Below are 56662 nucleotides of genomic sequence, written 5' to 3'. Positions count from 1 at the left end.
AAACAACTACACAACCTGACGCAATACATGAAAATGAAAATACAAAATTAAGTGATCATGCAAAAAGTTTACAAGCATTAACACACTTAATACAACAATCCTCTACTGATTATAATATTCAATCCAAAGAGCTTGAAGAAGGTAATATTTATGCTCAAAATTTAATAACTTCTCAAAAACAGTTTTTAAAACATGCTGTTCATGAAACAAATACTCCCTTATCTGTAATTATGGGAAATATTGAAATGTTTGAAATGGAATTTGGGAAAAATAAATATCTATCTAATATTGAAGTTGCTATGAAAAATATTTTTAGTATTTATGATGATTTGAGTTATTTAGTAAAAAAAGATCAAGTAAACCAAGCATCACATAAAATAGATTTAGTTGATTTTATAAGAGCTAGAATAGATTTTTTTTCATCTTCTGCACTAAAAGTAAAATCTGAATTTAAATTTAAAAGCTCTAAACATAAAATTATATTAAATTTCAATGAAACAAAACTTCAAAGAATTATAGATAATAATTTAACAAATGCAATAAAATATACTCTTCCAAATGAAATTATAAATATAAAATTAGAATTACTAAATAACAATTGTGATTTTATTGTAGAAAGTAAATCTGCTCAAATTCTAGATCCTCAAAAAATATTTGAAGAATATTATAGAGAAGAAGTTTCAAAAGATGGCTTTGGTCTTGGACTAAATTTAGTAAAAAGAATTTGTAGCGAAGAAAATGTTGGAATAAAACTAGAATCAGGTAAAAATTGGGCTTCATTCACATATACATTTAAGGAAATATTATGAAAATATTATTAGTAGAAGACGATGTTATGCTAAATGAAATGATAACAGAATATATCATTTCAACAGGACATGCAATAAAAAGTGTAAAAACAGGTAGTGAATCGTTGGATATTTTAGAAAAAGAAAAATTTGATTTATTGATTTTAGATATAAATCTTCCAGATATTGATGGTTTTACTATTTTAGAAAAAATGCATGAACAAAAAAGAATGATTCCAACTATTTATATTTCAGCACTTATTGATATTGAAGATATTTCAAGGGCTTTTGATTTAGGTTGTTTTGATTATTTGAAAAAGCCATTTCATTTAAAAGAATTAACTTTAAGAATTAATAAAATTTTAAAAACAAGAATAGTTCCTCAAAGGCATAAAAGATTATCAAAACATTATAGTTTCGATTCTGAAAATATGACTCTATTATTTAATAATGAACCTCATATTTTGCCAAAAAGACAACTTCAAATAATAGAACTTTTAGCTCTAAATAGAAGTTTAGTTGTGCAATATGATATGTTTAGAGAGTATGTTTGGAATGATGATTATATTGATAATGCAACTATTAGAGCTGAAGTTAATAGAGTAAAAACTGTATTAAAAGAGGATTTTATAAAAAATATTAGAGGAAGCGGATATATGATAGAAAGACCTGAATAGATTTTATACAAACAATCTTTACAATAAATATTTTTAAAAGGACTAATATGAATTACACAATATATCTTTCGGGAGAAATTCACTCTGAATGGAGAGATGAAATAATTAATGGATGTAATGAGCTAATGTTACCAATTACTTTTTTATCTGCAATAAATGATCATGAAGCTTCTGATAATGCTGGAAATATTTTAGGAGAAGAGAATAAAGCATTTTGGAAAGACCATAAAAGTGCTAAAATTAATGTACTAAGAACAAAAACTCTAATTCAAAAAGCAGATATAGTAATTATTAGATTTGGAGAAAAATATAAACAATGGAATGTAGCATTCGATGCAGGAATTTGCACAGCACTAAACAAGCCATATATTACTCTTCATTCTGAAGAATTAATTCACCCACTAAAAGAAGTAGATGCAGCATCTTTAGCATGGGCAACAAATACTTCTCAAATAGTAAAAATTTTAGAATATACCACTAGAAAATAATTCTATTTTATTCTATAAGATATTTAGTATTTGAGTTTTTAATGTTAAAATAAGGCTCTTTATTTAACTCATATGCTAAATACATATAATCTAGCATTGTCCATAAAACATCTAATTTAAATTTTAAGATTTTGAATACTTCTTTCTGTAATTCATAAGTATTAAAATGATTTAATACAATATCTAAAGCATGGATATTGTCTTTTGGTGTATCATTTAATCTTTTTTTAAAATAAAGCAAAGCATTTTCATCTATCCATGGATATAATAATGGCCAAGTATCTAATCTTAACTTATGAAGTTTAATAGCAAACATTTCACTAAGAGAAGAAGCTACTGATTCTTCCCATCCTGATCTTTTTGTATAATTTAAATAAGCATCAATTGCAAATTTTACTCCTGGAAGAACATATTTAAAAGATAATAAATCATCTTTACTAAGTCCTACTGCAACGCCTAAATCAAGCCACGCATCTAATGCACCATTTGGTTTAATATGAGTCTTTACTCTTTGAATCCATAATCTTCTATGTTCTATGGGAGGATTATTAGATATTATTGCTAAATCTTTTGTAGGTATCGTATATTGATAATAAAATCTATTTGCAACCCAACCTTGCATTTGGCGTTTTGTAAAATTTCCACTATTCATTTTTTGTTGAAAAGGATGATAAAGGTGATACATATATTCCATCTCTCGCAATTTCATTTCAAACTCTTTTTTAGAATAACCATTATTCATAATCTATCCTCTTTTCTAATCATATTTTAGAATTTTACTAGATTTTTATAGCTCAAATATAGCTATATTTACGCTATAAAATTTCAGTAAAGTTTGATAAATTTATTATTGGAGTTTAAAATGATCGAACTATCAACAACAATTAGCAATTATGAGCAATTAATAAGAACAGATATTTCTTCCTATGATGCCTTATATTTGGGTGATGTTTCATGTCCTTTATATCCAAATAATTTTTGTTCTAATAGTGAAGATTTAGAAAAAACTATTAGTTATTTAAAACAATTAAATAAAAAATGTTATCTAAGGCTTTATGCAGTACCTGAAAATAAAGATATGGATTGGATGAAAGAGCTTATTAAAAGAGCTATTGAACTAAAAGTTGATGCTTTTGAAGTACATAATCTAGGAGTTCTTCTTTTATTAAGAGATTTAAACAATACTATTCCTATTCATTTTGGTGTATTTGGAAATATCTATACAATAGAGACAATAAAAGTACTTCAAAAATATGGTGTTTCAAGAGTACAACCAAGTCCTGAGTTAAGTATTGAAGAATCAATCTTCATAAAAGATGAAACTCCAATTGAAACTACTTTTGTTGTTCATGGAAAAATTCCACTTGTTGCATCAGAAACTTGTTTTATTATGGAGCAAAATGGTAATGATGAAAGTAATTGTGGTTTTGCATGTAGTAAAGACCATTGGTTAACTAGGCAACAAGGTGAATGGTCGATGAAAGATACAGGAAGAATGACGATTAGTGGTAAAGATTTATGTATGGCTGAGCATATTGTAGATTTATTAGAAAAAGGTGTCAAGAATTTTCTTATTCAAAGTCATGGAGAAAGTAGTGAGTTTATAGAAACAACAGGTGCTATTTATAAAGAGATTATTCAAAAGGCTATAAATAAAGAGGATATTTATTACACAGATAAAATTGAAATTTTATCTGCTTTAGCTCATGAAGGTTTATGCAATGGATATTATTTTGGATTAACAGGTCAAGATTATTATAAAAGAGATAGTAATGACTGAAATTCTAGCTCCAGCAGGAAGTTTAGAAATGGCAATAGCTGCAATTGATGCTGGAGCAGATGCTGTATATGCCGGTCCTAAAGGTTGGAGTAGAAGACCTATGGAATCAGAAGTAAACGATGATGAAATAGAACAAATGATTGAATATGCAAATAAATTCAATAAAAAAATAAAAATTGTAGTTAATACCTATCCTACTCCTTTTGAAATGGCTCTTTTTATAAAAAAAGTTACAAAATTTCATAATATGGGTGCATCTGGTTTTATAGTAACAGATGTAGGTATTGTAAAACTTTTAAGAGATAAATTTCCAAATACACAAATTCATGTAAGTATTGGAGCAGGAGTATCTAATGCTTTAGATGTAAAATTTTTTGAAGAAATGGGTGCTGATGTAATTGTTTTACCTTTTAGATGGAACACTGATGAATTTGAGAAAATAAAAGAAATCTCAAATATCACACTTGAAGCTTTTTTATATAATACAATTAAAACAGGCAAAATTTGCCCAGGAAATTGCATTATGAGTTCATTTTTTCAGTATAGAGATTGGTTTAAAGAAGAAGAAAAAACAAATGAATATGGAAGTGCAAATAGAGGGAGTAAAGAGTGTTATAGAATTTGTCAAGTACCTTGGGAAATAAACGATAATGCAAAAGAATCTAAATCGATTTTAAAACAAGATACAAATTTAATTCAAGAACAATTAGTTGATTTTATAAACTGCGGAGTAAAAGTTTTTAAAATCTCAGGAAGAGAAAGACCTATTGAAACTATTTGTAAAGTTATTAAGTTTTATAAAAAAGTAATTACACAAATTGAAAATGGAATTATAAAAGATTTAAGTTCTTATACAAAAGAATTAGAAGACTTAAGATATGAATGGAATAAACAAAAACAAAAAAGAGTAGCCGTTTTAATGAATAAAGCCAAATCTTATCGAAATATGGAAGGTGTAAAAAAGCTATGAATGAAATTAAAACCAAACCACCATTATGGATATTGTTAGAATTAACTCATAAATGTCCTTTAGAATGTCCTTATTGTTACAATCAACTTGATTTTGCAAAGATTGATGACAAAATGCAAAAAGAAGATTGGTTTAGAGTAATGGAACAAGCAAGAGAAATGGGAGCTGTTCAGATTGGTTTTTCAGGTGGAGAACCTTTATTAAATAAGGATTTACCTGAATTGGTTAAAAAAGCCAATGATTTAGGATTTTATACAAATTTAATCACATCAGGAGTAAGTGCTCCTATTGGAATTGTTCAAAAATTAAAAGAAGCTGGTTTAAAAACAGTTCAAATTGGTATTCAATCTCATGATAAAGATATAATTACATTACTTACTAATAATAAAACAGCCTACGAGCAAAAACAAAATTTTATAAAAGAAGTTAAAAAAGAAGGTATTCAACTAATTATTAACTCAACCATTCATAAGCTAAATATTGACCATGTTGATAAAATAATTGAATATGCAAATGATGTAGGGGCAAATTATTTAGAATTAGCAAATGTTCAATATTATGGTTGGGCATTAGAAAATATAGATAAATTATTACCCTCAAAAGAACAAATTGAAAAAGCAAGAAAAATAACCCACACTTACAGAGAAAATAAAAACAATAAAATGAAAGTATATTTTGTTGTACCAGATTATTATGAAGTAAGACCAAAAGCTTGTATGAATGGTTGGGGAACTACTTTTTTAACTATAAACCCAGAAGGAGATGCTCTTCCATGTAATATGGCAAATACTCTTCCTCTTAAATTTCCAAATGTAAAAGATTATTCTTTAGAAGAGATTTGGAATAGATCAAATTCTTTTAATTATTTCAGAGGTGATTCTTGGATGAGCGAGCCTTGTAGAACTTGTAATGAAAAAGAAAAAGATTTTGGAGGATGCAGATGCCAAGCCTTTGCACTAACAAATGATATGAATGCAACTGATCCTGTATGTGAAAAATCACAACATCATAATATAATAACAGACACTATAAATAGAGCACTAGAAACATCAAATGATGGATTAATTTATAGAAATAGAAATAATTCTATTAATTTTATTGGCAAAAATCATGCAAACTGCTAAATATATATGGATGGATGGCAAACTTTTAAAATGGGAAGATGCAAATATTCATATAACAACTCATACATTACATTATGGAAATGGTGTTTTTGAAGGTATCAGAGCATATAAAACAAAAAATGGTTTAGCAATATTTAGGCTTAAAAAACATATAAAAAGATTATTAGATTCTGCAAAAATAGTAATGATTGATAGTCCTTATTCATATAAGGAAATTAAAGATGCAATTGTAACTCTTATTAAAAAAAATGAATTTAAAAATAATATTTATATAAGACCTATTATTTATTATGCAGATGGAAATTTAGGAATATTACCAAGTGAATGCAAAGTAAGATTTTCTATTATCGCTTGGGAATGGAGTAGTCTTATCGATAAAGATGGATTAAAAACTGGTATAAAAGCAAAAATATCATCTTTTAGAAGAAATTCTATTAATTCAACCATGTCAAAAGCAAAAGCTGTATCAAATTATTTAAACTCTCAAATGTCAAAAAAAGAAGCTTTAGATTGTGGATATGATGTAGCTTTATTATTAGATGACAATGGATTTATTGCAGAAGCTAGTGGAGAATGTTTTTTTATGGTAAGAAATAAAACTTTAATTACTCCACCAAATGATAATTCACTAGAATCAATTACACAAGATACAGTTATAAAATTAGCTAAAAATATGGGTATTAAAGTTCGAAGAAGAAATATTACAAGAGATGAAGTATACATTTGTGACGAAGCTTTTTCTACAGGAACAGCTGCTGAGATTACACCTTTTTATGAAATTGACAATAGAGTTATAAATAATTCACAAACAGGAAAAATCACAAAGAAAATACAAAAGGCATATTTTAATTTAATTTATGGAAATACTTTAAAATATAATAAATATTTAACATACATATTATAAAAAAGGAGAAAATTATGGAAATCTTAGCACCAGCTGGTAATTTAGATATGGCTTATGCAGCGATAGATGCAGGAGCTGATGCAATTTATGTTGGTCCAACAGGATGGAGCAGAAGAACAAATGATTCAGAAGCTTCTGATAAAGACATTCAGCTTATGATTGATTATGCAAATAAAAATAATGCTGAAGTTAGAATTGTTATAAACACTTTTCCATCACCTTTAGAAATGAAAGCTTACTTGAAGAAAATAAGTACTTACCATCATATGGGAGCACATGGATATATTGCTTCTGATATTGGAGTTTTGAAATATTTAAAAAGTAATTTTCCTGATAGTAAAATTCATGTAAGTGTTGGTAGTGGAATTTCAAACGCAATGGATGTAAAATTTTATGAAGAATTAGGTAGTGATTTAATTGTTCTTCCTTATAGATGGGATGATAATGATTTTAAAGAAGTAAAAAAAGTCTCAAATATTGGACTTGAAACATTTTTTTATGAAACAACACAAACAGGAAAGCTCTGTCCAGGAAATTGTATTATGAGCTCTTATTTAAGCTATAGAGAAGTAAGTGAACAAGAAGAAGCAAAAAATGAAAAAGCAAGCGCAAACAGAGGAAGTAAAGAATGCTATAGAGTTTGTCAAGCTGCTTGGGATTTAAAAAGTGATGGTAAAGAAAATAAAAAAGCAAAATTAAAACATGATGCTAACTTAATGCTGAGACAATTACCTTATTTTATGAAAATAAATACAGAAGTTTTTAAAATATCTGGTAGAGAAAAACCCGTTGATTTAATACAAGATATAGTTAAATTTTACAGAAAAGTAATTGATTCATTAAAAAAGGATATTAATACAAATCTTGCTATTTATGAGGAAGAGATGCAAGAATTAGGAAATAGATGGAAAAATCAGAAAAGAAAAAGATTAGGCTCTTTAATAAATAGTACTAAAGAAGAAAAAATGAAAATTAGTTAAGGATAAAACTAATGAAAAATCTTGATAAAAATCATCCTATAGAAATTTATTTAAATGAAAATATATTAATAAAAGGGCTATTAAATCAGATTAAATATATTAATATTGAAAATGATTTTGAAACATTTTATAATATTTTCAATCATTTAAATGAAGTTGATAAACATTATACAAGAAAAGAAAATCAACTTTTCCCATATATTGAAAGATATGGTTGGGAAACAACCACTCAGTACATGTGGACTTTTCATGATCAAATAAGAGATGAATTAAAACAAATAAAAAGAAAAATCGAAGAAAATAAGTTTTCCGATATAACCTTTATGATTGAAGATTTAATTAATAATATGAATCATATGATTTTACTTGAAGAAACTACCTTGTTTCCAAATGCCATTAATTCTTTAAATAATACAGAATGGCAGGAAATAAGTATAGGAGATAAAGAAATTGGTTTTATGATTGATATTGAAGATAAGAATTTAAAAAATCTCGCAAAAACTAAAAAACTTGAAATTGAAATAGATGCTATTTCTTACGATGAAGATTTTTTAACACCAAATCAAGTAAATCTAATATTCAAACATTTACCTCTTGATATAACTTATGTAGATGAAAATGATAGAGTTGTTTTTTATAATAATGGGGATGAAAGAATTTTTCCAAGAAGTCCTGGAATAATTGGAAGAGAAGTAAAATTTTGTCATCCTCCAAAAAGTGTTGATCAAGTTTTACAAATATTAGAATCTTTTAAAAATGGGAAAAAAGATAGTGCTGAATTTTGGATAAATTTCAAGGATAAATTAATACATATTAGATTTTTTGCAATTAGGGATGAAAATAAAACCTATAAAGGAGTAATGGAAATTACTCAAGATATTACTGATATAAAAGATAGGAAAGAAGAAAAAAGACTTTTAGTTTAGAGTCAAACTCTTTAACTTTTACATAAAAGTTAAAGAGTTTAATCTATTTCTATGAATAATTTTATCTTCTGAAAAAATCATGCTATCTTCTATTTTTTTATTTATTACACCATGATTTGGTGATTTTATACACACAGGATCAGTTGCATTCATATCGCCTGTTAGGGCAAATGCTTGGCATCGGCATCCTCCAAAATCTTTCTCTTTTTCATCACAAGTTCTACACGGTTCTTGCATCCAGGAATCACCTCTGAAATAATTAAATGCTTTTGATTCATTCCATATTTCTTTTATTGAAAACTCTTTTACATTTGGAAATGTAAGTGGTAGAGTATTTGCAGTATTACAAGGAAGTGCTACACCATCAGGGTTTATAGTTAAAAATGTTGTTCCCCATCCATTCATACAGGCTTTTGGTCTTGTTGCAAAATAATCAGGAACTACAAAAAATACTTTCATATCTTTTCTTTGTTCTCTGTAATATTTTGTAACTTCTCTAGCTTTTGTGATTTGCTCTTGTGATGGAAGTAAGGCATTTACATTTTTTAGTGCCCAACCATAATACTGGATATTTGCAATCTCTAAATAATTTGCCCCTAAACTTTCAGCAAACTCGATAATTTCTCCAACTTGATGGATATTTTGTCTAGTTATACAAGTATTTACGATTAATTGAAGTCCTGCTTCTTTTATCTCTTTTGCAAAGGCAATTTTTTCATCATAGGCACTTTTATTATTTGTAATCAAAGTCATAGTGTTTTTATCATGTGATTGAATACCTAATTGCACTGTTTTAAGACCAGCCTCTTTTAGTTTTGCAACAACACCTTTTGGAGCACCAACTCCTGAAGTTATAAGATTTGTATAAAATTTTAAATCATTTGCTTTTCTTACAATTTCAACTACATCTTTGTTTAATAAAGGTTCTCCTCCACTAATTCCTAATTGAACAGCTCCCATATCTCGTGCTTGCTCCATCACTCTAAACCAATCTTCTTTGCTCATAACATCTTTTGTATTTGCAAAATCAAGTTGGTTATAACAATATGCACACTCCAAAGGGCATTTGTGTGTTAATTCTAAAAGAATCCATAACGGTGGTTTTATTTCATTATTCATAATGTATCCAATTTCTATTTTGTGCTTCTTCTAAAAAAGCATTTATATCAGCTGTTAAATCTTGCATTTCAAATTTTTTACATAAAAGTTTATTTATCTCTTCAACATCTTTTTCACCGTCACAAAGATTTAAAATTTCTCCCGCACTTTGGTTTAATTGAACCATACCTTCTGGATAAAGTAATACATAACAGTTTTGTTTTTCTTCCCATTGAAACTGGAAATTTGGATTTAGTTTTATTTTTTTATTTTCCATTTTATTTCTCGCAATTAAAATATGGTGGTCTTTTTAACTCATAGGCTAAATATAAAGCATCGCAAATTGTCCATAAAATATCTAATTTAAACTGTAAAATCGAGAAAGCTTTTTCTTGTAATTCTCTTGTATTAAACTCTTCAAGAGTAATAGCTAAACCATGTTGCACATCTCTTCTTGCTTCACTTAATCTTTTTTGGAAATATCTTAAACCTTTTTGTTCAATCCAAGGGTAATTATCAGGCCAAGTGCTAAGTCTTTGTTGATGGATTTGAGGTGCAAACATCTCTGTTAAAGATGACATTGCAGCTTCTTTCCAAGGTCTTTGTCTTGCAAAATTTACATAAGCATCAACAGCAAATTTTACAGATGGTAATAAAAATTTATGGGAAACTAAATCCTCTTTATTTAATCCAACAGCTTCGCCTAATTCCAACCAAGCTTCGATTCCACCACCAACACTATCATGGTCTGTGATTCTATCAATCCATTTTCTTCTATCAACTAAACTGGGACAATTTGACATAATAGCTGCATCTTTAATTGGAATCATACATTGATAATAAAATCTATTTGCAACCCAACCTTGAATCTCTTCTTTTGTACAAGTACCTTCGTACATTCTTATATGAAAAGGGTGATGAATATGATACATTCTTCCCATATCTCTTAGTTTTGATTCAAACTCTTCTTTACTATAAGCCTCTTGCATCTTTTCTCCTTTTAATTTAGATTGATTTTTTAGATTTCTATACACATACCATCATAAGATATTTCAATACCGTGAGATATAAGTTCTTTATATTCAGGACTTGATTCATCTAAGATAGGATTTGTATTATTTATATGTATTAATATTTTTCGTGGATGTACTAACTTGTCTAAAAGCTCAATTAAGCCACCTTTATCACTTAAAGGTAAATGTCCCATATCAGTTCCAAGTTTTGTTGAAAAACCATTTTTTATCATCTCATCATTGCTCCATAATGTCCCATCAACTAATAAAACATCAGCTTTTGCCATCTCTTCAATAATATGTTTTTGTAATACTCCAAGTCCTGGAAGATAAAAAAGTCTTTTTCCTGTTTCTTTATTTACTACAATAACTCCGATATTATCTCCATCTCTTGGTTTATCTCTATATTTTGAATATGGAGGTGCGTTTGAAATCAAAGGCATTGCATAAAATTCATGGTTTGGCATAACAGGAATTTCAAAAGGTTTATTTAAAATTATTTCATTATAAATAGTTCCACCACCATCCCAATGTTCTAACATTTTAAATAAAGGGAAAGAAGTATTAAGTTCTTCTTGAACCTCTTTTGTGCAATAAACAGGATGAGGACAACCTTCTCTTAACATCAAAAGTCCTGTGGTATGGTCAATTTGAGCATCAATAAAAACTATCGCTTTTATTTTTGTTTCTCTTCTTTCTTTAGGATGTAAAAATGGCGAATTATGTATTTGTTCTAAAATATCAGGTGAAGTATTAAATAAAACCCAATTTTGTCCATCTTCACTAATAGTTATTGAGCTTTGTGTTCTTCTTTTAATTGTACTTTTTCCCTCTCTATAACCTTTACAGTTATGGCAATTGCAATTAAACTGAGGAAGTCCACCCCCTGCACTTGAACCTAATATTTCTATTCTCATATTTTTCCCTCATATTTTTTGATAAGTGAATCTATTTTTTATAAACTCAATTATCAAAAAAGCAAGAAAGAGGAAACTCTTTCTTGCCAAACTAAATTTTTACTAATCAAACGGTTTTATCTATTATTCATGACAAATATACATTGTCACTTCAAAACCAAATCTGTTATCAACGAACATCGGTGTTTCCCATTTCATAATAGTTTCCTCCTTTCTTAAGATTTATTTTTTAGTTTTGTGTAATTTAAATACATGAACCGTTCCACCTTGGTTGATGTTTTTAATCTGTTTTGCAACTTCACCACCCCATAAAGGAACCGCTCCACCCCAACCTGAAACGATTGCAATATATTGTTCACCATCTTGTTCCCAAGTAACAGGAGAACCAACAATTCCTGATCCAAGTTGGAATTTATATAAAATTTCACCTGTTTCATCATCAAATGCTAATAATTTTCCTTCAGGAGTTCCTGTCATTACAATGCCACCAGCTGTTGTTAAAACTCCACCCCATAATGGTGCAGGATTTTTATATTCCCATTTTACTTTTCCAGTTAATGGCTCAATTGCTTTTAAAGAACCAATATGGTCTTCAAAAACTGGTTTAATAGTGAATCCTGCACCTAAATATGCTGCACCTTTTTTATAAGAAATAGGTTGATTCCAAATATCCATTCCCCACTCATTAGATGGAACATAGAAATTTTTTGTTTTTTGAGAATATGCCATTGGCATCCAGTTTTTAGCACCCAAGAAGGCAGGTACTGCAAATACTGATGTTCCTTTACTTTCTTCTCCTGGGTTTCCAGGTCTTGCTTCATCTATATAAAGAGGTCTACCATTTTTATCAATACCTTTTGCCCATGTAATATTAGAAACAAATGGATTGGCAGTAATGAATTTACCATTTTCTCTATTTAGGACATAGAAGAATCCATTTCTATCAGCAGTAGCTGCTGCTTTTACAGTTTTCCCATCTTTATCTTTATAATCAAATGAAATTAATTCATTTACACCATCAAAATCCCAACCATCATGTGGAGTAGATTGAAAATGCCAAACTATTTCTCCAGTATCTGGATTTAACGCTAATCTTGAAGAAGAGTATAAATTATCTCCTGGTCTTAAATGTGAATTCCAAGGAGCAGGATTTCCAGTACCCATAAAAATTAAATTTGTTTCAGGATCATATGTTCCACCAAGCCATGTTGCAGCTCCACCATTTTTCCATAAATCTCCAGGCCATGTTTTACCAGCTTCACCACCAGTAATTCCATTTTCTTTACCATTTAGGTAACCCATATGTCCTTCAACAGTTGGTCTTGTCCAAACTACTTCACCAGTTTTAGGATCTCTAGCTTCTACTTTTCCAACAATTCCAAACTCACCACCAGCAACACCTGTAATAATTTTATCTTTTACAATAAGTGGAGCAGCAGTTATTGAATAACCATCTTTATAATCTGCAATTTTTTGTTTCCAAACTACATTCCCAGTTTTTCTATCAAGTGCCACTAATTTAGCATCAAGTGTTCCAAAAATTACTAGATTATCATAAATTGCAACACCTCTATTTATAACATCACAACATGGTAAAATCGCATCAGGTAACTTTGCATCATATTGCCATAACTCTTCACCCGTTGCTATATCAATAGCAAAAACTCTTGAGTAAGATGCAGTTACATACATAACACCATCTTTAATAATCGGTTGAGACTCTTGCCCTCTTTGCTTTTCACCACCAAAAGAGAAATTCCATACAGGAACTAAATCTTTAATAGTTTTTTTATTGATTTGTTCTAAAGGTGAAAATCTTTGTCCTCTTTGTCCCATACCATAAGTCAAAACATCATTTGTTGTTTTTTCATCATTTAAAATCTCATTATATGTAACTGGATTGTATGATGGTTCTGTAACTTTAGTTGTGTTACTATTCGCAGAAGCGCTAATTAATGCACAAAGTGTAACGGCCGCGGCACTAGTTAGTAGCTTTTTTTTAATCATTTTTTCTCCTTAATTTTTGTCCTAACAAACTAAAAATTTGTCTTATCGAAAGTATACATAACAAATATAGCCTAAGTTTAGCTATGACTTATTTTCTTAGATTTAAAACCTACAAAGGCCATTATTAGGCTGATAACGAATAAAAATCCTAAAATAAAAAACAATTCTAAGTCAAATTTACCATAAAGACAGAAACGAATTGATTCTACAATATGTGTAAATGGATTAAAAGATGAAATATTAAAAATCAAAATTGATGAATCTTTTATTTTCCATAAGGGATAAAGAGCTGAACTTAAAAAAAACATAGGAAAAATCACAAAATTCATAACAGTTGCAAAATTTTCCAACTGTTTAATAACAGATGATATAAAAAGTGCAAAAGCATTTAAAATTATTGATGAAATCATAATAATTGGTATTGTTAAAAGTATTCCACTAATTGAAAGTTCAACTCCATAAATTTTTGCAATTATTAAAAAAGTAAGAGCTTGTAAAGTTGATACTATGGCCGTTGCAAACATTTTACAAAATAGAAGATAATTTCTATTTATATATGAAGTTAAAAGTATTTTCATACTTCCCATTTCACGGTCAAATATCATAGTTAGTGAGCTTTGCATTCCATTAAAAAGTAAAACCATTCCCACAAGTCCTGGAACAATATATGTTTCATAAGTAATATATGTCTCATAAGGTGGAATTATTGCTAAACCTAAAGCTGATTTAAACCCAACTGAAAAAATAAACAACCATAAGAGTGGTCGCACAAGTGCAGAAAAAAATCTACTTTTTTGTTTTAAAAATCGGATTAGTTCTTTATAAACTATTCCTTTCATACAATATATATATTTTTTCATTTTATTACCTAACTAGATGGTTAAATGTATCAACCAAATTTTCTTGTTTATATTTTTCTACAATATCTTTTACAATTCCTGATTCAACAATTTGCCCTGCTTTAATAACCGTAACATTGTCATTTTGCTCAACCTCATCAAAAAGATGAGTTATCCATAAAACAGAAATATTTTTTGTATGTACCAAATCTTTTACATAATTTAAAATATCAAATCTACTTTTTAAATCAAGTCCAACTGTTGGTTCGTCTAACAAAAGTAATTTTGGTTTATTAATCAAAGCTCTTAAAATCTCAACTCTTCTTCTATGTCCTCCATTTAGTTTTCGAACTTGTGTATCTAAAATATTTTCTAATTCTAATTTTTTTATTTCATCTTCTATTGATTTAATAGTTTCTTTAAAATTTAAACCTTTTAAAGCTCCATAATAATAAAGATTTTGTTTAACTGTTAAATCCAAATCTAAAGTTGGTTCTTGAAAAACAATTCCTAAATCTTTTAAAGCATTTGAATACTCTTTGATTGAGTAGTTATTTATAGATATTTCTCCACTTGTAAGACTTTGCAATCTTGTAATTAAAGAAAAAATAGTAGATTTACCAGCACCATTAAGTCCTAATAAAACAGAAAAAGTTCCCTCTTTTATGCAAAAAGAGATATTATTTAAAACTCTTTTTTCCCCATAAGAATAATCTATATTTTTTAATTCTAAAGCTATATTTTCCATTTTAAAAATTACTTTCTAGAATTTCTAACTGTTGTTGTATTTTTTCAATTACATTCATACTAGAAATTAGATTCTCAAAACTTGTTTTTTTATTTCCTATAAAACCATTACTATGATTTGAGTTATCATGTATTTTTCCTATAGTTTCATTTATTAATTCCATATCTAAAGATACATTTGATAATTTTTTACTCGCATTTTTAATATCTTCTGAAATAGAAGCTACACTTTTTATTGTTACATCAACTGAATGATTACTATCACTTAAACTAACTTGTGTTTTTGATGCTAATTTTTTCACCTCATCAGCAACAACTTTAAACCCATTTCCAAACTCCCCTGCTCTTGAGGCTTCAATTGCAGCATTTAGGGCTAAGAGATTTGTTTGAATTGCAATACTTGATATTGAAGATAATACTTGTTTTGTATCCCTTGCATTTTTTGTTAAATTATCCATATTTCCTACAAGTATTGAATTTGTTTGCACATTACTTAAAATATCTGTTGAGAAACTTTCAAATTTTTTTGTCATTTGTATAATTAATTTATTAGTTTGAGTTGTATCTTCATACACATAATTTAAAATTTCAACCATATCTTTAATCAGTGGAAAAGCCTCTTTTAAACTATTTATTACAGCCATTCTTACTTTTGCTATTAGTTGATATTTATGAATTTCTCTTTGGATAAAATATCCACTGAATTTTGCATATTTATGAACAAAATTATCCACATATTCATCATAAAAATCATTTTTATTCTCAACTTCATAAAAAAATAGTGCTGTTAAAGTTTGGTTGATATTTAATCCTAAAAGTTCTCCAAATGTGGAAAAACCAGCAAGGGGAATATCATTAAAAGTTTTTAAAGAGTTTAGGTTTGCTGTATTTAATAATCTTCGTAAGATACAATCATTTAATATTCCACCAATTGGTTTTGTTTTTTTTCTTGCTGAAAAGTTAGCAAAATCAATATTAGTTTGGGAAACAAACTCTTTATTTTTTACTAAATATAATAAATCTCCAAAGGAAATATCACAAAAAAATGAAATTTGTTTATTTTCAATATCAAGATTTGAAACAGACCTAATATAAAGTTCTCCATCAACTTCAATGGCAAAAGTATAATCAGCTAATACAGTTTTTAAATTTTCCAAAGAACAATTTAAGTGAAAACATAAGGCATCTACAAAATTTACAATTCTATTTCCCTTTGAATTTAATATACTTTGAACACTTCTATTTAACATATTTGATTGAGCAACTAAAAAACTCAAGTTTGTTTTTTCACAACTTTGAGATTTGAATACTCCATATTTGATATTTGATTTTAATTTTGTAAGAATAATTATTGCGTTATGTCTTAAAGTTTGTTCATTATTAAATATAAATGTCTCTTTAAAATCGAACTTCCCTCCAGCACTTCCACCAATAATCAAACAAGGTAATTTCCCACTTGCATAAATAGCTTCTGTTAAAAAACTTTCACTATTTGATAAACCATCCACAAAAGTAAGTGCATAACAATTTTCATGGTTTATTTTAAATGGAATTTTTTGTTTATCTATCTCATCTTTTATTTTTTCTATTCTTTGATTATGTGAGATTGTTTGAGTTGTTATATTTTCACTGTGCAGTGGAATAGTTAAGATTTCAACTTGGTCTATTATTTCATCACTAAAAGCTTGTAATACAATATTATCCCACACGCCACTTGCATCTTTATACAAATTATCTTTTTTTTGTTCTAAATTAAAAGTACATAATTCACCTGCGGTTGAACTTAATACTATTTTTACATCATTTGAAAAGGCCGATTTTATTTTTTTTGATACATTCTCAAAATTAATATGGGGAGAAATAAAACCCAATATTAATTTTGTATTAAAATCATTTGATAGTGATTTTATATCATTTTCTAAATTTGCCTCTTTTGTATCAACTATACGAATATATTTAAGAGGGTTGTTCATTTTTTTTCCTAATTATTATTTATTACTTGGTATTACAGCCAAGCCCCAAGGATAACGACCTACTTTAATAGTTTTTTCAACTTTTAACTCATTTACATCAATAATTGAAACATCTCCACTAACACCATTTGTTGTGTAAAGTTTTGATTCATTTTGCGCAAAAGCTAATTGCCAAACTCTTTTTCCAACTAATAAATATTTTATAACTTTAAATGTTTTAGCATCAACAACAGCCACATGATTAGCAGGTCCAAGTGCAATAAAAGCATATTTTCCATCTGATGTTAATTTTATTCCAACTGGTTGAATTAAATCTTTGAAAACTCCAGGAATTTTAAATGTAACTTTACCAATAGATTCTTTTGTTGTTGAATCAACTATCATCACAGTTCCACCTATTTCACTTGAAGCCCAAACTCTATCTCCTGTTTTTGAGAATTCTATATGTCTCGGTCTTTGATCAACCAAAGTAGTATGAATTATTTTCTTTGTTTTTGTATCAATCCAATGTAAAAAATTTGATGTTTCAGTTGTATTAATAGCTACACTTCCATCTGGACTTATAGCCATTCCCTCAGGTTCAACACCAACTTCTATTTGGCTTGTTACACTTTTATTTATCGTATCAACAACTGTTACAATTGCATCATCTTCATTTGAAATATATAACTCTTTTCCATCAGGAGTTAAAGCAAATTGTTCTGGATCTTCACCTGAGGGAAGATTATATAAAATCTTTTTTGATTTTAAATCTAATACTTGTACCGTGTCATCATCACTTGCACAAATATATAATTGAGTTTTATCATTATTCAATAATATTCCCCTTGGTCTTTGACCAACTTTTATAGTATCAGTTACTTTGTTTGTTACTGAATCAATTACAGATATAGTATTGTCTTTTTCATTTGAAACATAAATAGTATCTGCTAATAATGAGCTTGTTAAAACTGCAACTGTTAAAATCTTTTTCTTCATGTTATCTCCTATTTGATATGAACAAATTCTATACTATATTTATAGCTTGAGTTTAGCGACACCTTTGCTAAACTCAAGCTATAAATATTTTATATAATAACTACAAATTAAAAAAGGGGCAAAAATGAAAATATTCCTATCTTTACTATTTTTATTAAGTATTATAAAAGCTGATGTTTTAAATGTAAATATTTTATATTTAGAACAAAAAATAGAAAAACCACCCGTTTTATCTAATGTAATAGAAGAACCAACTGATTTAGGATTAAAAGGAGCGCAAATTGCCATAATTGATAGCAATAAAAGTGCGAAATTTTTAAATCAAAACTTCACCCTTGAAACAAAAGTTTCTTATGATGAAAATGAATTAATCTCTACTTTTGAAGAGTTTATAAAAAACAAAAATCAATATGTAATTTTAAATGTTGAAGATTCACTTTTAGAAAAACTTCTAAAAAATCCACTTTCAAAGGATGTTTTATTAATAAATGCAAGTAGTGAAAATACAAATCTTAGAAAAACTATTTGTGAAAAAAACTTACTTCATACAAGTGCTAGTAATGCAATGCTTTATGATGGTTTGATGCAATTTTTAGTAAAAAGAGATTTTAAAAAGATTCTTTTACTTAATGGAACAAATCCAAAAGATTTATTAATAAAAGAAGATATAAAAAGAGCAGCGAAAAAATTTGGAGCAAAAATAGTTGCTGAAAAATCTTGGGAAAATAATAGCGATATTAGAAGAAAAGCCTCAGATGAATTTCCAGCATTTACCCAAGCAAAAGATTATGATGTGATTTTATTGGCTGATTATTATGGAGATTTTGGCGAATTTGTATATTTTAACTCTTGGCTTCCAAGACCAGTTGCAGGAACTCAAGGACTCACTCCCGTTTTATGGCATAAAGTAATTGAACAATGGGGCGCAGCTCAAATGCAAAGTAGATTTGAAAAGTTTGCTTCAAGATGGATGGAATCAAAGGATTATTCAAATTGGTTAGCAGTTAGAACAATTATCACAGCAATTTCAAAAACAAACACAGCTGATTTAAAAACAAATCTTGATTTTATTTATTCAGATGATTTTGATGTGGCAGCTTATATGGGAAGAAAACTCTCTTTTAGAGATTATAATGGTCAAATTAGAATTCCAATTTCACTGGTTCAACCAAAAGCTTTAATTTCAACTTCACCACAAGTTGAATTTTTACACCCAATTACTGATTTGGACACACTAGGAATTGCACCACATGAAATGGAATGCAAAAAATGAATAAAATTTTTTTACTCACTTTTGTATTTTTGTCTTTTTTAAAAGCAAACTATGAAATAACGGAAAGTGAAAATTTATTTGTCGTAAAAGTTGATAAAGCAAATTTTGATGAAAAATTACTTAGTTTAAAAGATGAAATAAACTTTGAGGGTTTTACAATAGTTTATGAATTAAATCTCGCAAAAGCTACAAATGAGGTTGCTGTTCTTCTTGAAAAAAAAGGTGTTTTAGAAAAAGGAATAAATCTAGGAATTTGTAAAAGTAGTTTTACTTTTGAGATGTTGGAAGAAAATTTTAACAATATAAACTACTGCCCACTTGGAATATCTATTTATAAAAATAGTGATAATTCAATCTATGTTTCATACAAAAAATACAAAGCTTTTAAAGATGGTGATAAAATGGCAAATACAATAAATGAGGTTTTAAAGAGTTTGATTCTTAAAAGTTTAGATTGATTTTTGTGGAATTTGTGAACGAGAAAAATTAACACTTTCAAAAAAAGTTGACTGTCTCCTTTTCCTATTTTTTAAAGAGTGGTTTAGCTATAATCAGAACAATTATTAAAATAAAGACATTATATGAGTGAGTATTTAGATGAACTAGAAGATAGTGAAAAAACAAGAATACCAGCTCCTGAAGATTTTTTTCTAAAAACTCAATTATATAAAAAGTTTAAAATTGATAGAGATAATGAAAACGATATTGATAGAGTAATTGAAATAGAGTTTTTTAATGGAGCTATTAGTTGTTATTGTCCTGAATGTAAAGCAACTAGAACATTTAGAAATGATTTAATCAAAAATAAAAGTTTATCAACAAAAACTACACCTCATAATTATATTAATGATTTCAACGAGGAAGAGTATGATAAATTAGAAGAGGTGAAATCAGTTATAGCTTTTATGAAAGAAATTGAGATAAGAGAAAACAGAACTTTTATTCTTGAGTTTTACTGTACTCATAATCACGACCATAGAATATATTTTATATTTACTATACAAAACTCTTTTATTCAGAAATCAGGACAATTCCCAACCTTATTAGACCTTGAAGATAATACAGAAATTAACAAATATAAAAAAGAATTAGGTTCAGATGAAGGTAGAAATTATCATAAAGCAATAGGCTTGGCTAGTCACGGAGTAGGAGCTGGTTCGTATGTATATTTAAGAAGAATTTTCGAAGGTTTTATTTATGAAGCAAAAGACAAAGCAATAAAAGATGGTGTAATAGCTGAAGATGACTTTGTACCTAAAAAAATGGATGAAAGAATAGAACTATTAAGAGATTATCTTCCTATAATACTTGTTGAACATAAAGAATATTATAGTGTTGTAAGTAAAGGTATTCATGAATTATCAGAAGATGAGTGTCTTACACATTTCAATATTTTAAAAATGGGTATAGAAGTCATATTGGATGAGAAAATTGAGGCAAGAAAAAGAGAAGAAAAAAGAAATACTTTTAAAATAGGTATTAATGAAACTCACAAGAAAGTAAAATAATATATAGCAGACTCTTAAAGTTTCTCCTAAACCACTGAGACCATTAAATATTTCATGTCAAAGTATTTTTAATAGGAGAAATCCTATCTAACTTTTCTTATTCCAAAGCTCTAAAAGAAATTCCAAAATCTACATTTTCAGACAAGCTTATCATAATTTTGTTCTACTACAATAAAAGAAATTTTTATACACTATTCTTTTAAATGGAGAAATTATGAATAATAAAAAAATACCACTATGCGTATTAGATTTAGTTCCTATTGCACAGGGATTTTCAATATCACAAGCCATAGAAAACAGTACAAAACTTGCTCAAGCTGTTGAAGAGTTTGGATTTACTAGATATTGGGTTGCCGAACATCACAATTTTAGTGGAATTGCTAGTGCTGCAACTTCTGTAATTTTAAGTTATATTGGAGCAAAAACCAACAAAATCAGAATTGGTTCAGGTGGAATCATGCTTCCTAATCATGCGCCATTGGTTATTGCTGAACAATTTGGAACTTTGGAGTCTTTATATCCTAATAGAATCGATTTAGGTTTAGGAAGAGCACCTGGGACGGATAGACAAACAATGTTGGCTCTGCGACGGGACCCAAATAATGACGGTTCAGATTTTCCTATGATGCTTAAATATTTACAATATTATTTATCAAATGAAGCTGGAAATAAAGCAGTTAAAGCAATACCAGGATATGGATTGAATATTCCAATTTGGTTGCTAGGTTCTAGTACTTTTAGTGCCGAACTAGCTGCACAAAAAGGTTTGCCTTTTGTATTTGCTTCACACTTTGCGCCTGATTCAATGGATGATGCAGTAAAAATATATCATGCAAATTTCAAAGCATCTGCACAACTAAAAGAACCTTATGTAATGATTTGTATAAATGTGATTTGTGCCCAAACAAATGAAGAAGCTCAATATTTAGCCACAAGTGAACTTCAAAAATTTCTTTATCTAAATAGAGGTGATGATAAACAATTACAAAAACCCACAAAAGATATGAATAGTTTATGGCAAGAGTGGGAAGAAAAAAGCATAAGACACAAAACAAGAGAATCAATATGGGGAACTCCAGAAGTTGTCAAAAAAAGACTTGAAAATTTGATTGCAAGAACTGGCGCAAATGAAATAATGATAAATTGCATGATACATAATCCAGAAGATAGAATAAAATCTTATGAGCTGATTTCGAAAGTTTGGTTTGAGTGACATAAAACTTTTTTCTTCCTAGAAAAATACTCGTTTCATTATATTCCCAAGCTCTAGCTTGGGAATTTCTAATGAGTTAAAATATAGCGAATTTGATAAAACATATTGATATAAATACCAATAAGTCCTATTATTCCTACCATACCACTACCGTGTTCTTTTATAATTTTCATTTATTTTTAGAAATCAATATTAACAGCAGCTACAATAGTTTGCATATCTTCTAGGCTACTTTCATCAAAAGTACCTAATGCATATCTTAAACTAACAATTGCGCTTTTATTAAGTTTATAAGCTAATCCTGCGTCATATTCTGTGATTTTTAAATCTTTATCAATAGACGCAAATGTTGCATCTTTAATATTATGTAATCCTAGATTTGCTTCAAGAGTTAAATCTTTTGTAGCTTCATAAGCAAAGTTTAAAGCCACTAATGAAGTATCTCCATAAGAACCAACTCTATCTAAAGAAGCTGTTCCTAAATCATCATTTGTTAGATAAGTAACTGGTAAATTTTCACCTGAAACATATCCATCTTTTGTCATAACTCCAGCAACTCCTACATTAAAATCATTTATTTCTTTAGAAACTTTTAAATAAGCTCCTAACATTTTTTCATCACTTTTTGCAATAGATGAATTTGTTCTATCACCTATTCTTTTTTCTATTTGTGCTTGTAAATCTAAATCAGCAACTTCTCCCATTGCAAAAGCATTAAACATATGACTTGTTGCATCATTATAAATATTTGAAGCTGTTGATGTTTCTGTATTATTTTGTAAATAAACATATCTTCCACCAACTAATAACTTATCAATTGTAACTTGACCACCTAATCCATAAGCATCAAAATCTCCAACACCTGTACCTGATGAATTTACTCCAAAAAATGCAGTTTGGTCATCATTTTTACCTTCAACTGCTTTAAAATCAAAAGCATATAATAAAACATTTTCAACAGGTGTATATCCTAAAAGTGCTAAATCAATTTTATCCCCATTAGAGCCATAAAAAGGTGTTCCGTAAGTATCGTTTATTCTTCCTGCAATTAATAATTTATTTTCATTAAATGGAACAGTTACATATGCTTCTTCCCATGTAAATGTATCATTTGAATTATCTCCCCACGCATCATTTTGTAATTTGATTGCTGTATGAACTTTTACTTTTTCTAAAGTTGTAAAATCTAAGTTTAGATTTATTTCTGAATCAAGTATTTGTTTATCTTTTTTTACAGTATCAGTATCACCTTTTACAGATATTCCTCGCACTTGAGCATCTCCTGAAACTTTTAAATCAGATGCTAATTCTATGTTTGCAGCTACAGCAGAGCTTACAACAATTGATGCTGCTAAACTTAATAATCCTAGTTTTTTCATTTTTAGTCCTTAATAATTTTTACAAGAATTTAATCAGAATAAATTCCGCATTCGTTATTATACTTCAGAGTTATAGCCCTAGAATAGCCCTTAAATAGCCTATCTATAGCCTTTACATAGCTTAATTATAGCAAGGGTTAAAAATTATTTTATTGAGTCTTAATTGGAATTTTATTTGAAAAAAATATTACTTATTTTTAATGATATTTCCCAAATTCTTTATAAGTTTTATCTTGAAAAATAATAAATACTATTTTTTCTTCTTTATCATTTTCATAAGCAGGAAGAGATAATCCAATTGCATTTTTTGGAGTATTTTTTAAAAAATCTTTTATTGCAAGGGATGGAACATTTCCCTCAAATACATAATCATTTAGAATTGAAGTATTACAAGATTGAATCTCTCTTGGAATTCCTATTTGTCTTTTTAATTCTTTCACATCAACTAACGAAACAATTTTCACCTCATCCAGATCTTTTTTTATATCATCCAGCCAAGATTGAGGACAAGTGCTAGTAACTGGTTTAAAAATTTGAATCTCATTTTGAGCATATAAAGATAAAGCTAATAAGGGTATAAGTATTATTTTTTTCATAAAAATCCTTCTAAAATATGTGGGTGTTTTTCTAATAATTCATTTTTTAATTCATCTATTTTTTTCAGATTAAACTCTTGATTATTAAAATTTTTATATTCAAAAATAATAGAAGCTGGTTTTTTACTAAAAAATATAATTCTATTTGATAGATAAATCGCTTCACTTAAATCATGAGTTACTAAAATTATAGTTGTATTAAATTTTTTGCATAACTCTAAAAAATCTTTTTTCAAAGCAGTTGCAGTTGGATAATCCAAAGAGATAAAAGGTTCATCTAAAAATATAAGTTTTGGTTTGTTTACAAAAGCTCGGACAAATGAGACTCTTCTTGCCATTCCACCTGATAAATCTTTTGGATATAAATCTAAAAGATTTTCTAAATTTACTAATTTTAAAAGTTCATTTATAAAAATAATATCTTTTTGCTTTGAGATTATTAAAAGATTTTCTTTTATGGTAAGCCAAGGAATTAGTCTTGAGTCTTGAAACACAAAACCAATATTTGAAGAGTTTAGATCTATACTTCCTTTGAAATTTTTATCCAAAGAAGAAACAATATTTAAAAAAGTAGTTTTGCCACAACCAGATGGTCCAATGATTGATAAAAACTCTGTTTCTTCTAATGAAATATTTATATTTTCTAAAATTTTTATTTCATTAAAACTTTTTTCTTGAATATTAATTTTTATCATTTTATCTCCATCTTTTTGCTTTTTTCTCAAGTGGATTTAATATTAATTTTTCTATTAATATAACAATAAATATAAAAGCAAATGAATAAGCAAAAATAGATGTAATATCAAAATTCTGAAAAAACATTGCCATTTGAAAACCTATTCCATTACTTCTTCCTAGAAGTTCAACAACTAAAACTATTTTCCAAATTAAAGATATGGTTAATCTGGTTGTTGCAATAATATATGGATAAATCTGTGGTAAATATATTTTTCTAATTAAATCTTTTTTTGGAATCTCATAAACTTGAGCCAATTGTAAATATTTTTTATTCATGGCTTTTACACCTTCTCTAATATTTACAATAATAATTGGAACTTTATTTATTACAACGGCTAATATTGCAGAAAAATCACTTAATCCAAACCAAATATAACAGATAATTATCGATACAAGAGCTGGAATATTTAATCCAATTATTAGAAAAATATCAAAAAAAGAGTCGATTTTTGGAAATAAACCCATAATAATCCCAAAAAATATTCCAATAAACATAGAAAAGACAAAAGCTATAAAAACTCTTTGTAGAGTTATCCCTAAATTAAATATCAAATCTTTATTTATTAAATGATCAAATAAACTTCCTAAAATATCTATAATAGATGGGAAAACATCAGTATTTGCAACTATTGCTATTGATTGCCACAATATTACAAGCAGACATATTGACAAAAGTTTATTTGAATTATTCATATATTTTTAATCCTATTTCGAGTCAAATTTCCAAAATATATCATTATTTAGAGAAGTACTTTTCCCTAAATCCTCTGAACTATCTTGAGAAAGTATTTTGTAAACTTTTTGTAAATCAGATATATTTGATTCATCAAAATTTTCTATTATTCCTTTTTTATAACCATCTTTTAAAGCTTGAAATTCACCATTAGATTTTACTTCCATTATTGGTTTTATTCTATCCCATTCTTTATCATTAGTTTTTAGTATATTTTTACTCTCAATTGAAGCTTTTAAAAATGAGTTTATTAAGTCCTTGTTAGTTAATCCAAAATCCTTATTAAATACCCAACCAACAAAAGAAACATCTTCTTTCAAGCCTAAATCTTTATATACTTCTTCAATTTCTACTAAATGTTTTATATTTTCATTTTCTAATTTTGAATTAAATTGCCAAAAATTAATACTTGCTTCCAAAGATTTATCTTGCATTTTTTTATATAAAATTGGCGCACTTGCATATACAGGAGTTACTATATCTTTTAAATCAATATCATATTTATTTTTACTATATGCTCTAAATAACAACCATGTTTTATCATAAGCACCACCTGCAATTCCTAGCTCTTTTCCTTTTAAATCAAGTAAAGTTTTAATATTATTTGCTTCATTTACAACTAAAGTTCCAGTAGCTTTTGAATATGGATAAAAATTAAAATCTTTTCCATTTGCTTTTTGAGTATTTACCCAAACCCAGTCATTTACAATAATATCTACACTTTTGGCTTGTAGTGCAACTAATTGGGCATTTTTTGAAGCTAAATTTACGATTTCTAAATTAAAACCATATTTTTCATCTAGTTTATGAGACTTTATAACATTAAGCTCCCAGTTTACTGTTCCAAAAGCTAAAACACCTATTTTTAGACTCTCTTGCGCACATAAACTCGTAATACTTAGAAATATAATTGTTATTAATTTATATAGCATTTTTTCTTCCCTTTTATTTTATTCATGAATTGTATATCAATTTTATAGCCCTAATATAGCCTTTTTCAAATATTTTTTGTTGCTATAATCAGGCTATAAAAACTGTTTATAATTCCAGCAAGAAAAAAATTAAAAGGGATTCTTATGAATAAAATTCAAAAATTAGGTTTAGCTGTATTAACAACTACAGTATTCGCATTTGGACATGGAAGTGTAACTCCACAAGCAGTTGATACAAAAGGTTTAGCACCAGTTGGAGCTGAATGGTTAGAAAAAAATCCATATGTAGGAAATGAAAAAGCAAGAGAAATTGGTGAACATGGATATACAGAAAACTGTGCTAGATGTCATGGGCTTGAAGCTGTTTCTGGTGGAATTGCACCTGATTTAAGATATCTAGATCCAGGTATAGAAGGTGATGAATGGTTTATGGAAAAAATTAGAACAGGTGCTGTTAGAAATGGAAATGTATATATGCCTCCATTTGAAGGTGTTTTAAACCAAGAAGCTATGTGGGCAATTAGAACATATTTACTTTCTTTACACCAAGATCAATAAAGTATTCAGATGAAAAAAATTCTTAAATTATCTTTATTAACTTTGTTTCTTTCAATAAGTTTATTTGCAAGAAGTATTGATGATATCAAAAAAAGTGGCGAAGTAATTATTGCTATTTATGAAGATTTTCCTCCTTACTCTTTTATTGAAGATGGAGTTCCTAAAGGAATTGATATTGAACTTGGAAAAATGATTGCAAAATCATTAGATGTAAAACCAGTTTGGTCTTTTACAAGTTTTGATGAAAATTTAGCAAGTGATTTAAGAAACAATATTTGGAGAGGAAATGTAGTTCATAAGAATAAAGCAGATGTAATGCTTAGAATTCCTTATGACTATGATTATTTAAGAATTACTGATAAATCAACGGGACAACTTGAAACGGATATGGTTTCAATAAAAGGTCCATACCAAAGTGAAAAGTGGATAATAGCTACAAATAAAGCTGTTATTCCACAAATAAACACTTTGGGGATTTTTGCATATCAAACAATTGGTGTTGAAATTGATTTACTTCCAGATTTACATATAAGTGGTTTTGCAAGAGGATTATTGAGTAAAAATATTAAACATTACAATAAATTTACTGATGCAATAAATGATTTAAAAAGTGGAAAAATTGATGCAGTTGCTGGTTTAAAATCACAAATAGAGTATTTATTAGATTATAAAAACAACGCTGATAAATATTATCTTACAGAAGATATTCCACAAATGAAATCACAATGGGACTTAGCAACAGCAGTTTCAAGTAACTATAGAGATTTAAGTTATCACATAGATGGGCTTATTGATGAAGCTTATGAAAATGGTGAAATTAAAAAAATCTTTGAAAATTTTGGAGTTAATTATCTTTCACCAGTTTCAAAAAAACAATAAGGAAAAACCATGAAATATATTTTTTTTATATTAGTGCAATTTTTACTAATTCAAAACTCTTATGCAAATAATCCTGTTGCATCCCCTACTTTTGATGATATTTTAAAAGAAATTATTAATAATGAAAAATATATATTTGATGATAAAAATATAAAAATCAATGTTCCTTCCTTTGCAGATAATCCAATCCAAGTACCTATTTTTGTTGATGCAAAAGCTATAAAAAATGCAAAAAGATTAATTGTATTTGCTGATTTAAATCCAATTCCAAAAATAATTGATATGGATTTAAAAAATCTATTAGCTCTAATTTCATTAAATATAAAAGTAGCTCAAGAGACTCCTATTCGTGCTTTAGTTTTAGATGAGAATAATCTTTGGCATATAGGAAGTAATAATATCAAAAGTTTTGGTGGTGGATGTTCTGTGTCAAGTATAAGTTCATCAAATACAGATTTTGAAAAACTTTTAGGAAAAATAAAAGGTGATATTTTTAAAATTGGAGATATTTATAGATTAAAAGCCTCAATTTTTCACCCAATGGAAACAGGTTTAGTTTTTGGAAATAGTGAATTTTATATTAATAAAATAACTATCAAAGCTGAAGATAAAATTTTAGCAAATATATTAACATACTCTGCAATTAGTGAAAATCCAAGATTTATCTTTGAAACTTTAATGAAATCAGATGATTATAAAATTGAGTTTACAGATATTGATGGAAATGAATTTAGCTCGGATATAAAATGAAATATTTTATTTTTATTATATGTTATTTGACTTTGAGTTTTTCAAATGATTTTGATTATAAATTAAAACCTATAAAACTATCTGAAAATAGTTACTATTTTTATGGAAAAGAGGAATATTTTTCTAAAGAAAATGGTGGGGATATTGCAAATGCTTCTTTTATAATTACTTCAAATAGTGTTATCTTAATTGATACGGGAAGTTCAAAATCATATGGGGAACAAGTAAAAAAACAAATAGAAAAAATCACTTCAAAACCAATTAAATATATTTTAAATACCCACCATCATCCTGATCATTTTTTAGGAAATAGTGCTTTTTCTTCTAGTGATATTTATGCAGCTGAATTTACAAAAAATGAGATAGAACAAAATGGAGATTTATATATAGTAAACTTAGTAAATTTAGTTGGTGAAGCTATGAATGACACAAAAATCAAAGCTCCAAATCAAGTTCTTACGGCAAAAACTTTGAATTTAGATGGTTATAAATTAGATATCTTACACCTAGATGGACATACCCAAAGTGATATTGCAATCTATGATGAAAATACAAAAATTCTTTATGCTTCTGATTTAGTTTTTAATAAAAGAACCCTTACAACTCCCCATGCAAATATGCAAAACTGGATAAAATCCCTAGAAGAACTTCAAAAAATTGATTATTCTATTTTAGTTCCTGGTCATGGTCATGCATCTAAAACAAAAGAACCTATAAAAGAGAATATTGCTTATTTAAACTATTTAGATAGTACTTTAAAAAGTTCAGTAAAAGAAGGTCTTGATATTTTTGAGATATTAGAAAAACCCATTCCAAAAGAGTTTGAGAGTTTTACTATGTTTAAAGAAGAGTTTGAAAGATCTGTTATAAATCTTTATCCTTTATATGAAAAAGATTTGAAAAAATAACTATTTTTTCAAATCTTCCATAAACTTAATAAGTAATCTAATAGCAACTCCTGTTGCACCATAAGAGTGATAAGCCCAATTTTCTTGTCTATATGATGGACCCGCAATATCAAAATGTAGCCATTTTTTCTTATTTTTATTTTTTATAAATTTACTTAAAAATAAACTTGCTGTTATTGCTGCACCATTTTTATTTGCACTTGTATTTACAAAATCTGCAACTTGGCTTTCTAATAATTTTTCTAAATAATCATTAAAAGGTAAAAATCCTACTAATTCACCTGATTTCTTTGAAGCTTTTAAAATCTTCTTTTTTGTTTTTTCATTGTATCCCATAACAGCAGTTGTATATCCACCAAAAGCTCCAATACTAGCTCCCGTTAATGTGGCTAAATCAAAAATATAATCAAAATCTTGAATATTTTTTTGAGCATAAACTAAACAATCAGCTAAAACCAATCGCCCTTCCGCATCTGTATTTGTAACTTCTATTGTTTTGCTATTTGCAGCTTTTAAAATATCACCTGGTTTATATGCATCCCCACCAATCATATTTTCAACGGCTCCTAGAATTCCATGAACTTCAAAAGGTAATTCAAGACTTCCAAGAGCTTGTATAACTCCCATAATACTTGCAGCTCCAGCTTTGTCACACTTCATAGAAACCATTCCATCACCACGCTTTAAACTCATTCCTCCCGTGTCATAAGTTACACCTTTTCCCACAAGAATAATTTTGGCTATTGGATTTTTGACTTTGTATGTTAAATGAATTAATTTACTTTCATGTGGCGAAGCAATTCCAACACTATAAAGTGCATTCATTCCTTTTTGTTTTAAATAATCTTCACCAAAAATCTTACATTCAATATTTTTATGTTTTTCTGCAATTTTCAAAGCATCATCTGCCATAATTTGAGGATAATAATCTTGTGGTGAATTATTTACTATATCTTTTGTAAAATTCACACTATTACAAATAATAAAAGCTTTTTTTAATTCGATTTCTAGTTCTTCTTTTGTTTTAGAAGATGATTTTGTACAAATATTTATATTTTTAATTTTCTCTTTTTCATTTGAAGATTTATATTTTAGAAATTCATAATTTCCTAAAACTAATCCCTCAACAATAGTTTGAAGTTCTAACTCTTTTTTTGCTTGAGTAATATTGATTTTAAGATTTTCTATTTTTAGATTTTTGAAAAATCTAATTGCTGTGCAAAAAGCTGTTTTTATATTTTCTTTTTTAAATTTCAAACATGAAACATATAATATATTGTTTTTTATATCAAAATATGTGTTAAAAGATTTTTCATAAAAATTAATATTTTCAAGTAATTCTTCTTGATTTTGTTCTAAATTTTTAGTTTTATTTAAAATAATTATTTCAGCACTTGAGTCTATTTTGTGGATATTTTTTTTATTTAAAGATATATTCATTGGATTTTCCTTTGAATATATTATATAGTTTTAAGATAGATTTTTATTAAAAAAAAGGGCAAATAATCAAATTATTTACCCTTTTAACTTTAATTAGTTTTTATTTAAAGCACATAAATCACTAAATGCAACTTCAAGTCTAGCAATCATAGTTTCTTGCCCAGCTCGAATCCATTTTCTTGGATCATAATAATTTTTATTAGGTTTATCAGAACCCTCAGGGTTTCCAATTTGTCCTTGTAAATATCCATGATATTTAGCTTCATAAGCTCTAACACCATCCCAAGTTGCCCATTGTGTATCTGTGTCAATATTCATTTTAATAACACCATAAGTAATAGCTTCTCTGATTTCTTCAAGTAAAGATCCTGAACCACCATGGAATACAAAATCAACTGGTTGAGCTGATGATGTTCCAATTTTATTTTGGATATATTTTTGAGAATTATCTAAAATTTTTGGACTTAATTGAACATTTCCTGGTTTATAAACCCCATGAACATTTCCAAAACTTGCAGCTATTGTAAAATTACTTCCAACTTTACTTAACTCTTCATAAGCATAACAAACTTCTTCAGGTTGAGTATAAAGAAGCGAATTATCAACATCTGAGTTATCAATACCATCTTCTTCTCCACCTGTAATTCCAAGTTCAATTTCAAGCATCATATCAAGTGCATTCATTTTTTTGAAATACTCAACACAAATTTCGATATTTTCTTCTAAAGGCTCTTCACTTAAATCAAGCATATGAGAAGTAAATAAAGGTCGTCCAGTTTTTTCAAAATGAACTTTTCCAGCATCTAATAATCCATCAATCCAAGGTAAAAGTTTTTTAGCAGCATGGTCTGTATGTAAAATCACAGGAATTCCATAAGCTTCAGCCATCATATGAACATGATTCGCACCACTAATTCCACCTAGAACGGCAGCATTAGCAGTTTTTAAACCTTTTCCAGCATAAAAACCTGCTCCACCATTTGAAAATTGGATAATAATTGGTGAATTAACTTTTGCTGCAACTTCTAAAACAGCATTTACAGAATCTGTTCCAACTACATTTACAGCAGGAATTGCAAAATTATTCTCTTTTGCATATGCAAAAAGTTTTTTTGCTTCACTTCCAGTTAAAACTCCTGGTTTCACAACATCTAATACACCCATTTTATTCCCTTACTTAATAACTATTTTTGCATCTTTTTTTAATTCGTCTGTTAATTCTTTTATTTTTTTACTAAAAGCATTTCCAACTAAAATTTGAGAAATTTTTGGTTCAACTTCAGCATAAGTTAATGCTTTTGGAGCTGTTTTGTCTTTTAAGAAAATTATATGATAACCAAACTCAGTTTTCACAGGTGTTTTAGAATATGTATTTTTAGCTAATGCTTTTGCAGCAGCTGTAAATTCAGGAACTAATTTATCAGCAGGAACTTTTCCTAAGTATCCACCATTTTGAGAAGTTGCATCAGCTGATTTAGTTTTTGCTAATTCAGCAAATTTGTCTTCTTTTTTTGCAGCTTTATCAAGTTCAATAATAATAGCTTTTGCTTCTGCTTCTGTTTTTACTAAAATATGTCTTGATTCTAAAATTTCAGGCATTACAAATTTATCTTTATTTTTTTCAAAGAAATCTTTTTTATCTTGATCTGTAAATTTTAATTTGTCAACTTCATTTTTTTGCCAAACTTGAAGAGCTAAATCTTCTTTAATTCCATTCATTGCTTCTACATATTGAGGATCTTTTTCAATTCCATTTTTAATTGCATTTTTTGCAATTAATTTTTTATTTACAATTTGTTCAATTACTTGTTTTTTTGAAGTATCAGGTAATTTATCAAAATCTATTCTTTGATCTTGTAAAATCATCGCAATATCTTGTTTTGTGATTGCATCACCATCAACTGAACCATAATCACTTGCATTTAAAACAGTTACTAAAACTATTGATGCAACTAAACTTGTTACTATTCTTTTCATAATTTTCCTTGGGATTTTATATTTTGCGTATTTTATCAATTCATAGTTAATAAACAGTTGATTTATCACTAAAAAATAGCTATTTTTATATAATATTTTAGTTTTATAAATTTCTATTTTATGAATTTTAAAATTTAGCTTAAAAACACTTTAAATTTCGAAATTTTTATGATACAATTCCGTCAAAATTTAAACTTAACTTAAATTTAAGGAATAATAATGAGAATTTTGATTATTGAAGACGAAATAACACTAAATAGAACACTACAAGAAGGTCTTTCAGACTTTGGATATCAAGTAGATACAGCTGAAAATTATAAAGATGCTGAATACTTTATCGACATTAGAAACTACGATTTAGTATTAACTGATTGGATGTTACCAGATGGTGACGGAATTGAACTATGTAAATTAGTTAAAAATAGAAGTTCAAGAACTGCTGTTGTTATTATCTCAGCAAGAGATGATAAAGAAAGTGAAATTGAAGCACTAAAATCAGGTGCTGATGATTTTATTAAAAAACCATTTGATTTTGATATTTTATTAGCTAGAATCGAAGCAAGACTTAGATTTGGTGGAACAAATATCATAGAAATTGATGATTTAATAATCAATCCTGATGAAGAAAAAATTGAATATGCAGGTGAAGAAATTGAATTAAAAGGTAAACCTTTTGAAGTTTTAACGCACTTAGCAAGACACAGAGACCAAATCGTTTCAAAAGAACAATTACTTGATGCAATTTGGGAAGAACCTGAATTAGTTACTCCAAATGTAATTGAAGTTGCGATTAATCAAATTAGACAAAAAATGGATAAACCATTGAATATTTCTACTATTGAAACAATCAGAAGAAGAGGTTATAGATTCTGTTACCCAAATAAAATAGAAGACCCAAAAGCTAAATAATTAGGCTCTTGAAATAAATGGAAAGTAAAAGTATTTATAAACAGTTTTATAGTAAACTGATTATAGCTACCTCACTTTTCATTATTACTCTCTCATTTATATTTTATGAATATGCTAGAAGTACCGTTTATGACGATATTCAAAAAAATATGTTAATCCATGCAGAACAACTTTACAAATCTTCACTTTCTACTAATAGTTTTGTTCCCGTTGAAAATGATAATATAACAATTAATCTAGTTGAAAATATACAATTAGGAAATTATAAATTCTTAAACTATCAAAAGCATGGTGATTATTTTATAAAACTTCTTTACCCATTTGATTTAGAAAATAAACTTTTTTTAGAAATTGATAAAAATATAAGTTTTGAACGAGAACTTTTATATTCTGTAATATTTAAAAATCTTTTTGTTTTAGCAATTCCTGGTTTTATTTTGATGCTTATTTATTCTTTAATAGTTTCAAAATCTCTTTTAAAACCTATCATTCAAATCAATAAAAAATTATCAAATATGGATGAAAACTCTTTAACACAAATAGATAAAAAAGATTTACCAATAGAATTTCATTCTCTTGCAAACTCTATAAATACACTAACAAATAGAATTGAAACCTATGTAAAATTTAAAAAAGAACTCTTTATCGGTGCCGCGCATGAACTTAAAACTCCACTTGCGGTTATGAAATTAAAAAATGAAGTGACTTTAAGAAAAAAAAGAGAAGTTGAACAATATGAAGAAGCTTTAAATTTGACTGTAAAACAAATTGATGAAATGAATAAAATGATTTCTTCAATTTTGGATATAGGAAGAACTGAAGGCGCACAATTTGAACAAACTATAAATCTAGATTTGGTTGAATATATAAAGAAAAAAACAAATGATTATAGAATGTTAAGTGCTCAAAAAAATATTATTATCACTTTTTTTTCAAATGTAAACCATTTAAATACTTCTATTCAACTAACTTTATTTAATCAAATATTACAAAATTTCGTTCAAAATGCTATTAAATTTACGCCAAATGAAAAATCAATTTCTATTAGATTAAAAAAAACTAAAGAAAAAATAATCATAACTGTAACAGATGAAGGGATTGGAATACCAGAAGATGTAGATTTATTTGCTCCATTTAAAAGAATAGGAAATCAAAGTGGAGTTGGATTAGGTTTATTTTTAGCAAAAAATGCTGCTGATGCACTAAGAGCAAAAATAACTCTTCTAAATAGAGATGACCAAAAAAGTGGATGTGTTGCTAAACTTGTTTTGAGATGCAACACACCAAAAGAGCTTATTTAGAATAAATTTCTATGCTCTATTTTCGTACATTTATTTTGTACTACATTTAAACCAGCTTCTTTTGCAAGAGCTGCTGCTTCATTATTCACAAGTCCCAATTGAAACCAAACAGTATCAATATTACCAATTTTTATCACTTCATTCACAATTTCAGCTATTGCATCTGGTTTTCTAAAAATATCAACCATATCGATTTTAAAAGGAATTTCTGAAATAGTTCTATAAACTTTTTCTCCTAAAATCATATCTTCTTTTGGATATACAGGAACTATTTTATATCCAACACTTTGTAAATATGCAGCAACAGCGTTTGAAGCTTTTGAAGGATCAGGAGAAAGTCCAGCAATTGCTATTGTTTTTGTATTTTTTAAGATTTCTATTATTTCTTCACTTTTTGAGTTTACAGTTGGAAAGTCACACTCCATTTTATATCCTTTATAATAAATTACTCTATTATAAATAAATTATTTAAAAGTATGCTAAAAAAAGAAATAAACTAGATTTTATCTAGCTTATTTTGTATATAAGTTTTAACTTCAGAAAAATCAATAACTTCTCGAAAGTCATCAAATTTTCCACCACTTGCATTTACATGTCCACCACCATTTGCCAGTTTTGAAGCCATTAATGAAACATCAACTTTTCCATCAGCACGAAAAGAAGCATTTCCTTTTTTATTTATATCAATAAAAAAATCATACTCAGGATTTGCTCTTAAAAAAGCATTTGCGGGAATTGAAATAGAACCTAAACAATAAGTTAAAAGTCCTTTGTGACCTTTATAAGTAACTGTTAAATCATCTTTTACATCAACTAATGTTTTTACAAGATAGGTTGCAGATAAATTATCTAAAGTATCATCTTTTTCACTTAATTTTAGAAAATCTTTTTTTATAAAATGAACATCATTATCTAATTTTATGTGCCCATCAACAACATCAAGGTATTTTGCAGCTTGTTTTAGTAAATGACATCTAAAATCTCTATTTAAATCAGCAAATAAAATATTATTTATTTCTCTAACTTTTGTAATCATTGACATTAAAACTTTTCCAAATTCAAAATTTTTTATTTCATTTTCAAGCCAAATATCAACAGCATTTATCGTATCAACTAAAGGTTTTAACCAAGAACTTGTATTATGTTCAAAACCGTCATACTCTTCAAATATATAATCGTAAACTATTTTCGTAGCACATCTTTTATCATCTAAATAATACCAAGGAAAAGTTTCAGCAGCTTTTTTACCACTTATGTGATGATCTAAAAGTTGAAGTTTAATTTTATATCCAATTTTTATAAGTTTATCTATTTCATTATCTAAATCTTTTGCTTCTTGAAAAGTTAAGTTTAAATCACTTATTAATATAAGAATTTCATCTTCTTTATATTCTAAAACTTGTTCTAAAACTTTTTTTATACTTAATTTTACTTCTAAACCATAATTTGCATTATAAAAAAAACCTTCTTTAAAATACTCTTTTGTAATTAATTGACATCCATATCCATCTAAATCTGTATGAGAAATATGAAACAATTTCATTAAGCAATATCTTTTAATGTTAATTTTTCTAAGAAATCATTGATTTTCAGTTGTAAATTATTTAATAAAGGCCAAATAGTACAAAGCATTGCTACTTGGTTTGGACAATTATCAGCTGAGGGAGAACACTCAAATACAGATGGTATTTTTTCTTCTGCTGCAATAACTATCTCTAAAATCGTAATTGATTCCCAAGATTTATTTAAAGCAAAACCGCCATTTACACCTCTATGAGATATAACTAAATTTTGTTTTGCAAGATTTTGCATAATTTTTGCTAAAAATGATTTTGATATATTTAATTCTCTTGATAACTCATCTACATTCTTTGGCTCATCACTTTTTGCAATGGCAATTAAAGATAATAATGCGTATTCACTCTTTTTTGTTAATAACATGTTATATATTTCCAATGTTTTTTGTTTATTCTACAAGAACTATTATTAAGATTCGTTATTAAAATCAGTCAATTGAAATATTTAGACAAAAAAAAAGGGTTGTAGCAATGCTACAACCCTTTTTTTAGACAAAAAACTAAAATTATTTAGCTCTAATTCCTAAAGAAGCTACTAATTCAACAAATGAAGCATAATTTTTACTTCTTAAGTATTTTAATAATCTTTTTCTTTTACCAACCATTTTTAATAGACCTAATCTTGAAGAGTGATCTTTTTTGAAAACTTTTAAATGTTCTGTTAATATTTTAACTTGCTCTGTTAATAAAGCAATTTGAACTTCTGATGAACCTGTATCACCATCTTTTTTTCCGTATTTTGCTATTATAGCTGCTTTTACTTCCTGATCTAAAGCCATGTTGACCTCCTAATAGGTATATGTTAATTTTTTCATTTATAATAAATGAGCGCAAATTATATTTAAACTTTACTTTATTTTTACTTTAAACAATTGTTTTCATCCACCTGTTTGGTAAAAAGCTCTAGTTGAAATTTCATTATCATCTTTTTTATTTGACCATTTATTTTTTTCTGGTTTTCCTGCTAATACTTTTTTTAAAATTGCAACTGCTTCATCAATATTGTTACTTCTAACTGCATCTTTGATACTCATTGCATCTTCAAAATATAAACAAGGTATTAAAAATCCCTCAGCTGTTAGTCTGATTCTATTACAAGCAGCACAAAAATCATCTTTATGTGGTTCTATTATTCCAAACTGAAAACCATCTTCAAGTTCATAATATTGTGCAGGTGAACTATTATCTCTTGGAACCATTTTAAAATTTGGGTATTTTGTTGCAATTATTGCTTTTATTTCATCAGAATTTAACCCTTTTGCACCATCTTTTGCATGATTATTTTCCATAAATTCAATAAATCTAACAACATAACCTTTACTTTTACAAAAATCCAAAACTTCAACTAAATCAACATCATTTATTCCTTTTATTGGAACACAATTTATTTTTATTTTAAGTCCTGCATCAGCTGCTGCTTGAATTCCTTCAAGAACTGTTTCTAAAACATCTTTTTGTGCAATTTTTGCAGCAGTAGCTGCATTTAATGAATCAAGAGAAATATTTATTCGTTTAAGTCCAGCATCTTTTAATTTTTGAGCAGCATTTGGCAATAAAAAACCATTTGTAGTTAAAGCCAAATCTATATCATTTTTATAGTCATATATCATTTTTATAAATTGTTCTAAACCTTCTCTTAAAAGAGGTTCACCACCTGTTATTCTTACTTTTTTTATACCTTCATCAATTGATGCTTTTATAAATTTAAATAAATCCTCGTACGAAAGTAAGTTTTCTTTTGGAACCCAAGAAAAGGGTTTTTCTGGCATACAGTATTGACATCTAAAATTACATCTTTCAGTTACTGAAACTCTTAGATAATCATGTTTTCTTCCAAATCCATCTATTAGCATATTTTATTCCTATTTTTAATAGCTTCTAGAATAGTATAAACTAGCTTAAAAGGTAAAATTAATTTAACCTTTTCCATGCATCTTCAAGATTATTTACTCTTTGAGCAAATACTAAATACAATGCAATATTGAATTTTGCTAGTTTTAAAATCTCATCACTTGGATTTTTAACTATTTCTAAAGCTTCTTCTAAAGAAATATTTTCATAAGTTTTATCATAAGTGATTCCAAAATCACTCAATGAAAATTGGATTTCAATAACTTGTCCATCCACTTCTTCCCAATATTTCCCATTACTAAATACTTCAGGACTTCCCTCTGCACCTTTTAAAACTATAACATCTTTATAATATTCTTTAAACATAGCTATGTATTTTTTTACATAAGGTTTATGAAAAGCAGCCGTAACACCAAAATCACTCGAAGCTGGATTTAAAAGTTTTTCAATTGTATTAAAAACTGTTCTTAAACCTAGTTCTTCTCTTAATTTTGTTAAATCACTCAACTCTTTTAAGTATTCTATCCTATCAAAATAGTGTACATATTGACCCTTGTCAATTGAATTAAAAATATCTTTTGTAGTTAAACCATTTTTTGCAGGTTGAAGAAAATCTCCTGAGATTACAAGATTTAAAGGTGTAATATCTTTATTTTTTTCATGAAATTCTTTTAAGATATTTTCATAAAGTGGAAATAAAAATGGATTATTTTCTCTTCCATCAAAAGAATAACCAAGTTCAAGCGAATTTTCTATTTTTGTAAATTTAATGTATTTTTTCAAAGCTTTTACAGCTGCTGTTAATTCATCATCTGTTTCAAGTTTTGTTCTCCAAGCAATCAAAAATGCGCCAATTTGGGCTTGTGTAACTTTGTTTTCTAAGATTAACTCTATTGCATCAATTACTTCTGCTTCTGCTAAATCTCTGTTTCCCTTAGGACCTGTTCCAACTGCTTTTATATATTTTTTAAAACTCATTTTTAACCTTATTTTATGTCTTTAATTAGTATTTTTACAAGCATAATATACAATAGCTTAAATAAAACAATATGAAGGTTCGATGTGACTCTACAAAAAATTATTAGAAAAATAAGTTTTTTTAATAACTTAAATGATGAACAAATAAATATCATTGCTTCCATTTCAACTGTATCAAAACAGCCTAATAAATCAATTTTATATTATGAAAGTGATATAAGTAAAAATTTGCTTTTTTTAGTTGAAGGTCTTATTAAAATTTATAAAGTTGATAAATTTAATAATGAAATATTTTTATATCATATTTATAAAAACTCTATGATTAGTGAACTCACATCTACTAATAATAAAGAAATATACTGTTTTTCTAATGCAGAATTTATTGAAAATTCAATTGTATTATCTATTAATTTTGAAAAATTCCAAGAATATTTTTTATCAAAAAATATTTTAACAATGGAATTATTAGAAATTTTACTAAACAAAACTCACCAATTACAATGTATCGTAAATAGAGAATTAGTTTTTGATGCAACTGCAAAAGTTGCTTTTATGTTAAGTCAAGATTTGGAAATGTTTAATAAATTAAAAAGACAAGAAGTCTCATTTATGCTTCATATTCAGCCAGAAACTTTATCAAGAGTTTTAAAAAGATTATCAAGAAATGAAATTATTCAAGTCGATGCTGGAACTGTGAAAATTACAAATAACGAAGCCTTAGTATCTATTTTTAGAGGAATTGGGATATGAAACCAAATACAATAAGCACAAAAATAAAATTAATTGGAATATTTTTCATTATATTAATGACAAGTATAATTATCACGACAATCTACTTAAATGAAAAAAACAAAAAAGATGCTCAAGTTATAAATATAGCTGGGAAGCAAAGAATGCTGACACAAAAGATATCTAAAAGTATTTTTTATATATATCACAATAATAATCAAATATATAATGAATTAGACAATGCAACAATTGAGTTTATTTATAATCTAAATTCTTTAAAAAATGGAAATGATGAACTAGGTATTTATAAAGCTCCAACAAATGAAATTGAAAAACAAATCGCAAAAGTTGAACTTCTATGGAATAATTTTTATTTAACTATAAACGAATTTAAAAATATTATTGATTCAAAAGATAATATAAATGAACAAAAATTCAAAAATACAATTGATTCTATTTATACTATGAATACAACGCTACTAAATGAAGTTAATATTTTGGTTTCTATGTATACTTCACATATGGAAGAAAAAAGTGATTATTTAAAAACTATTCAATACATTTTTGGATTAATAATCTTATTTTTAATGATGTATAGTTTTAATCAATTAAAAACAATGGAAGAAAATGTAAAAAGATTCTTTGAATTATCTAAAAAAATTGTTGAAAACCCTACAAATGAGCCACTAGAACCAATTCAAATTGAAGCTGAAAAAGAAATTGTAGAAGCTACTGATACAATTAATTGCTTTATTGATAAAATAAATTCAGCAATGACTTATTCAGCAAATGCAGTTGAACAATCAAAAAATGCATCAATAAAACTCGAAGAAATTACTGATGAATTCGATATTATAATTAGTGAACTAACCAACTCAGCAGAAATATCAGTACAACTTAATAAAAGTGAAGATATAGTTATTCAAACCCAAGAAGAACTAATAAGTTCAACAAAAAAGCTACAAGAACTTAAAAATGAATTAGATAAATTATTAAAATCTTGTAAAACAAAATAAAATATTTTTTTACTTTTTTAATATTGACATATATCATTTTTTTCTCCTTGGGTTTAGACTAAAATTTTTCCATAGTTCTGGTATTTCAAAATAAGGAGAAAAAAATGGAACCAATCATGATTATTAGACCAGAAATTGCCCTTGACGATTTCTTGCCTATATTTTTATCTTCAGCTTTTGTTTTACTATTTGGACTGTTTTACGTAGCTATTTATACGCTAGTAAAAATGGAAAGATTAAAAAAAATATACATGCCTTTTGCATATATTTTTTGGGCTTTGCAAACATATTGTATGTACTATGTCGCAGACAAAATTCAAAGTAATGATTTTACTATTAAAGCATTAATGGTAACTATGGTGTGTTATTTAATTTTACCACATCTTTATTATTACTTAAATATTAGGTCTGAGCAAAGATATGAACAATAAATTTTAGGAGGAACAAGTGTCAAAAAAAGTTGTTTCAGTATGGACGAGTATTCCTTTTTGGAGAAAATCAGCTGCGTGGGTAACTGGTTTTGCTGCAATACTATTAATTTGGTTAACATTCGATTCAATGGGTCAAATTAAAATGGGAACGGACGCTGATCTTAAAAACGGTATTACAAAAAGAGTACCAGGTCCAACAGTAATCAATTATAATATTGATTATAAAATGGATACAAGAAGAGGTCATGAGGTGCCAGTTATTGGTGAAAAAGAGAAATTCTTTGGTAGAGATGATTGGTCTGAACAAGAAGCTGCGGAACTTCTTCATTTAGGTAAATTAGGAAGTCAAGCGAAAAACTGTATGAATTGTCATACATTACTTGGAAATGGTGCATATTATGCTCCAGATTTAACAAAAGCTTGGTTAGATCCAGCATGGGGACCAAACGGAGCATATTTAGGTATGACTAATTCTACTACGAAAGAAGAAGCTATGTCTAAATTTTTACAAAATCCGTCTCAATTCCCAACACATCAAAGAATGATGCCAAATCTTGGTATTACTGAAAAAGAAGCAATGGGTCTTGTAGCATTTTTAAAACATATGTCATCAATTGATACAAATGGTTTCCCAAGAAACTTCGCAAGAATGTCAACAGATGGTGTAACAGGAGCGATTCATGGCAAATAATTTAAAATTTGAATCTCAAAAATTAGCTATTAACTATTTCGTAGTTGCAGCTATTTTATTTGGTGCTCAATTAGTAATGGGTCTTATTGCTGCTACTCAGTTTTTATATCCAAGTTTTCTTTTTGAAATCTTTGATTTCTCTGTAGCTAGAATGGTACATATCAACGCTTTAGTTGTATGGATGTTATACGCAATGATTGGTTCTGTTTATTATTTATTACCAGATGAAACTGGAATAGAAACTGTAGGAATCAAACTTGGTAAATTAGGATTTTATGTTTTAACTGCTGCTGTTACAGTTGTAGTTTTAGTATTTATTTTAGTTCAAGTTGGACCTGCTAGTGAATCAACTATTTGGTTAATTAACGAAGGTAGAGAATATATTGAAGCTCCAAGATGGGCTGATATTGGTATAGTTGTTGTTGTTTTAATATTCGTATTTAACCTTTTTGCAACTGCAATAAAAGGTAAACAAACAGGTATTGTAACTGTATTAATGGCGGATGTTCTTGCACTTGCTGGTCTATATCTTGCAGGTATGTTCTTTACAGATAATATCTCTATGGATCAATACTGGTGGTGGTGGGTAATTCACTTATGGGTTGAAGCAACTTGGGAAGTTTTTGTTGGTTGTTTATTATCTTATGGATTAATCAAAATCATTGGAGCTAGAAGAGAAGTTGTAGAAATGTGGCTATGGATTGAAGTTTCAATGTTATTTGGATCTGGAATCTTAGGTATGGGACATCACTACTTCTGGATTGGTACACCTGAGTACTGGTGGGAAATTGGAGCACTATTCTCAGCACTTGAGCCTGTTCCTTTAGTTGCTATGTTTGTTCATGTTGTTTATGACTGGGGAAAAGAAACAGGTATTAAAGAAGGTAGCGGTTCTGGTGAGAAAACTATGAACAATTCACCTGCTTTTGCTTGGTTTGTTACAAATGCATTTGGTAACTTCCTTGGTGCTGGTGTTTGGGGATTCTTCCACACATTACCACAAGTAAATATTTATACACACGGTACACAATTTACATCGGCGCACGGTCACTTGGCATTCTTTGGAGCATATGCAACTATTTTAATAGGTATGTTCTATATGGGAGTACAAGGTAAAAATAGTATTAAAGTAATGAAAGCAACATTTGAGTCTAAAATGGCAATCTTCCTTATCACATTTGGTGTATTAGGTATGACTGTTTCTTTAACTGTTGCTGGATATGGTCAAGTATTAGTTGAAAGAGCTCAATTAGGAGCAACTTGGGAAGGATTCTTCGTATCTCAAGATATGGTATGGTTTGTTCAAGGTCTTGGATGGAGATTAGCAACTGGTATTATGACATTTGTTGGATTTTTATACTTAGTTAAAGATTTATTAACTACTTCTAAAAGCCCTAGACACGAAAGATAAGGAGATAACATGTTTGAACCAATGACAGATTTAGTACCTAGTTTTTTTGCAATATTAAACCAAGGTCCATTAACATTAACTATTTTTCTTCATACTTTTATTGTACTTCCAATGTTCTGGATTTATAGACAAGAGAAAAAAAGACTAGAAGACGAACAAAAATAAAAATCAAGAGAAGTTTTTCTCTTGATTAGAACAATTGTATAAATAGTAGAACTGCGTTCTAAGAGACTATTTATTGGTAGTAAGGTATGAAATTACATTAAAAAAAGGTAAGGAAAACATTATGAAAATTGGAAAAATTTTAAGTTTAACGGCGTGTTCAGTAATAGCAGCAAGTTCTTTATTTGCAGGAAGTTCAACTATGAATTTCGCAAATGTATATGAAAAAGAGTGTCAAGGATGTCATGGTCCAATTCACCAAGGTGGAGTTGGTTCTGATTTAAGACCAGATGCTTTAAAGAAAAAAGAAAGACATGTATTAAGAGATGATATCTTAAATGGTATTCCTAATACTGCAATGCCTCAATGGCAACATTCATTTAGTAAAGATGATGCAGATGGAATGGTTGACTGGTTAATGAACTGGAAAGACAATACTAACTTTAAATTAAATTTAGAAGAAATCAAAGGTACTTGGACAAAACTAGCTGATAGAGAAGAATTAGCTAAAAAATATCCAAATGCAGTTGATACTAAATCAGTTCTTGATGTTACATTTGCAACAGAAAGAGATGCTTCTTTAGTTGACTTTATTGATAGTACAACTGGAAAAGTTTTATCTAGACATAAAGCTGGATTTGCTGTACATGTTACTGTTACAAATAAGAAAAATCCAAGATATGCATACTCAATTTCTAGATCTGGAAGATTAACAATGTTTGATATTGCAGCACCTGGTCAACCAGCAATTGCTTCAGTACAAGTTGGATTTGAATCAAGAGGACTTGCAGTTTCTCCAGATGGAAAATATGTAATTGCAGGAAACTACACTCCAGGTGGAGCAGTTTTATGTGATGCTATGACTCTTGAGCCGTTAAAAGCTTATGATACATCTGCTGTTATCAATATGGATGGACAAATTGAAGCTTCTAGGGTTGCATCATTAGCTGATACTCCTTATGGACCTTATTTTGCAATGGCATTAAAAGATGCAGGAAGAGTATATTTAATTGATTATTCTAAACCTGGATTCCCAATCGTTGGAGATGTTGCTAACATTGGAAAAATTTTACATGATGCATTCTTAAATGAAGATGAAGGTAAAGATTTCGGTAGATACTATATGATTGCTTCTCAAGGAAGTGATGTTATGGGTATCGTAGACTTTAAAGAGAAAAATTTAGCTGCAAAAGTTTACACCGGTGAAAAATCTAAACCACATCCAGGTCAAGGATCTTCTTGGTTTAATAAAACAATGGGAAAACAATTACACGCAACTGTTTCTATGAACATTGGTTCTGTTGTAATTTGGGATTCAAACTGGGAAATTGTTAAAAAAGTTCCAACTTCTGGTGGTGGATTATTCGTAGGAACTGCTCATGAAACTCCTTATATCTGGGCAGATACTGTAATTGGAAGTCCTGAAACTTATAATGAAGTTTACTTAATCAATAAAGAAACTTTAGAAGCAGATAAAATTGTAAAAGTTGGAAAAACTGAAGGTCAATTAATTGATGCTAAAACTAAAAAAGTTTTACAAACTTGGGATGCAACACAATATGAAACGATTACTTTCCCTGAATCTGATCCACAAATTGGAAAAGATAAAATTATCAAATATACAGATAAATTAGGTGAAAAAGTTAAAAATCCTGTTCAACCAAGATTATTACACGCTGAACCTGCAAATCATGGTAAATGGACTATGATTTCTGAGTGGACGACTGGAAGAATTGGTATTTATGAATCAGATAGTGGTAAATTTGTTAAATATATTAACAACTTAACTACTCCTACATTTACTTATTCTGTTGAACACAGACAAACTATTCCTGGTGCTTAATTAGGAAAAATTAATACCCATCTTTTAAGATGGGTATTTTTATATTATGTATAAAATACTTTTAATTCTAATCTTACTTCTTTCAAATCTATTTTCAAATAATATTCCAAACAATATTTCTTGGTATCATTCTTATGATAAAGCTTTAATAACAGCGCAAAAAGAGAAAAAGAATCTAATGCTTTTTATAGCATCAAGTAAAAACAATAATTCAAATGAGATTTTAAAGCAGTATTTTATAAATCAAGATTACATAGAGTATATAAATAAAAAATTTATAAGCGTTTTAATAACAATTGAACACAAAACTTCATATCCAATAGAGCTATTTTATACAACAAGTTTTCCGAGTATATTTTTTGTATCGTATGAGGATGAGTCATATTTAACTCACCCTATTTATAAGTTTAATTCAAAAGAAGAGTTTCTAAATATTTTATATTCAATAGATTTAAAAACTAAATAAAATATAATCCAGCACCAACAATCAAAGCTAAAACTATTGTTATTGATACTGTTAAAATACTATACATTCTGTCACTAATTTCCATCTTAGTCTCTAAAAAACCAACTATTTTAATAGCAGGATAAATCATAAATACTAAAAGAACACTAGTAAACGCCAAAGTCATTATAATATGCATTTTAAATCCTATAACTCTTTTTCTAACTCAAATTGTTCCCATAAAGAAGCAGCTTTTTCATTTCCATTATCTTTTGCTTTTTTAATATACATTGCAGCTTTTTTCATATCTTTTGGAATACCTTGTCCTGACATATACATAAAACCTAAATTTATTTGAGCATTTTCATCACCTAATAATGCAGCTTTTTCATACCAAGAAGCTCCTGTTTCATTATTTATAGGAACTCCAATTCCAATTGTATACATATATCCTAAATTATAAGCAGCTTGTGGATTATCCAAAAGTGCAGCTTCTGTAAAAAGTGCTATTGCTTTTTTATAATCTTTTGGAACACCTAAACCATTCATGTAATTATTTCCAAGTTGTGTCATTGCATAAGGATTTTTTGCATCACTTGCAATTTGTAACCATTTTATTGATTCTGTTGTATCTTTTTTAACACCATCACCATTGTGATACATAATTGCTAAATTATGTGCTGCTTGAGAATTACCAGTATTAGCACTCTTTAAAAAATATTCATAGGCATTTTGATACTGTTTATTTTTGTAAAAATCAAGTCCTACATCATAGTCATTTCCAAATAAGAAACTTACACAAGCCATTGAAAATAAGAATTTCTTCATCATCTTTTCCTTAATAAATATATATCTTATTCTACCCATTTTTATTAATTATTTATTGACACCAATCAATCCTTTAGATTTTTCTTTATGTTAAGATTTATCTATATCAAAAAAAGGAGTACAACATGAGTATTAAGTATAAAATACCTCTTGTACTAATATTTTCTTTTAATCTTTTAAATGCTTCAGCATTAGATGGAGAGAAAGTATTTAAACAATATTGTTGGGGCTGTCATCACGAAACTTCAGTTGCTTTTGGTCCATCATTTGAACAAATAGCAGACAAAAGAACTGTAGGAGAGATTCAAGGGCAAATAATAGCTCCTAAATCAATGTATAAACAATTAGGTTATAAAAGATCAGTAATGCCTAGCTTTAAAGATGAATTATCTCAAGAGCAACTAGACGCTATTACCGATTTTATACTATCATACAAATCAAAAAAGGATTAGGAAAATGTTTAGATTATCAAATTTGATTAAATCAACTCTCGAAAATCAAAAATCAAGAACATTAGATGGTTCTATTATGATATGGAATTTTACAAATAGATGTAATTTACTTTGCCATCACTGTTATAGCAAAGCTGATGCAAATGAAAAAGATACTTTGACTTTTGAAGAGATTGAACAAACAATTTCAAAACTAAAAGCTGGTGGTGTAAATTTTGTTATTTTTTCAGGTGGAGAACCACTTTTAAGAAAAGATATTTTTGATATTGCTAAAGTTATGAAAAAATATAATATAATGACATATTTGTCTACTAATGGAATTTATGTAAGTCCTAAAAATGTAGATCAAATTATAGAAACTTTTAATTATATTGGTATTTCAATAGATGGAATTGAAGAAATTCATGACCAATTTAGAGGTCAAAAAGGTGCATATAAAAAATCTATTGAAGCTATTAAATTAATACAAGCTCATGGTGGAAATGCTGGAATTAGATTTACAATCACAAAAGAGACACAGGATAGTTTTTATGCAATGTTTGAGTTATGTGAAGAGCTTAAAGTTGATAAACTATATATTTCACATCTTGTTTATTCAGGTAGAGGAAAAGATAATCTTGAAATAGATATATCAAAAGAACAAAGAAAAAAATATGTTGAATTTATTATTGATAAAGCATTTGAATATTACAAAAATGGAAATAATATTGATTTAGTAACTGGAAATATGGAAATGGATGCAATAATGCTTTTAAATAGATTTAAAAAAGAGTATCCAGATTTTGTAGAAACTTTAAAGCAAAAGCTAAAAACTTGGGGAGGAAATTCAGCTGGTCATAGACTTGGAAATATGGACTGGGCTGGAAATGTAAAACCTGATCCATTTTTTCCTTTTGTTGTTGGAAATTATTTAGAAACACCTTTTGATGAGATTTGGACTTCTAAATCAAATGAAATCTTAAATAAACTGCGAGAACATCCAAGACAAATAAAAGGAAGATGTGCGCAATGTAGATATATTGAAATTTGTAACGGAGGTTCAAGATCGCGTGCATATGCAATTAGTGGGGATTTGTGGGAAGAAGATCCATCATGTTATTTAACTTTAGAAGAAACTAGGAGATAGGAAATGAAATTATTAAATTTATTGCTAATTGTAAGTATTGCAAGTAGCTGGGTTTTGGCAAAAGAGAAATTTTTCGTAGTTGAAAGAGAAAGTGAATCATTAGCAACAATCTACAATGGTGTAAAAAGAACCAATATTGAAGGTATGCATAACATGAATCATGGTGTTGTAAAATTTGATGGAAAAGATGGTTATGTAATTTCAAGGGATGGTTTCGTAGTAAAATTTGACCCTGATTCTGAAAAAATCTTAGCAGAATATAAAACTTCAAAATCAGCAATTGGTTTTGTAATTGGAGCAAACTATGTTGCAGTTGCAAACTATGATGATAAAAGTGTTGATATTTTAGATAGAGATTTAAAACCTTTAGAAAAAATTCAAACAAATTCAAAAAATGTTGGAATTAAAACATATGAAAATTATCTAATATTCTCACAAATGGATAATGACACAATTTCAGTTTACAAAGATATGAATGAAGGTAAAAACAAACCCAATTTTAAATTATTTAAAGAATTTAAAGATGTTGGAGAACTTCCTTTTGATGCTATGATAAAAGATGAAAAATATATAGTTGGATTTTTTACTTCAAAACATTTTGGTGTACTTGATTTAAAGAAAATGGAATACAAAAAAATTGATGTTTTCTTAGATGAAAATAGACAAATGGTTTTAAAAGTTCCTCATTTTGGATTTTGGTCAATTGGTGGAGATAAAATATTTGTTCCAGCAGTTGGTGATAATAAAGTAATGGTTTATGACAATGATTTTAAATTTGTAAAAAATATTCAAACTCAAGGATTACCTGTATTTACAAGTTTAAGCCCTGATAAAAAATATTTAGCAGTTACATATTCTGGAAAAGATTTTCCAACTATTCAAATAATTGATACTACAACTTTAGAAATTGTTCATACATTTAATTTTGATGGAAAAGTATTACATGTTAGATGGTCAGAAAATTCTCCACAACTTTATGTATCGGTAAATGATACTAATAAAATCGCAGTTATACACACAAAAGAGTGGTTTTTAAATAGAGAAATATTTAATGTTAAAAAACCTTCGGGAATATTTATATATGAGGATGGAAAATAATCATGGCAAAAGTATATTTAACTGGAGCTGGTCCTGGTGACATGGAGTTAATGACTCTAAAAGCAGCAAGAGTAGTAAAAGAAGCTGATATAATCATCTATGATAGACTTGCAAATCCAGGAATTCTTGAAATGGCAAAAGATGGTTGCGAAATGATTTATGTTGGAAAACAAGATGGGAAACACTCTGTTCCTCAAGATGAAATAAATGAAATCATTTATCAAGCTGCGTTAAAATATGAAAATGTTGTAAGATTAAAAGGTGGTGATCCTTTTGTATTTGGAAGAGGTGGAGAAGAAGCTATTTATCTTTTTGATAGAGATATAAAGTTTGAAATAATTCCAGGTATTAGCTCATCAGTAGCTGTTCCAGCCTATGCTGGAATTCCTGTAACTCATAGAGGAATAACTACTTCTTTTAGAGTAGTAACGGGACATGAAACACCAAAGAAAAAAATATCACAAATAGAGTGGCAAACTTTCTTAAATGATGAAACAATAGTATTTTTAATGGGATTCCATAATATCAAACTAATCACTAGAAAACTTATGAATCTTGGGAAAAGAAAAGATTATCCATGTGCTGTAATTTCAAAGGGAAGTACTCCTGAACAAGAAGTTGTTGTAGGAACTTTAGAAACAATAGTTGAGCTTTCAAAAGATATGCCAACACCTGCTATTATTGTTATTGGTGAAGTTGTAACTTTAAGAGATAAAATTAAGTGGTTTAAATAACCACTTAATCAAAAGCATTATAAAAATCTTATAAAAATAAAGCGCTTAATCGTTCTTTATCTACTGTCTTCTTTTTATTATCAATTAATCCATCATTTTTAAATACTCTTAACATTCTTGAAAGTGTCTCAGGTGAGATGTTTAGGATTTCTGCAACTATTATATTTTTTGTATTAAAAAACTCTTCTGAGTGGTCACATAGGTATTTTGCTATTCTTTCTTTTGAATCTAAAACAACATGTAAAGATACTATATTTTCAAGGTTTCTTATTTTTTTTATTAAAGAAGTTTGAATCAAAAAAGACAAATTTGGGTCTGAATAAATTATGTCTTTTAAACTTACAAAATCAATTCGTAAGACTTCTGTATCTGTAAAAGATTGCGCAGTTGCTGGATATGGAATTTGTTCAAAATTTGCAACTTCAGCTATTAATTCATTTGAATGGAAATATTTTAAAAGTATCTCTTTATCATTTGATGAAGTTTTATAAAGTTTCACTATACCTTTTTTCAATAAGAAAAGATATTTTGGATCATCTCCTTCGTAAAATAAAACATTATCTTTTGATAATTTTAGAAAAGTAGTAAATTCACCTATTCTGTCTAAAGTTTCATCACATAAATCTTTAAATAAATATATCTCTTTTAACTTATTCTTCATATAAACTCCTAATCTTTAACAGTAGATTATAATCAATAAATAATTATAACCTACTGTTTACTCTAATTTTCATCAATTAAAAACTAAAATAATTTTTAACCCAGTCTAATTCATCTTTTGTTTTTAATTCTACTCTTTCTACTTCATTTTTATCTTTATCTAAAATTATCAAAGTATTATTTTCTAATTTCAAGAAATCTTCACCCCATAATTTTTCAAGTTGCTCTAGTCTTAAAAACAACTCTTTTGCTGGTGGCTTTTCTTTTATCCCTGTTTCATTACTTACAATAGAATATCCACCTACTCTTTTTTCTAAAGTATAAGGCATATGTTTTTGTAAAACTGCATAAACTCTTTCATTTTTTGGACTAGGCATTCCTTCTTTTAAAGCCATAATTCCTAAAAACATAAACATTGCAAAAAATGCAAATAATAATAATTTCTTTTTCATTTATCTTCCTTCATAATACTAGATTTATTATATTTAAATTAAAAAATAAAACTCTTAATTCATATCAAGTAATTTAGTTGTTTTAAATCAATGCATAAATAATTTTTTGTTGTTATACTTTTTGAAATTTTATTAGGGGCAGAAAAAATGAAAGACCAAATATTATATAGAATACAAAAAAACTTTCCACTTACTATTCGACCTTTTGAAGAAATCGCAAAGGAATTAAATACTACAGAAGATGAAGTTTTAAGAATCTTAAAAGAAGAAAAAGAAAACAAAATCATACGACAAACTTCAGCGATATTTGATACAAAAAAACTAGGATATACTTCATCTTTAGTTGCTTTTGAGATTGCACCTGAAGATATTGATGATGCGGTTTTAATACTAAACTCTCATCCTGGAATTTCACATAATTATGAAAGAAATCACAAATATAATATTTGGTTTACACTTGCAATCGCACCAAATTCTAAATCAACTTTAGAAGATACGATTGCAACTTTAGCAAAACTTACAAATGCAAAAGATTATATTATTTTGCCTACATTAAAACTTTTTAAAATCTCTGTAAAACTTGATACTACAAATAAAGCAGAGAAAAAAGAGCATGTTGCGAAAACTGATTTTAAAGGTATGGAGTTAAATGAATATCACTATAATATAATCAAAGAAGCTCAAAATGATATAGAAATAAAACAAGAACCTTTTAAAGAAATGGTAGAAAGACTAGGTATTTCTTATGATGAATTTTTTAGCGTTTTAAATGAATTTCAAGATACAGGTGTTATGAGAAGATTTGCAACAATATTAAATCATAGACACGCAGGTTTTGGAGCAAATGCAATGGTTGCTTGGGACATAGAAGAAGGGGTGAAAGGCGAAGAAATAGGAAAAATCGCAGCTTCATTTTCTGCTGTTTCTCATTGTTATTTAAGACCAAAATATCCAACTTGGAACTACAATTTATTTACAATGATTCATGGTAAAACAGTTGAAGATACACAAGAAGTAATAAATAACATAGCAAAAGAGATAGAATACAAATCAAATCTTCCACTTTATTCATCAAGAGAATTTAAAAAAGTAAGAATTAAATACTTTTGTGATGAATTTAAAAACTGGGAAGAAAAATATTTAAATTAAAAAAAGGATTAATACAATGGAATTATTTTTAACATTAGAAGCTGGATATTTGGCAATCGCAATCTTCATATTGGTTGTTACGATCATCGTTACTACAAGAAAATTTATACCCGCTGGTGTTTGGAAAAAAGCATTAACGATTATGGTTGGAATCATGGGGATTTTTATTGGTTCACACTATGTTGTGACAATTGACAGAATTAATGAAGTTGAAAACGCTTTTAATAATCATGAAAAAATTATATGTGAAAACAGAGCTATAAGAAAAGTTTCACAAAGTGTAACAATCGAAAAATCAAATGAATGGACACTTGAAAATCATATGTTATCTTCACCAAATTATAGTAGAGATTTCTTCACAGCAAGATGTATAAAACATGTTCCTGTAACTTTGGATCAAACTAAGTAAAGTAGAGTTTTTACTCTGCTTTAAAATACTATTTTAATCTCTTTAAAACTTCCAAAGTATTCATCTCAAACTTAGAAAAAGCAAACCACTTTTTACCCAAATCTTTCAGACTTGCTCCTAAATGGTAAATATCTTTTTTATCAATAATTAGAAATCTATCATGGGAATTTTTGAATTCAAATAGTTCTATATTTTGGTATTGTTTTTGATATTTCTCAAAATCTAATTTTAGTTGTTTTGAAATATTCTGAGTATAAATTTTTATTTTATTATTTGGATATTTTGAGAAAAGAGTAAATACGGTTTCATCAATATAATTGTCAATTAGGATTATTTCACTATTGGCTGTTTTTATTAAATCATTGATAAAAACATAAGCATCAAAAATCTCTCCATCATAAAATATTCCTTGTTTTGGTTTTAGTGATTTATTTTCTAATGCTGCAAAAAGCCTATCAAAGTTTTTATCATGAATACTCAATCTTTGCTCTACTCTTTCAAATCTCTCAAACATAGATATGTTTTGTGAGATAATTTTTCGCAGATTAGCAAAAGTTTTTATGATATATACCGTTACTTGAGAAGCCATTTTACTTTTCAAAATTGTGGCTAACATATAAATACCTTGTTCAGTAAAAACTTTTGGATTTATTCTTGTTTTTGAGAAATTTGCGGTCGAAAATTTCGACCGCAAATCTTCAAATTCATAATCTGATAATTCAAAATAAAAGTCATCTTGAAATTTATCTTGGTTATTTTTAACTGCTTCATTTATTCTTTTTGTCTCAACTCCATAAAGTTCAGCCAAATCTTTATCCAACATAACTTGAAGATTTCTTATTGTGTAGATTTTATCTTTTATATTATTTTCATTGATTATTAATTCTTGCATTTTTTAGCCTTTGAAATTTCTATCTTATTATATTTAATTTCGAAACTAATAATTAAAAACATTACAAATCGTTATTCTTTTCAAATTTAAATTATTCTAGTTTCTCCAATATCTTCAAATTCTCAATCTCAAACTTAGAAAATGCAAACCATTTTTTACCTAGGTCTTTTAAACTAGCGCCTAGATGATAAAGCTCTTTTTTATCAATAATTAAAAATCTATCATGGGAATTTTTAAACTCTTTTAATTCTATATTTTGGTATTGCTTTGAATATTTCTCAAAATCTAGTTTTAGTTGTTTTGAGATATTTTGAGTGTAAATTTTTATTTTTATGTTTGGATATTTAGAAAAAAGAGTAAAAACTGTTTCATCAATGTAGTTATCTACCAAAACAACTTCATGAACCGCAGTTTTCAATAAATCATTTACAAAAACATAAGCATCAAATATTTGTCCATCATAAAATATTCCTTGTTTTGCTTTTAAGGATTTATCTTCTAATGCTTCAAAAAGTTTATCAAAGTTTTTATCATGGATTGTTAATCTTTGTTCAACTCTTTCAAATCGCTCAAATATAGATATATTTTGTGAGATTAGTTTTCGCATAGATACAAATACTCTTATTATTTGAACACTTATATTTACAGCAATTTCACTTTTTAAAACAGAACTTAGCATCGATACACCTTGTTCTGTAAAAACAAGTGGTAAACTACCTCCAAGATGTTTTCTTGAAGGTATCGCATTTTGCGATACCATAAAATCCACTTCAGTTTCACTAAGTTGAAACATAAAATCATCTGGAAATCTAGCAATATTTCTTTTAATTTGTTCTCTAAGTCTAATAGGTTTTACTCCATAAAGTTCAGCCAAATCTCTATCCAACATAACTTGAAGATTTCTTATTGTGTAGATTTTATCTTTTATATTATTTTCATTGATTATTAATTCTTGCATTTTTTAGCCTTTAAAATTTATACAAGAATTATATAAATTTTTTTGACTAATGATAAAAAATATTGCAGTTTGTTATTATTTATTTTCTTATTTTTGATTTTTATTTATTTTATAAAATAAAATTACTTCTAAAAAAGCTTTAAATTAGGGGTTTTAATCATATTTGTTTTCATTTTGTTTTTTATTTGTTTTTTATTTACCAGAAATAAACCATATTCTTTTTTTCTCCATCTCTTTTTATTTCATGTTTTTCATACCTTTTATAATCATATATTCTATCTTGCTAACTTTTACCCTTCCAACTTCTTTAAAATCTCATCTATGTCTAAACTCATCTTTGAAAATGCAAACCACTTTTTACCTAAATCTTTTAAACTAGCACCAAGATGATAAATCACTTTTTTATCTAATATTAGAAATCTATCATGAGAATTTTTAAATTCAATTAATTCTATATTTTTATACTGTTTCTTATATTTTTCAAAATCTAATTTTAGTTGCTTTGAAATATTGTTTGTGTAGATTATAAAACTTATATTTTCGTATTTGCTAAATAGAGTAAAAACCGTATCATCTATATAATTATCTATCAAAACTATTTCGTTAATTGCTAGTTTTAGTAAATCATTTATAAAACTATAACTATCATAAATTTGTCCATCGTAAAAAATATTTTGAATTGGAACACTATTTTTATCTTCTAAAGCTTTAAATATTTTTTCAAATTTATCATCATAACTTATCACTTTTTGCTCAAGATATGTAAATCTTTGAAAAATTGAAGCATTATCGATTAAAAATCTTCTCATATCTACAAAAGCTCTTAATATAGAAATATTTATCTCAATAGCAATTTTACTATTTAAAATACTTGATAAACTAGCAAGCCCTTGTTCTGTAAAAGCGAAAGGTTTTGCTCCTCCGAGATGCTTTTTGAAGGTATCACAGATTGTGATACCATAAAATCTATCTCAATATCTGTTAGCTCAAACATAAAATCTGCGGGGAATCTCTCAATATTTCTTTTCACAGCTTGTTTTAAAGCTCTATTTTCAACTCCATAAAGTTCTGCTAAATCTCTATCCAACATAACTTGAAGATTTTGTATAGTATAAATTTTGTTTTTTATATTATTTTCATTGATTATTAATTCTTGCATTTTTTAGTCTTTGGAATTTATATTTATTATATAAACTTTTTCGACTAATAATAAGAAATATTGCAGTTTGTTATTTTTTGGTAGTTTCATTAAGAGTTAAGAAAAATAAAATGTATCTATCCCCTTTATTTATAATTTAATTCAGCAGTTTCTTTTATCTTTTAACATTTATATTCATTCTCAAGCTCGGACATTTCTATTTTCCATTGTTCAAAATTAGTTTTTTTAGGAGTTATATCTTTTACATGCCTATCTAAATTTCTATTTAATACCATTTTAGAATTTTCTTGCAATTTTTCAAGCTTTAT

67 protein-coding genes (2 of these 67 only partly in view) are annotated in these 56662 nt (G+C 27.5%); 33 read left to right on the top strand and 34 right to left on the bottom strand.

Annotation, left to right across the window (positions count from 1 at the left end; translation table 11 throughout):
- The 3 genes in view from B0174_RS01915 to B0174_RS01905 are tightly spaced (at most 47 nt apart) and all read left to right on the top strand, a layout consistent with a single transcriptional unit that may run on beyond the window.
- Window positions 1-809, top strand: the 3' portion of a protein-coding gene (locus B0174_RS01915) for an FIST N-terminal domain-containing protein (RefSeq protein ID WP_165790377.1). Its footprint begins 1099 nt before the window's first position; only the last 809 of its 1908 coding nucleotides appear in the window; its start codon lies beyond the left edge, outside the window; the stop codon is at window positions 807-809.
- Complete coding sequence (locus B0174_RS01910; protein WP_108557955.1) at window positions 806-1465, top strand: response regulator transcription factor; 660 nt, start codon at window positions 806-808, stop codon at window positions 1463-1465. The genes B0174_RS01915 and B0174_RS01910 overlap by 4 nt, the downstream gene beginning before the upstream one ends.
- A gap of 47 nt (window positions 1466-1512) precedes the next feature.
- Complete coding sequence (locus tag B0174_RS01905; RefSeq protein WP_108557954.1) at window positions 1513-1953, top strand: YtoQ family protein; 441 nt, start codon at window positions 1513-1515, stop codon at window positions 1951-1953.
- A 7-nt stretch (window positions 1954-1960) separates the two neighbouring features.
- Here the strand turns inward: B0174_RS01905 and pqqC (B0174_RS01900) are convergent, their stop codons facing one another.
- Window positions 1961-2695, bottom strand: coding sequence for a pyrroloquinoline-quinone synthase PqqC (pqqC, locus tag B0174_RS01900; RefSeq protein WP_108557953.1), 735 nt, complete (start codon window positions 2693-2695; stop codon window positions 1961-1963).
- Window positions 2696-2815: 120 nt separating this feature from the next.
- Here pqqC (B0174_RS01900) and B0174_RS01895 point away from each other — a divergent pair, with 120 nt between their 5' ends.
- Genes B0174_RS01895 through B0174_RS01870 form a run of 6 tightly spaced genes read left to right on the top strand, consistent with a single transcriptional unit; the run spans window position 2816 to window position 8637 of the window.
- Complete coding sequence (locus tag B0174_RS01895; protein ID WP_108557952.1) at window positions 2816-3733, top strand: peptidase U32 family protein; 918 nt, start codon at window positions 2816-2818, stop codon at window positions 3731-3733.
- On the top strand, window positions 3726-4703 hold the full coding sequence (locus B0174_RS01890) for a peptidase U32 family protein (protein WP_108557951.1): 978 nt from the start codon (window positions 3726-3728) through the stop codon (window positions 4701-4703). The genes B0174_RS01895 and B0174_RS01890 overlap by 8 nt, the downstream gene beginning before the upstream one ends.
- Window positions 4700-5827 carry a pyrroloquinoline quinone biosynthesis protein PqqE gene (gene pqqE / locus B0174_RS01885; RefSeq protein ID WP_108557950.1) on the top strand — a complete coding sequence of 376 codons (1128 nt, stop codon included), beginning with the start codon at window positions 4700-4702 and terminating at the stop codon, window positions 5825-5827. Before B0174_RS01890 ends, pqqE (B0174_RS01885) begins: the two co-directional genes overlap by 4 nt.
- Window positions 5814-6731, top strand: coding sequence for a branched-chain amino acid transaminase (locus B0174_RS01880; protein ID WP_108557949.1), 918 nt, complete (start codon window positions 5814-5816; stop codon window positions 6729-6731). Before pqqE (B0174_RS01885) ends, B0174_RS01880 begins: the two co-directional genes overlap by 14 nt.
- A gap of 14 nt (window positions 6732-6745) precedes the next feature.
- Window positions 6746-7711, top strand: coding sequence for a peptidase U32 family protein (locus B0174_RS01875; protein WP_108557948.1), 966 nt, complete (start codon window positions 6746-6748; stop codon window positions 7709-7711).
- Window positions 7712-7722: 11 nt separating this feature from the next.
- On the top strand, window positions 7723-8637 hold the full coding sequence (locus tag B0174_RS01870; protein WP_108557947.1) for a PAS domain-containing protein: 915 nt from the start codon (window positions 7723-7725) through the stop codon (window positions 8635-8637).
- An 18-nt stretch (window positions 8638-8655) separates the two neighbouring features.
- Here B0174_RS01870 and pqqE (B0174_RS01865) read toward each other — a convergent pair whose 3' ends face one another.
- The 10 genes from pqqE (B0174_RS01865) to B0174_RS01820 form a co-directional block, all read right to left on the bottom strand.
- Entirely contained in the window at window positions 8656-9756 is a 1101-nt protein-coding gene (pqqE, locus tag B0174_RS01865) for a pyrroloquinoline quinone biosynthesis protein PqqE (RefSeq protein WP_108557946.1), read from the bottom strand.
- Entirely contained in the window at window positions 9749-10012 is a 264-nt protein-coding gene (gene pqqD / locus B0174_RS01860) for a pyrroloquinoline quinone biosynthesis peptide chaperone PqqD (protein ID WP_108557945.1), read from the bottom strand. Before pqqD ends, pqqE (B0174_RS01865) begins: the two co-directional genes overlap by 8 nt.
- 1 nt (window position 10013) lies before the next feature.
- Window positions 10014-10724, bottom strand: coding sequence for a pyrroloquinoline-quinone synthase PqqC (gene pqqC / locus B0174_RS01855; RefSeq protein WP_108557944.1), 711 nt, complete (start codon window positions 10722-10724; stop codon window positions 10014-10016).
- Window positions 10725-10753: 29 nt separating this feature from the next.
- Entirely contained in the window at window positions 10754-11665 is a 912-nt protein-coding gene (pqqB, locus tag B0174_RS01850; protein ID WP_108557943.1) for a pyrroloquinoline quinone biosynthesis protein PqqB, read from the bottom strand.
- A 123-nt stretch (window positions 11666-11788) separates the two neighbouring features.
- Window positions 11789-11863: a pyrroloquinoline quinone precursor peptide PqqA gene (pqqA, locus tag B0174_RS01845; RefSeq protein WP_083772022.1), complete on the bottom strand. Its 75-nt coding sequence runs from the start codon at window positions 11861-11863 to the stop codon at window positions 11789-11791.
- 24 nt (window positions 11864-11887) lie between these two features.
- A complete protein-coding gene (locus tag B0174_RS01840) occupies window positions 11888-13672 on the bottom strand; it encodes a PQQ-dependent methanol/ethanol family dehydrogenase (protein ID WP_108557942.1) in 1785 nt (594 codons plus the stop codon).
- Between the two features lie 77 nt (window positions 13673-13749).
- The gene (locus tag B0174_RS01835; protein WP_108557941.1) at window positions 13750-14532 is read right to left on the bottom strand and encodes an ABC transporter permease; all 783 of its coding nucleotides are present in this window, start codon (window positions 14530-14532) and stop codon (window positions 13750-13752) included.
- 4 nt (window positions 14533-14536) lie between these two features.
- Window positions 14537-15259, bottom strand: a complete 723-nt coding sequence (locus tag B0174_RS01830) for an ATP-binding cassette domain-containing protein (protein ID WP_108557940.1) — start codon at window positions 15257-15259, stop codon at window positions 14537-14539.
- Between the two features lies 1 nt (window position 15260).
- Window positions 15261-17231, bottom strand: coding sequence for a methyl-accepting chemotaxis protein (locus tag B0174_RS01825; protein WP_108557939.1), 1971 nt, complete (start codon window positions 17229-17231; stop codon window positions 15261-15263).
- A gap of 15 nt (window positions 17232-17246) precedes the next feature.
- Window positions 17247-18209, bottom strand: a complete 963-nt coding sequence (locus B0174_RS01820; RefSeq protein ID WP_108557938.1) for a PQQ-dependent catabolism-associated beta-propeller protein — start codon at window positions 18207-18209, stop codon at window positions 17247-17249.
- Between the two features lie 124 nt (window positions 18210-18333).
- On the opposite strand from B0174_RS01820, the gene B0174_RS01815 reads away from it, so the two are divergent.
- The 4 genes from B0174_RS01815 to B0174_RS01800 all read left to right on the top strand — a co-directional run bounded on the left by B0174_RS01815 (window position 18334) and on the right by B0174_RS01800 (window position 22203).
- Entirely contained in the window at window positions 18334-19482 is a 1149-nt protein-coding gene (locus B0174_RS01815) for a type 1 periplasmic-binding domain-containing protein (protein ID WP_108557937.1), read from the top strand.
- Window positions 19479-19940 carry a hypothetical protein gene (locus B0174_RS01810; protein WP_133174783.1) on the top strand — a complete coding sequence of 154 codons (462 nt, stop codon included), beginning with the start codon at window positions 19479-19481 and terminating at the stop codon, window positions 19938-19940. The genes B0174_RS01815 and B0174_RS01810 overlap by 4 nt, the downstream gene beginning before the upstream one ends.
- 123 nt (window positions 19941-20063) lie before the next feature.
- Window positions 20064-20990, top strand: coding sequence for a hypothetical protein (locus B0174_RS01805; protein ID WP_108557935.1), 927 nt, complete (start codon window positions 20064-20066; stop codon window positions 20988-20990).
- Between the two features lie 214 nt (window positions 20991-21204).
- A complete protein-coding gene (locus tag B0174_RS01800) occupies window positions 21205-22203 on the top strand; it encodes an LLM class flavin-dependent oxidoreductase (protein WP_108557934.1) in 999 nt (332 codons plus the stop codon).
- 179 nt (window positions 22204-22382) lie between these two features.
- Here the strand turns inward: B0174_RS01800 and B0174_RS01795 are convergent, their stop codons facing one another.
- The 5 genes from B0174_RS01795 to B0174_RS01775 form a co-directional block, all read right to left on the bottom strand.
- Entirely contained in the window at window positions 22383-23582 is a 1200-nt protein-coding gene (locus B0174_RS01795) for a hypothetical protein (protein ID WP_108557933.1), read from the bottom strand.
- Window positions 23583-23779: 197 nt separating this feature from the next.
- Window positions 23780-24178: a DUF411 domain-containing protein gene (locus B0174_RS01790; protein WP_108557932.1), complete on the bottom strand. Its 399-nt coding sequence runs from the start codon at window positions 24176-24178 to the stop codon at window positions 23780-23782.
- Complete coding sequence (locus B0174_RS01785) at window positions 24175-24873, bottom strand: ABC transporter ATP-binding protein (RefSeq protein ID WP_108557931.1); 699 nt, start codon at window positions 24871-24873, stop codon at window positions 24175-24177. Before B0174_RS01785 ends, B0174_RS01790 begins: the two co-directional genes overlap by 4 nt.
- A gap of 1 nt (window position 24874) precedes the next feature.
- A complete protein-coding gene (locus tag B0174_RS01780) occupies window positions 24875-25609 on the bottom strand; it encodes an ABC transporter permease (RefSeq protein ID WP_108557930.1) in 735 nt (244 codons plus the stop codon).
- A gap of 12 nt (window positions 25610-25621) precedes the next feature.
- Window positions 25622-26581 carry an ABC transporter substrate-binding protein gene (locus B0174_RS01775; protein ID WP_108557929.1) on the bottom strand — a complete coding sequence of 320 codons (960 nt, stop codon included), beginning with the start codon at window positions 26579-26581 and terminating at the stop codon, window positions 25622-25624.
- Between the two features lie 144 nt (window positions 26582-26725).
- Between B0174_RS01775 and pedF the strand changes: the two genes are divergently transcribed.
- From pedF to B0174_RS01755, 4 genes are read left to right on the top strand one after another with little or no spacing between them, the layout of a single operon-like run.
- Entirely contained in the window at window positions 26726-27139 is a 414-nt protein-coding gene (gene pedF, locus B0174_RS01770) for a cytochrome c-550 PedF (protein WP_108557928.1), read from the top strand.
- Between the two features lie 9 nt (window positions 27140-27148).
- On the top strand, window positions 27149-28018 hold the full coding sequence (locus tag B0174_RS01765; protein WP_108557927.1) for a substrate-binding periplasmic protein: 870 nt from the start codon (window positions 27149-27151) through the stop codon (window positions 28016-28018).
- 9 nt (window positions 28019-28027) lie between these two features.
- A complete protein-coding gene (locus tag B0174_RS01760; RefSeq protein ID WP_108557926.1) occupies window positions 28028-28768 on the top strand; it encodes a quinoprotein dehydrogenase-associated SoxYZ-like carrier in 741 nt (246 codons plus the stop codon).
- Window positions 28765-29676 carry a quinoprotein relay system zinc metallohydrolase 1 gene (locus B0174_RS01755; protein ID WP_108557925.1) on the top strand — a complete coding sequence of 304 codons (912 nt, stop codon included), beginning with the start codon at window positions 28765-28767 and terminating at the stop codon, window positions 29674-29676. The genes B0174_RS01760 and B0174_RS01755 overlap by 4 nt, the downstream gene beginning before the upstream one ends.
- Here B0174_RS01755 and B0174_RS01750 read toward each other — a convergent pair whose 3' ends face one another.
- The 3 genes from B0174_RS01750 to B0174_RS01740 all read right to left on the bottom strand — a co-directional run bounded on the left by B0174_RS01750 (window position 29677) and on the right by B0174_RS01740 (window position 33093).
- A complete protein-coding gene (locus B0174_RS01750) occupies window positions 29677-31116 on the bottom strand; it encodes a leucyl aminopeptidase (protein WP_108557924.1) in 1440 nt (479 codons plus the stop codon).
- A gap of 93 nt (window positions 31117-31209) precedes the next feature.
- A complete protein-coding gene (gene fbaA, locus B0174_RS01745) occupies window positions 31210-32280 on the bottom strand; it encodes a class II fructose-bisphosphate aldolase (protein ID WP_108557923.1) in 1071 nt (356 codons plus the stop codon).
- 9 nt (window positions 32281-32289) lie between these two features.
- Entirely contained in the window at window positions 32290-33093 is an 804-nt protein-coding gene (locus B0174_RS01740) for a foldase protein PrsA (RefSeq protein ID WP_108557922.1), read from the bottom strand.
- A 219-nt stretch (window positions 33094-33312) separates the two neighbouring features.
- Between B0174_RS01740 and hsrA the strand changes: the two genes are divergently transcribed.
- Together hsrA and B0174_RS01730 are read left to right on the top strand one after the other, a co-directional pair.
- Window positions 33313-34002, top strand: coding sequence for a homeostatic response regulator transcription factor HsrA (hsrA, locus tag B0174_RS01735; protein ID WP_108557921.1), 690 nt, complete (start codon window positions 33313-33315; stop codon window positions 34000-34002).
- A 17-nt stretch (window positions 34003-34019) separates the two neighbouring features.
- Window positions 34020-35303 (top strand): HAMP domain-containing sensor histidine kinase, encoded by a 1284-nt coding sequence (locus B0174_RS01730; protein WP_108557920.1) that lies wholly within the window; start codon window positions 34020-34022, stop codon window positions 35301-35303.
- Here the strand turns inward: B0174_RS01730 and B0174_RS01725 are convergent.
- The 6 genes from B0174_RS01725 to B0174_RS01700 form a co-directional block, all read right to left on the bottom strand.
- The gene (locus B0174_RS01725) at window positions 35300-35728 is read right to left on the bottom strand and encodes a CoA-binding protein (protein WP_108557919.1); all 429 of its coding nucleotides are present in this window, start codon (window positions 35726-35728) and stop codon (window positions 35300-35302) included. The genes B0174_RS01730 and B0174_RS01725 overlap by 4 nt on opposite strands.
- A gap of 71 nt (window positions 35729-35799) precedes the next feature.
- Window positions 35800-36846 carry a DHH family phosphoesterase gene (locus B0174_RS01720; RefSeq protein ID WP_108557918.1) on the bottom strand — a complete coding sequence of 349 codons (1047 nt, stop codon included), beginning with the start codon at window positions 36844-36846 and terminating at the stop codon, window positions 35800-35802.
- Entirely contained in the window at window positions 36846-37244 is a 399-nt protein-coding gene (locus B0174_RS01715) for an RrF2 family transcriptional regulator (RefSeq protein WP_108557917.1), read from the bottom strand. The genes B0174_RS01720 and B0174_RS01715 overlap by 1 nt, the downstream gene beginning before the upstream one ends.
- Window positions 37245-37386: 142 nt before the next feature.
- On the bottom strand, window positions 37387-37659 hold the full coding sequence (gene rpsO / locus B0174_RS01710) for a 30S ribosomal protein S15 (RefSeq protein WP_108557916.1): 273 nt from the start codon (window positions 37657-37659) through the stop codon (window positions 37387-37389).
- A gap of 99 nt (window positions 37660-37758) precedes the next feature.
- The gene (gene moaA / locus B0174_RS01705) at window positions 37759-38733 is read right to left on the bottom strand and encodes a GTP 3',8-cyclase MoaA (protein ID WP_108557915.1); all 975 of its coding nucleotides are present in this window, start codon (window positions 38731-38733) and stop codon (window positions 37759-37761) included.
- Between the two features lie 58 nt (window positions 38734-38791).
- Window positions 38792-39709, bottom strand: a complete 918-nt coding sequence (locus B0174_RS01700) for a glycosyl transferase (RefSeq protein ID WP_108557914.1) — start codon at window positions 39707-39709, stop codon at window positions 38792-38794.
- Between the two features lie 84 nt (window positions 39710-39793).
- Here B0174_RS01700 and B0174_RS01695 point away from each other — a divergent pair, with 84 nt between their 5' ends.
- The 8 genes from B0174_RS01695 to B0174_RS01665 all read left to right on the top strand — a co-directional run bounded on the left by B0174_RS01695 (window position 39794) and on the right by B0174_RS01665 (window position 46458).
- Window positions 39794-40459: a Crp/Fnr family transcriptional regulator gene (locus B0174_RS01695; RefSeq protein ID WP_108557913.1), complete on the top strand. Its 666-nt coding sequence runs from the start codon at window positions 39794-39796 to the stop codon at window positions 40457-40459.
- A complete protein-coding gene (locus tag B0174_RS01690) occupies window positions 40456-41454 on the top strand; it encodes a type IV pili methyl-accepting chemotaxis transducer N-terminal domain-containing protein (protein ID WP_108557912.1) in 999 nt (332 codons plus the stop codon). The genes B0174_RS01695 and B0174_RS01690 overlap by 4 nt, the downstream gene beginning before the upstream one ends.
- Window positions 41455-41558: 104 nt before the next feature.
- Window positions 41559-41885: a hypothetical protein gene (locus B0174_RS01685; protein ID WP_108557911.1), complete on the top strand. Its 327-nt coding sequence runs from the start codon at window positions 41559-41561 to the stop codon at window positions 41883-41885.
- 16 nt (window positions 41886-41901) lie between these two features.
- Window positions 41902-42576 carry a c-type cytochrome gene (locus B0174_RS01680; protein ID WP_108557910.1) on the top strand — a complete coding sequence of 225 codons (675 nt, stop codon included), beginning with the start codon at window positions 41902-41904 and terminating at the stop codon, window positions 42574-42576.
- Window positions 42566-43987: a cbb3-type cytochrome c oxidase subunit I gene (locus B0174_RS01675; protein WP_108557909.1), complete on the top strand. Its 1422-nt coding sequence runs from the start codon at window positions 42566-42568 to the stop codon at window positions 43985-43987. The genes B0174_RS01680 and B0174_RS01675 overlap by 11 nt, the downstream gene beginning before the upstream one ends.
- A 9-nt stretch (window positions 43988-43996) precedes the next feature.
- Complete coding sequence (locus B0174_RS12165; RefSeq protein WP_165790376.1) at window positions 43997-44152, top strand: hypothetical protein; 156 nt, start codon at window positions 43997-43999, stop codon at window positions 44150-44152.
- Window positions 44153-44273: 121 nt separating this feature from the next.
- Window positions 44274-45992 (top strand): nitrite reductase, encoded by a 1719-nt coding sequence (locus B0174_RS01670; protein WP_108557908.1) that lies wholly within the window; start codon window positions 44274-44276, stop codon window positions 45990-45992.
- Window positions 45993-46038: 46 nt separating this feature from the next.
- The gene (locus B0174_RS01665) at window positions 46039-46458 is read left to right on the top strand and encodes a thioredoxin domain-containing protein (protein ID WP_108557907.1); all 420 of its coding nucleotides are present in this window, start codon (window positions 46039-46041) and stop codon (window positions 46456-46458) included.
- On the opposite strand, the gene B0174_RS01660 is transcribed toward B0174_RS01665, so the two are convergent.
- Window positions 46451-46636, bottom strand: a complete 186-nt coding sequence (locus tag B0174_RS01660; protein WP_108557906.1) for a hypothetical protein — start codon at window positions 46634-46636, stop codon at window positions 46451-46453. The genes B0174_RS01665 and B0174_RS01660 overlap by 8 nt on opposite strands.
- A gap of 8 nt (window positions 46637-46644) precedes the next feature.
- Complete coding sequence (locus B0174_RS01655) at window positions 46645-47265, bottom strand: tetratricopeptide repeat protein (protein WP_165790375.1); 621 nt, start codon at window positions 47263-47265, stop codon at window positions 46645-46647.
- A 125-nt stretch (window positions 47266-47390) separates the two neighbouring features.
- Between B0174_RS01655 and B0174_RS01650 the strand changes: the two genes are divergently transcribed.
- Genes B0174_RS01650 through cobA form a run of 4 tightly spaced genes read left to right on the top strand, consistent with a single transcriptional unit; the run spans window position 47391 to window position 50675 of the window.
- Entirely contained in the window at window positions 47391-47717 is a 327-nt protein-coding gene (locus B0174_RS01650; RefSeq protein WP_108557904.1) for a c-type cytochrome, read from the top strand.
- 4 nt (window positions 47718-47721) lie between these two features.
- On the top strand, window positions 47722-48843 hold the full coding sequence (locus B0174_RS01645; RefSeq protein WP_108557903.1) for a radical SAM/SPASM domain-containing protein: 1122 nt from the start codon (window positions 47722-47724) through the stop codon (window positions 48841-48843).
- 3 nt (window positions 48844-48846) lie between these two features.
- On the top strand, window positions 48847-49941 hold the full coding sequence (locus tag B0174_RS01640; RefSeq protein WP_108557902.1) for a cytochrome D1 domain-containing protein: 1095 nt from the start codon (window positions 48847-48849) through the stop codon (window positions 49939-49941).
- Window positions 49942-49943: 2 nt separating this feature from the next.
- The gene (gene cobA, locus B0174_RS01635; protein ID WP_108557901.1) at window positions 49944-50675 is read left to right on the top strand and encodes a uroporphyrinogen-III C-methyltransferase; all 732 of its coding nucleotides are present in this window, start codon (window positions 49944-49946) and stop codon (window positions 50673-50675) included.
- Between the two features lie 28 nt (window positions 50676-50703).
- On the opposite strand, the gene B0174_RS01630 is transcribed toward cobA, so the two are convergent.
- Window positions 50704-51336, bottom strand: coding sequence for a Crp/Fnr family transcriptional regulator (locus B0174_RS01630; protein ID WP_108557900.1), 633 nt, complete (start codon window positions 51334-51336; stop codon window positions 50704-50706).
- 76 nt (window positions 51337-51412) lie between these two features.
- Window positions 51413-51787: a hypothetical protein gene (locus B0174_RS01625; protein WP_108557899.1), complete on the bottom strand. Its 375-nt coding sequence runs from the start codon at window positions 51785-51787 to the stop codon at window positions 51413-51415.
- A 147-nt stretch (window positions 51788-51934) separates the two neighbouring features.
- On the opposite strand from B0174_RS01625, the gene ahbA reads away from it, so the two are divergent.
- Window positions 51935-52936, top strand: coding sequence for a siroheme decarboxylase subunit alpha (gene ahbA / locus B0174_RS01620; protein WP_108557898.1), 1002 nt, complete (start codon window positions 51935-51937; stop codon window positions 52934-52936).
- 16 nt (window positions 52937-52952) lie between these two features.
- Window positions 52953-53345, top strand: coding sequence for a hypothetical protein (locus B0174_RS01615; protein ID WP_108557897.1), 393 nt, complete (start codon window positions 52953-52955; stop codon window positions 53343-53345).
- A 28-nt stretch (window positions 53346-53373) separates the two neighbouring features.
- On the opposite strand, the gene B0174_RS01610 is transcribed toward B0174_RS01615, so the two are convergent.
- The 5 genes from B0174_RS01610 to B0174_RS01595 all read right to left on the bottom strand — a co-directional run.
- Window positions 53374-54237 carry an ORF6N domain-containing protein gene (locus B0174_RS01610; protein ID WP_108557896.1) on the bottom strand — a complete coding sequence of 288 codons (864 nt, stop codon included), beginning with the start codon at window positions 54235-54237 and terminating at the stop codon, window positions 53374-53376.
- A 91-nt stretch (window positions 54238-54328) separates the two neighbouring features.
- The gene (locus tag B0174_RS01605) at window positions 54329-55195 is read right to left on the bottom strand and encodes an ORF6N domain-containing protein (protein WP_108557895.1); all 867 of its coding nucleotides are present in this window, start codon (window positions 55193-55195) and stop codon (window positions 54329-54331) included.
- 290 nt (window positions 55196-55485) lie between these two features.
- Window positions 55486-56004 carry a hypothetical protein gene (locus B0174_RS12355; RefSeq protein WP_228156393.1) on the bottom strand — a complete coding sequence of 173 codons (519 nt, stop codon included), beginning with the start codon at window positions 56002-56004 and terminating at the stop codon, window positions 55486-55488.
- 53 nt (window positions 56005-56057) lie between these two features.
- Window positions 56058-56354: an ORF6N domain-containing protein gene (locus tag B0174_RS12350; protein WP_228156392.1), complete on the bottom strand. Its 297-nt coding sequence runs from the start codon at window positions 56352-56354 to the stop codon at window positions 56058-56060.
- A 161-nt stretch (window positions 56355-56515) separates the two neighbouring features.
- A protein-coding gene (locus B0174_RS01595; protein WP_108557894.1) for a hypothetical protein crosses the window boundary here: on the bottom strand, window positions 56516-56662 show its final stretch. It continues 1086 nt past the right edge of the window; the window shows 147 of its 1233 coding nt (coding positions 1087-1233); the start codon falls outside the window, past its right edge — the gene reads right to left on this strand; the stop codon is at window positions 56516-56518.

The sequence above is a fragment of the Arcobacter caeni genome (assembly GCF_003063245.1).
In the GTDB taxonomy this organism is placed as follows: Bacteria; Campylobacterota; Campylobacteria; order Campylobacterales; family Arcobacteraceae; genus Aliarcobacter; species Aliarcobacter caeni.
The sequence above is the reverse complement of the archived record's forward strand: the minus strand, read 5'-3'. Positions and strand labels throughout refer to the sequence as shown.

Excerpts from the sequence above, each read along its gene's own strand:
- B0174_RS01910 (WP_108557955.1), top strand. The coding sequence starts at position 806 with ATGAAAATATTATTAGTAGAAGACGATGTTATGCTAAATGAAATGATA.
- B0174_RS01905 (WP_108557954.1), top strand. The coding sequence starts at position 1,513 with ATGAATTACACAATATATCTTTCGGGAGAAATTCACTCTGAATGGAGA.
- pqqC (WP_108557953.1), bottom strand. The coding sequence starts at position 2,695 with ATGAATAATGGTTATTCTAAAAAAGAGTTTGAAATGAAATTGCGAGAG.
- B0174_RS01895 (WP_108557952.1), top strand. The coding sequence starts at position 2,816 with ATGATCGAACTATCAACAACAATTAGCAATTATGAGCAATTAATAAGA.
- B0174_RS01890 (WP_108557951.1), top strand. The coding sequence starts at position 3,726 with ATGACTGAAATTCTAGCTCCAGCAGGAAGTTTAGAAATGGCAATAGCT.
- pqqE (WP_108557950.1), top strand. The coding sequence starts at position 4,700 with ATGAATGAAATTAAAACCAAACCACCATTATGGATATTGTTAGAATTA.
- B0174_RS01880 (WP_108557949.1), top strand. The coding sequence starts at position 5,814 with ATGCAAACTGCTAAATATATATGGATGGATGGCAAACTTTTAAAATGG.
- B0174_RS01875 (WP_108557948.1), top strand. The coding sequence starts at position 6,746 with ATGGAAATCTTAGCACCAGCTGGTAATTTAGATATGGCTTATGCAGCG.
- B0174_RS01870 (WP_108557947.1), top strand. The coding sequence starts at position 7,723 with ATGAAAAATCTTGATAAAAATCATCCTATAGAAATTTATTTAAATGAA.
- pqqE (WP_108557946.1), bottom strand. The coding sequence starts at position 9,756 with ATGAATAATGAAATAAAACCACCGTTATGGATTCTTTTAGAATTAACA.
- pqqD (WP_108557945.1), bottom strand. The coding sequence starts at position 10,012 with ATGGAAAATAAAAAAATAAAACTAAATCCAAATTTCCAGTTTCAATGG.
- pqqC (WP_108557944.1), bottom strand. The coding sequence starts at position 10,724 with ATGCAAGAGGCTTATAGTAAAGAAGAGTTTGAATCAAAACTAAGAGAT.
- pqqB (WP_108557943.1), bottom strand. The coding sequence starts at position 11,665 with ATGAGAATAGAAATATTAGGTTCAAGTGCAGGGGGTGGACTTCCTCAG.
- B0174_RS01840 (WP_108557942.1), bottom strand. The coding sequence starts at position 13,672 with ATGATTAAAAAAAAGCTACTAACTAGTGCCGCGGCCGTTACACTTTGT.
- B0174_RS01835 (WP_108557941.1), bottom strand. The coding sequence starts at position 14,532 with ATGAAAAAATATATATATTGTATGAAAGGAATAGTTTATAAAGAACTA.
- B0174_RS01830 (WP_108557940.1), bottom strand. The coding sequence starts at position 15,259 with ATGGAAAATATAGCTTTAGAATTAAAAAATATAGATTATTCTTATGGG.
- B0174_RS01825 (WP_108557939.1), bottom strand. The coding sequence starts at position 17,231 with ATGAACAACCCTCTTAAATATATTCGTATAGTTGATACAAAAGAGGCA.
- B0174_RS01820 (WP_108557938.1), bottom strand. The coding sequence starts at position 18,209 with ATGAAGAAAAAGATTTTAACAGTTGCAGTTTTAACAAGCTCATTATTA.
- B0174_RS01815 (WP_108557937.1), top strand. The coding sequence starts at position 18,334 with ATGAAAATATTCCTATCTTTACTATTTTTATTAAGTATTATAAAAGCT.
- B0174_RS01810 (WP_133174783.1), top strand. The coding sequence starts at position 19,479 with ATGAATAAAATTTTTTTACTCACTTTTGTATTTTTGTCTTTTTTAAAA.
- B0174_RS01805 (WP_108557935.1), top strand. The coding sequence starts at position 20,064 with ATGAGTGAGTATTTAGATGAACTAGAAGATAGTGAAAAAACAAGAATA.
- B0174_RS01800 (WP_108557934.1), top strand. The coding sequence starts at position 21,205 with ATGAATAATAAAAAAATACCACTATGCGTATTAGATTTAGTTCCTATT.
- B0174_RS01795 (WP_108557933.1), bottom strand. The coding sequence starts at position 23,582 with ATGAAAAAACTAGGATTATTAAGTTTAGCAGCATCAATTGTTGTAAGC.
- B0174_RS01790 (WP_108557932.1), bottom strand. The coding sequence starts at position 24,178 with ATGAAAAAAATAATACTTATACCCTTATTAGCTTTATCTTTATATGCT.
- B0174_RS01785 (WP_108557931.1), bottom strand. The coding sequence starts at position 24,873 with ATGATAAAAATTAATATTCAAGAAAAAAGTTTTAATGAAATAAAAATT.
- B0174_RS01780 (WP_108557930.1), bottom strand. The coding sequence starts at position 25,609 with ATGAATAATTCAAATAAACTTTTGTCAATATGTCTGCTTGTAATATTG.
- B0174_RS01775 (WP_108557929.1), bottom strand. The coding sequence starts at position 26,581 with ATGCTATATAAATTAATAACAATTATATTTCTAAGTATTACGAGTTTA.
- pedF (WP_108557928.1), top strand. The coding sequence starts at position 26,726 with ATGAATAAAATTCAAAAATTAGGTTTAGCTGTATTAACAACTACAGTA.
- B0174_RS01765 (WP_108557927.1), top strand. The coding sequence starts at position 27,149 with ATGAAAAAAATTCTTAAATTATCTTTATTAACTTTGTTTCTTTCAATA.
- B0174_RS01760 (WP_108557926.1), top strand. The coding sequence starts at position 28,028 with ATGAAATATATTTTTTTTATATTAGTGCAATTTTTACTAATTCAAAAC.
- B0174_RS01755 (WP_108557925.1), top strand. The coding sequence starts at position 28,765 with ATGAAATATTTTATTTTTATTATATGTTATTTGACTTTGAGTTTTTCA.
- B0174_RS01750 (WP_108557924.1), bottom strand. The coding sequence starts at position 31,116 with ATGAATATATCTTTAAATAAAAAAAATATCCACAAAATAGACTCAAGT.
- fbaA (WP_108557923.1), bottom strand. The coding sequence starts at position 32,280 with ATGGGTGTATTAGATGTTGTGAAACCAGGAGTTTTAACTGGAAGTGAA.
- B0174_RS01740 (WP_108557922.1), bottom strand. The coding sequence starts at position 33,093 with ATGAAAAGAATAGTAACAAGTTTAGTTGCATCAATAGTTTTAGTAACT.
- hsrA (WP_108557921.1), top strand. The coding sequence starts at position 33,313 with ATGAGAATTTTGATTATTGAAGACGAAATAACACTAAATAGAACACTA.
- B0174_RS01730 (WP_108557920.1), top strand. The coding sequence starts at position 34,020 with ATGGAAAGTAAAAGTATTTATAAACAGTTTTATAGTAAACTGATTATA.
- B0174_RS01725 (WP_108557919.1), bottom strand. The coding sequence starts at position 35,728 with ATGGAGTGTGACTTTCCAACTGTAAACTCAAAAAGTGAAGAAATAATA.
- B0174_RS01720 (WP_108557918.1), bottom strand. The coding sequence starts at position 36,846 with ATGAAATTGTTTCATATTTCTCATACAGATTTAGATGGATATGGATGT.
- B0174_RS01715 (WP_108557917.1), bottom strand. The coding sequence starts at position 37,244 with ATGTTATTAACAAAAAAGAGTGAATACGCATTATTATCTTTAATTGCC.
- rpsO (WP_108557916.1), bottom strand. The coding sequence starts at position 37,659 with ATGGCTTTAGATCAGGAAGTAAAAGCAGCTATAATAGCAAAATACGGA.
- moaA (WP_108557915.1), bottom strand. The coding sequence starts at position 38,733 with ATGCTAATAGATGGATTTGGAAGAAAACATGATTATCTAAGAGTTTCA.
- B0174_RS01700 (WP_108557914.1), bottom strand. The coding sequence starts at position 39,709 with ATGAGTTTTAAAAAATATATAAAAGCAGTTGGAACAGGTCCTAAGGGA.
- B0174_RS01690 (WP_108557912.1), top strand. The coding sequence starts at position 40,456 with ATGAAACCAAATACAATAAGCACAAAAATAAAATTAATTGGAATATTT.
- B0174_RS01685 (WP_108557911.1), top strand. The coding sequence starts at position 41,559 with ATGGAACCAATCATGATTATTAGACCAGAAATTGCCCTTGACGATTTC.
- B0174_RS01675 (WP_108557909.1), top strand. The coding sequence starts at position 42,566 with ATGGCAAATAATTTAAAATTTGAATCTCAAAAATTAGCTATTAACTAT.
- B0174_RS12165 (WP_165790376.1), top strand. The coding sequence starts at position 43,997 with ATGTTTGAACCAATGACAGATTTAGTACCTAGTTTTTTTGCAATATTA.
- B0174_RS01670 (WP_108557908.1), top strand. The coding sequence starts at position 44,274 with ATGAAAATTGGAAAAATTTTAAGTTTAACGGCGTGTTCAGTAATAGCA.
- B0174_RS01665 (WP_108557907.1), top strand. The coding sequence starts at position 46,039 with ATGTATAAAATACTTTTAATTCTAATCTTACTTCTTTCAAATCTATTT.
- B0174_RS01660 (WP_108557906.1), bottom strand. The coding sequence starts at position 46,636 with ATGCATATTATAATGACTTTGGCGTTTACTAGTGTTCTTTTAGTATTT.
- B0174_RS01655 (WP_165790375.1), bottom strand. The coding sequence starts at position 47,265 with ATGAAGAAATTCTTATTTTCAATGGCTTGTGTAAGTTTCTTATTTGGA.
- B0174_RS01650 (WP_108557904.1), top strand. The coding sequence starts at position 47,391 with ATGAGTATTAAGTATAAAATACCTCTTGTACTAATATTTTCTTTTAAT.
- B0174_RS01645 (WP_108557903.1), top strand. The coding sequence starts at position 47,722 with ATGTTTAGATTATCAAATTTGATTAAATCAACTCTCGAAAATCAAAAA.
- B0174_RS01640 (WP_108557902.1), top strand. The coding sequence starts at position 48,847 with ATGAAATTATTAAATTTATTGCTAATTGTAAGTATTGCAAGTAGCTGG.
- cobA (WP_108557901.1), top strand. The coding sequence starts at position 49,944 with ATGGCAAAAGTATATTTAACTGGAGCTGGTCCTGGTGACATGGAGTTA.
- B0174_RS01630 (WP_108557900.1), bottom strand. The coding sequence starts at position 51,336 with ATGAAGAATAAGTTAAAAGAGATATATTTATTTAAAGATTTATGTGAT.
- B0174_RS01625 (WP_108557899.1), bottom strand. The coding sequence starts at position 51,787 with ATGAAAAAGAAATTATTATTATTTGCATTTTTTGCAATGTTTATGTTT.
- ahbA (WP_108557898.1), top strand. The coding sequence starts at position 51,935 with ATGAAAGACCAAATATTATATAGAATACAAAAAAACTTTCCACTTACT.
- B0174_RS01615 (WP_108557897.1), top strand. The coding sequence starts at position 52,953 with ATGGAATTATTTTTAACATTAGAAGCTGGATATTTGGCAATCGCAATC.
- B0174_RS01610 (WP_108557896.1), bottom strand. The coding sequence starts at position 54,237 with ATGCAAGAATTAATAATCAATGAAAATAATATAAAAGATAAAATCTAC.
- B0174_RS01605 (WP_108557895.1), bottom strand. The coding sequence starts at position 55,195 with ATGCAAGAATTAATAATCAATGAAAATAATATAAAAGATAAAATCTAC.
- B0174_RS12355 (WP_228156393.1), bottom strand. The coding sequence starts at position 56,004 with ATGAGAAGATTTTTAATCGATAATGCTTCAATTTTTCAAAGATTTACA.
- B0174_RS12350 (WP_228156392.1), bottom strand. The coding sequence starts at position 56,354 with ATGCAAGAATTAATAATCAATGAAAATAATATAAAAAACAAAATTTAT.